Genomic DNA, 55,456 nt, shown 5'->3' with positions numbered 1-55,456 from the left:
CGATGTCGGCGGCGGCGCGTCGAAGGAGAAGGTGACGGCGGCGTTCAAGATCATCACCAAGGACCCGGCCGTCAAAGGCATCCTGATCAACATCTTCGGCGGCATCATGAAGTGCGACATCATTGCCGAGGGCGTGATTGCCGCGGTCAAGGAAGTCGGCCTGCAAGTGCCGCTGGTGGTGCGCCTCGAAGGCACCAATGCCGAGCTCGGCAAGAAGATCATCAACGACAGCGGCTTGAATGTCGTGTCGGCCGATGACCTCGACGACGCAGCCAAGAAGATCGTGGCAGCGGTGAAGGGCTGAGCGGATGCCTCCGCGCAAGATAAACCTGGTCGAGGCGGCGGATCAGAAGATCAAGAAGGTCTTCGATCCGCATATTGCCGGCGACGTCAATGACAGCCAGGCCAAGGTCGCCAAGTTTGGTGAGACCTTCGACTGGCATGCGCATGAGCATGAGGACGAGGCCTTCCTCGTGTTGCGCGGGCGCATTGCCATCGATTTCCGCGACGGACCGGTCGAGCTCGGCGAGGGCGATTTCATCGTCGTGCCGAAGGGCGTCGAGCATCGGCCACGGTCGCTGACCGCGGAGCCGGTGGTGCTGATGTTCGAGCCGGCAACGACGCTCAACACCGGCAACGCCAAGAGCGCCCTCACCGTCACCGACCTGAAGCGGCTCTGACCATGAACGCGTCACCCTTCTCCTCGCTCTCGGCCGATCACCAGCGCCTGCAGGCGCTGGTCGGTGCGTGGCGCGGCGAGGAAGAGGTCGCAGAAACGCAATGGGCCGATGGCGGCGCGGCCACTTCGGACGTGCTGGCGGAGGCGCAGTTCGGCGGGCTGTTCGTGGTGCAGCGCTATCGCCAGCGCCGCGACGGCACGGTCTCATTCGGGTCGCACAGCGTGTTCGGCTTCGACCAGCCAAACAGCCTCGTCACCATGCACCAGTTCGATTCGATGGGCTTTGTGCCGGCATCTCCGGCCACGGGCACATGGAACGGCTCAGAGCTCACTCTGGAGCGGTCGTCACCCCGCGGCTCAGCTCGGGTGACCTATATCTTCGATGATGCCGATGCCTACCGCATGCGACTGCATTTCAAACCTGCCGGCAGCGACAGCTGGCAAGACATGGTGAGCGGCGTCTACCGGCGCGTCTCGCCTTCCTCGATCAACTTTTAGAAAAAGGGCTCCGATGTCCATTCTCATCGACAAGAACACCAAGGTGCTGGTTCAGGGCCTGACCGGCAAGACCGGCACGTTCCACACCGAACAGGCGCTGGCCTATCACGGCACCAAGATGGTGGGCGGCATCCATCCCAAGAAGGGTGGCGAGACCTGGACCGGCGCCAAGGGCGAAAGCCTGCCGATCTTTGCCAGCGTTGCCGAGGGCAAGGCCAAGACCGGCGCCAATGCCTCGGTCGTCTATGTGCCGCCGGCGGGTGCTGCCGAAGCGATCCTGGAAGCGATCGAAGCCGAGATCCCGCTGATCGTCTGCATCACCGAAGGCATTCCGGTGATGGACATGGTCAGGGTCAAGGCGCGGCTCGACCGCTCGACCTCGCGGCTGATCGGGCCGAACTGCCCGGGCGTGCTCACCCCCGACGAATGCAAGATCGGCATCATGCCCGGAAACATCTTCCGCAAGGGCTCGGTCGGCGTTGTTTCGCGCTCGGGAACGCTTACCTATGAGGCGGTCTTCCAGACCACCAATGTCGGCCTCGGCCAGACCACCGCTGTCGGCATTGGCGGCGACCCCGTCAAAGGCACGGAGTTCATCGATGTGCTGGAGATGTTCCTCGCCGACGACGAGACCAAGTCGATCATCATGATCGGCGAGATCGGCGGTTCGGCCGAGGAAGACGCCGCGCAGTTCCTCAAGGACGAGGCCAAGCGCGGCCGCAAGAAACCGATGGCGGGCTTCATTGCCGGGCGCACCGCGCCGGCCGGCCGCACCATGGGCCATGCGGGCGCGGTCATCTCCGGCGGCAAGGGCGGCGCGGAAGACAAGATCGCGGCAATGGAATCGGCCGGCATCAAAGTATCGCCGTCACCGGCACGGCTGGGCACGACCCTGGTCGAGGCGATCAAGGGCTAAAGGCAGTAAGGGAGTAGGGCAGTATGGCAGTAGGGGAATAAGACAGACGGGACGAGCGCGGCTCGCTTTCCTTACTGCCCTATTCCCCTACTGCCCTACTCCCCTCCAACAAAGGAGACGGAGCCAGGCTCCGCAGACAAAATGGCAAGACAAGATCAGGCCAACGACCAGTTTTCACTCACCTCATTCCTCTATGGCGGCAATGCCGACTACATCGACGCGCTCTACGCGTCCTATGAGGACGATCCGGAGTCGGTAAACCCCGAATGGCAGGACTTCTTCGCGGCACTGAAGGACGACGCCGGCGATGTGCGCAAGAACGCCAAGGGCGCCTCCTGGGCAAGGCCTTCCTGGCCGCTGCAGGCCAATGGCGAACTGGTGTCGGCGCTCGACGGCAATTGGGGCCTGGTCGAGAGGACAGTTGAAAAGAAGGTCAAGGACAGGGCGGTCACCAACGGCGTGGTGCTGTCGGATGCCGACGTGCATCAGGCGACGCGCGATTCCGTGCGCGCCATCATGATGATCCGCGCCTACCGCATGCGCGGCCATCTGCACGCCAATCTCGACCCGCTCGGCATCGCCAAGCCGCTCGAGGACTATAACGAGCTATCGCCGGAGAATTACGGTTTTACCGCTGCCGACTACGACCGGCCGATCTTCCTCGACAATGTGCTCGGCCTCGAATTCGGCACCATCCGGCAGATGCTGGAGATTCTCACCCGCACCTATTGCTCGACGCTTGGCGTCGAGTTCATGCACATCTCCGATCCCGAGGAAAAGGCCTGGATCCAGGCCCGCATCGAAGGCACCGACAAGGAGATCTCCTTCACCGCCACCGGCAAGAAGGCGATCCTGCAGAAGCTGGTCGAGGCCGAAGGCTTCGAGCAGTTTATCGACGTCAAGTACAAGGGCACCAAGCGCTTCGGCCTCGATGGCAGTGAGGGGCTGATCCCGGCGCTGGAGCAGATCATCAAGCGCGGCGGCCAGCTCGGCATGAAGGAGATCGTGCTCGGCATGGCGCATCGCGGCCGGCTCAACGTGCTCTCCCAGGTGATGGCCAAGCCGCACCGCGCCATCTTCCACGAGTTCAAGGGCGGCTCGGCCGCTCCCGACGAGGTCGAGGGCTCGGGCGACGTCAAGTACCATCTCGGCGCCTCGTCGGACCGCGAGTTCGACGGCAACAAGGTGCACCTGTCGCTGACCGCCAACCCTTCGCATCTGGAAATCGTCGATCCGGTGGTGATGGGCAAGGCGCGCGCCAAGCAGGACTATCTGTTTGGCCGCAGCCGCGAGGAGATCGTCCCGCTGGAAGAACGCGCCAAGGTGCTGCCGCTGCTTCTGCATGGCGACGCCGCCTTCGCCGGCCAGGGCGTGATTGCCGAAATCCTCGGCCTGTCGGGCCTGCGCGGCCATCGCGTCGCCGGCACGCTGCACTTCATCATCAACAACCAGATCGGCTTCACCACCAATCCGCGCTTCTCGCGCTCGTCGCCCTACCCGTCCGACGTCGCCAAGATGATCGAGGCGCCGATCTTCCACGTCAATGGCGACGATCCGGAAGCCACGGTCCATGCCGCCAAGGTGGCGATCGAATTCCGCATGAAGTTCCACAAGCCGGTGGTGGTGGACATGTTCTGCTACCGCCGCTTCGGCCACAATGAGGGCGATGAGCCGGCCTTCACCCAGCCGATCATGTACGCCAACATCCGCAACCACAAGACGACGGTGCAGATCTATGGCGACCGGCTGATCGCCGAAGGCCATATCACCCAGGCCGAGCTCGACAAGATGAAGGCCGACTGGCGCGCGCATCTGGAATCCGAATGGGAAGTCGGCCAGCACTACAAGCCAAACAAGGCCGACTGGCTGGATGGCGCCTGGTCAGGCCTGCGCACCGCCGACAACCAGGACGAACAGCGCCGCGGCAAGACCGCCGTGCCGGTCAAGGTGCTGAAGGAGATCGGCAAGAAGCTGACCGAGGTGCCGAAGGGTTTCGAGGCACACAAGACCATTATCCGCTTCCTCGAGAACCGCCGCCAGGCGATCGAATCCGGCGAAGGCATCGACTGGTCGACGGCCGAGGCGCTGGCTTTCGGCGCCATCCTCCTCGACGGCAATCCGATCCGTCTGTCGGGCCAGGATTCCGAGCGCGGCACCTTCTCGCAGCGCCATTCGGTGCTCTACGACCAGCGCGACGAGACCCGCTACATCCCGCTCAACAATCTGTCGGCGGCGCAGGCCGGCTACGAAGTCATCAACTCGATGCTGTCGGAAGAGGCGGTGCTGGGCTTCGAATATGGCTACAGCCTGGCCGAGCCGAAGGCGCTGACCTTGTGGGAAGCGCAGTTCGGCGATTTCGCCAACGGCGCCCAGGTGGTGTTCGACCAGTTCATCTCCAGCGGCGAGCGCAAGTGGCTGCGCATGTCGGGCCTCGTCTGCCTGCTGCCGCATGGCTATGAGGGCCAGGGTCCGGAACATTCCTCGGCGCGTCTCGAACGCTTCCTGCAGCTTTGTGCCGAAGACAATATGCAAGTCGCCAACTGCACGACGCCGGCCAACTACTTCCACATATTGCGCCGGCAGCTGAAGCGCGACTTCCGCAAGCCGCTGATCCTGATGACGCCGAAGTCGCTGCTGCGCCACAAGCGGGCAGTGTCGACGTTGCCGGAGATTTCGGGCGAAAGCTCGTTCCACCGGCTGCTGTGGGACGACGCCCAGCTATTGCAGAACCAGGCGATCAAGCTGGTCAAGGATTCCAAGATCCGCCGCGTCGTGCTGTGCTCGGGCAAGGTCTATTACGACCTCTATGAGGAGCGCGAGAAGCGCGGCATCAACGACATCTATCTGCTGCGCGTCGAACAGCTCTATCCGTTCCCGGCCAAGGCGCTGATCACCGAACTGTCGCGTTTCCGCAACGCCGAGATGGTGTGGTGCCAGGAAGAGCCGAAGAACATGGGCGCCTGGTCATTCATCGATCCGTATCTGGAATGGGTGCTGGCGCATATCGACGCCAAGCATCAGCGGGTGCGCTACACCGGACGTCCGGCGGCGGCATCGCCGGCGACCGGGTTGATGTCGAAGCATCTGGCGCAGCTCGCCGCCCTGCTCGAAGACGCGCTCGGTGAGTAAAGCAGCATTGGGCGAATAGAATTCGGCACACAGAACAGACAGAGAAGAAACGGACAGGCACAATGGCTACCGAAATCCGCGTTCCCACTCTCGGCGAATCCGTCACCGAGGCGACCATCGGCAAATGGTTCAAGAAGGTCGGCGATGCCATTGCCGTCGACGAGCCGCTGGTCGAGCTCGAAACCGACAAGGTGACAGTGGAAGTGCCCGCCGCTGCTGCCGGCACGCTGGGCGAGATCACCGCCAAGGAAGGTGAGACCGTCGGCGTCGGCGCGCTGCTGGGGTCGATCTCGGCCGGCGGAGCCGCCGCCGCACCTGCAAACAAGCAGGAGGCCAAGCCGCAAGCCGTCTCGCAAGCGTCGAGCCCCGACGCGGCCCATACCACCAAGCAGGCCGCGGCCGAGACTGCCAAGATCGCCGGTGATGCCGGCGCGGTCGAGCCGCGCTCTATGCCGCCGGCCCCGGCTGCCGCAAAGCTGATCGCCGAGGCCAATCTGTCGGTCGATCAGGTGTCCGGCTCGGGCAAGCGCGGCCAGGTGCTGAAGGGTGATGTGCTCGACGCCATCGCCCGGGGCGCGCCGTCGCAGCCGGCCGAAACGCCGAGAGCCGCACCGGCGCCCGTCGTGGTGCGCGCGCCGTCCTCCGGTGACGATGCCTCGCGTGAAGAACGCGTGCGCATGACCAAGCTGCGCCAGACCATCGCGCGCCGGCTGAAGGAAGCGCAGTCGACCGCCGCCATGCTGACCACCTTCAACGAGGTCGACATGTCAGCGGTGATGGCCCTCAGGACCAAGTACAAGGACATCTTCGAGAAGAAGCATGGCGTGAAGCTCGGCTTCATGGGCTTCTTCACCAAGGCGGTCACCCATGCCTTGAAGGAGATCCCCTCGGTCAATGCCGAGATCGACGGCACCGACATCATCTTCAAGAACTATGCCCATATCGGCGTTGCCGTCGGCACCGAAAAGGGCCTCGTCGTGCCGGTGGTGCGCAATGCCGATCAGATGTCGATCGCCGAGATCGAAAAGGACATCGGCCGGCTGGGCATTGCCGCGCGTGACGGCAAGCTGTCGGTCGCCGACATGCAGGGCGGGACATTCACGATCTCCAATGGCGGCGTTTACGGCTCGCTAATGTCGACGCCGATCCTCAATGCGCCGCAGTCGGGCATTCTGGGCATGCACAAGATCCAGGACCGGCCCGTCGTGGTCGGCGGCCAGATCGTGATCCGGCCGATGATGTATCTGGCGCTCTCCTACGATCACCGCATCGTCGACGGCAAGGAAGCGGTGACCTTCCTGGTCCGCGTCAAGGACAGCCTGGAAGATCCGGAACGGCTGGTGCTCGACCTCTAGGATCGGTTCGGTGGCTGAAACTGCCGAGCCAATCGATCTGTTCGAGCTTGTTGCGACAGGCCGGGCGGGGCCTGTCGAGCTTGGCAAAAGCAGCCGTGAAACGATTCGAGGCTTGATCGATCCGGAGGATGTGCGGGCGGACAATCATTTTCGCCACGGGGATACCGGATCCGCTTGGTGCATATATGGCACGAATTGCGAATTCTTCTTCAGCCCCGATTTTCGCTTGCGTTCGATCAGCATCGAGCCTGTTTTCGGAAGGATGCAACCGGGTGGAATGATGGCGACTTGGCATGGCCATCTGGACGTCGATGTTGGCCGGCATCCCGTGACTTTTGCAGGCACCAAGCCGATAGCCATACATACCTTGCCCAAGGCACTGCAGTTCCTGAACAAGAGCGAATTCAAGTGGGCAATCGGCGGTGGCCGCGAACGCGACGTCTATGTTGAGCTGGCGGAGAGTTCTCGCATCTTGACCCTCAAATACGAGGCGAACGCGATTCCGGTCGACAGGAACGAAAACGTTGCATTCGAGATAGACTATTTTCTTTCGACCGTCTTCATCCTCGATCAAGCTGTTCAAGGCGGATAGCAGTGACAATCCGTTCTTTCTTGTCCGAAAGCCTGTCGACCGCATCGATAGCGGTCGGCGTGGCAATGATCCCGGCGGCCGCCTATCCGGCCTGCCCGCTGGCGCTCGCCGTCTATGGCGAGGCCGAGAGCGAGGCCGGCATCGATTTTCGGCCGACGATGGATGCGGCCACCGTCACCAACTCCTTCAAGATGGTGCTCGACAAGGGCGTCGTGCTCGACGGCATCGTCATGTGGACATCAGGTGTTTCGCGGCCGCACGGCTCGCTGATGTACAAATGCCCGACCGGCGACGTCACCGGTGACGAGCTCGCCGCCTGCACGGTGTGGCAGGGCGTCGTCTACAGCGCCGACGACAAGGGCAACATCGCCCTGTTGGCGGCGGAGGGCACGGACGCGCCGCAGAGCCTGATTTTTCCCGATCTCGGACCATCGCTGCAAATGTCGTCGGCCTTCGGCGTCAACGGTTTCTCGAAACTGCCGTGGGACGTGTTTTTGCTGAAAGGCTGCCAGGAATGAGCGCGGCTAAAAAGGTGCTTCTGGTCACCGGCGGCAGCCGCGGCATTGGTGCGGCCACCTGCCGGCTTGCGGCGAAGGCCGGCTACCGCGTCGCGGTCAACTATGCCGCGAACGAGGCCGCCGCCAAGGCGCTGGTTGCCGAAGTCGAGGCGATGGGCGGTGACGCCTTTGCGGTCAAGGGTGACGTCGGCAACGAAGGCGACATCGTGGCAATGTTCGAGGCGGTCGACCACCGCTTCGGCAGGCTCGATGGCCTCGTCAACAATGCCGGCGTCGTCGACGTCAAGGCGCGTGTCGACGAGATGAGCCTGGCGCGGCTGGAGCGCATGATGCGCATCAATGTCATCGGCTCGTTTCTGTGCGCCCGCGAAGCGGTCAGGCGCATGTCGAGCAAGAATGGCGGCCAGGGCGGCGCCATCGTCAACATTTCGTCGGCGGCGTCGATACACGGCTCGCCCGGCGAATATGTCGACTATGCCGCGTCCAAGGCGGCGATCGACACCTTCACGCTCGGGCTGGCGCGCGAAGTCGCGACTGAAGGCGTGCGTGTCAATGCGATCCGGCCAGGCATCATCGACACCGAGATCCACGCCTCCGGCGGCCAGCCGGACCGGGTCGAGCGGTTCCGCGACATGCTGCCGATGAAACGCGCCGGCACGGCGAATGAAGTCGCGCATGCGGTTCTCTATCTTTTGTCGGATGAAGCGTCCTATACGACGGGCGCGATCCTGAATGTGAGCGGCGGCCGCTGAAGGCCACAAATCAAAGGGATAGAGCATGATGGTCTCCGAAAACCGCTTCACACTTTTCGGCATCATGCTCTAGGCAAGAAGGACAACCCATCATGGCTTATGACGTCGTTATCATCGGGTCGGGACCGGGCGGCTATGTCTGCGCCATCAAGGCGGCGCAGCTCGGGCTGAAGGTCGCGGTGGTCGAGAAGAACGCCACCTTCGGCGGCACCTGCCTCAACATCGGCTGCATCCCGTCCAAGGCGCTGCTGCATGCTTCCGAGATCTTCGCCGAGGCAAGCCATTCCTTCGACACGCTCGGCGTCGAGGTAACGCCAAAGCTTAATCTGAAGAAGATGATGGCGCACAAGGATGCGACCGTTTCGGCCAACGTCAACGGCGTCGCCTTCCTGTTCAAGAAGAACAAGATCGACTCCTTCCGCGGCACCGGCAAGGTGGTCGCCGCTGGCAAGGTCTCGGTGACGGCTGAGGACGGCAAGGTCGAGGAGATCGAGACGAAAAACGTCGTCATTGCCACTGGCTCGGATGTCGCCGGCATTCCCGGCGTCAAGGTCGACATCGACGAGAAGGTGATCCTGTCGTCGACCGGCGCGCTGTCGCTGGAGAAAGTGCCTGGCCATCTGGTGGTGGTCGGCGGCGGCGTCATCGGGCTGGAGCTCGGCTCGGTCTGGGCGCGGCTCGGCGCCAAGGTCACTGTGGTCGAGTTCCTTGACACCATCCTGGGCGGCATGGACGGTGAGGTGTCCAAGCAGTTCCAGCGCCTGCTGTCCAAACAAGGGTTCGAGTTCAAGCTCGGTGCCAAGGTGACAGGCGTGACCAAGGTCAAGAAGGGTGCGACGGTTACCTTCGAGCCGGTCAACGGCGGTGCGGCCGAGACCATCGAGGCCGATGCGGTGCTGATCTCGACCGGACGCCGGGCCTATTCCGACAGTCTCGGGCTGAAGGAGGCCGGCGTCGAGGTCGATGAGCGCGGCCGGGTCAAGACTGATGGCCATCTGCGGACCAATGTGGCCGGCATCTACGCCATTGGCGATGTCATCGCCGGACCGATGCTGGCGCACAAGGCCGAGGACGAAGGCGTGGCGGTGGCCGAGACCATTGCCGGCCAGGCCGGTCATGTGAACTACGACGTCATCCCGAGCGTCGTCTACACCAGCCCGGAAATCGCTTCGGTCGGCAAGACCGAGGAGGAGCTGAAGAAGGCCGGCATCGATTACAAGATCGGCAAATTCCCGTTCACCGCCAACGGCCGCGCGCGCGCCATGCTGCACACCGACGGCTTCGTGAAGATCCTCGCCGACAAGGTCAGTGACCGCGTGCTCGGCGTCCACATTGTCGGCTTCGGCGCCGGCGAGATGATCCATGAGGCTGCGGTACTGATGGAGTTCGGCGGCTCGTCCGAAGACCTCGCCCGCACCTGCCACGCGCACCCGACAATGTCGGAAGCGGTCAAGGAAGCGGCGCTGGCCACGTTCTTCAAGCCGATCCATATCTGATTTCGACAGGGAAGTTTGCGGCACGTCGGCGGTGAAGGATCGCTACCCTCGCCAATAACAGGCCCCAAAACAAAACGGCCCGCTTCGCAGCGGGCCGTTCGTTATTCAATTCAGTGGCCTGATTACTGGGCCGGTGCGGGAGCCGGAGCAGGCGCGGGAGCCGGGGCTGGTGCCGGAGCGGGCTCAGGCGCAGGTGCGGGCGCCGGGGCTGGCGCGGGAGCCGGTTCGGCGGGCTTCATCGGCTCAGCCGGTGCAGGCGCAGGTGCCGGTGTGCTGGCTGCCGGCGGCTCGGCGGGTGCCGGATGCTCGCCGCTTCTTCCAAAAACATAGTACGCGACAATCGCAAGGATGACGACGACCAGCGCAATCAGCCAGCCGCTGCCACCGCCCGATTTGGGCGCCGGGCCCGGGTCGTTAGGGTTCGACATAAAAGTGTCCTCCGTGGATGAAAAGCATCAAACAACACCCATCAACGCGCAACCGTTGAACGGGTTTCATACTAGGCCTGGAAATCGCCGAACGCAGGAAAATTCTGATTTGCAACCGGTCGGTGGCCTGTATTTCCCCCGCAAAATCAATCGCGAGTGAGCAAAACTGAGCTTACCTGTACTTTTTCGCCAAGAATAGGGCCAACTGGTCTTCGGACCGCGAATCAGCTGCGGACCCAGACACAACCGAGCCTTGCGTGATTCGGCAGGCAAGGAGCCGCGCAGATCAGTCGACGGCAGTGACAGTATAGCCGGCTTTGCGAAAATCCTCCACCAGGCCTTCGGGGCCGGGAAGATGCAGGGCGCCGACCGCCATGAAGGCGTTGCCCTTGGCCAGGATCGGCTGGGCATGGTCGACCATCACCTTGTTGCGGTCGGTGATCATGGCCTGCTCGAAGGCGGCGTACCCTGCAGCGTCGTCCCCTTCGCCTGGGGACATTGACCGCAGGAGTGGCCAGAACGTGCCGGTGTCGCCGCGCTGGTAGAGCACGATCATGGTCTCGTTGATGTCGTTTATCTTGTCGCCGAGCTTCAAGGTTTCAACCAGCCCCTTGATGTGAAAGGCGATCGGCAGCGAAGCCATGGCGCGGAGCTGGCCGGCGGCGGTTTCCAACCCTTCCACCGACTTTCCATTAGCCTTGGCGTCCTCAGCCAGCTTGACGTCGAGAACCGGCGCGCCGCCCGCCTGGCGGGCGACCTCGCAGACCGGCAGCGCGACCATGGCCGACAGCAGCCACGGCTTCATCTTGGAGACGCTCGCCGGCGGAATGCCGCGCGCATCGAGCCCCTTGTTCACCACCGCCGCATCCTCCGGCGACAACAGCGACGACAGCGTCGTGCTGTCGGTGAACATCATCAGCTCGGGCTCCTTGAGCATGGCCTCCATCATCTTCTGCTTGTCGAGCACGTCGGTGGTTTCGATGATGATGGTGCCGGCGGCGTCGTAGGCCCGCTTGGCGGCCGGCGGCAGCGCGGTCACGCGCGGGTCGGTCATGTGCATGGTGCCGAACAGGAAGGATGGCTTTTCGCCTGATTTTTCCAGCTTCCACAATAGGCCCTTGCCGTTCAGCGTCGCCGTCGCTTGCGCCTCGATCCTGGCATAGGTGGTGGGGTCGTCCTTCTGCAGGGCCGACAGCAGATCAGCGCCGGTGCAGACCGGGACGTCGGCATGCGCCTTACCGGCGGCGAGCAGCAGCACGATGAGAAAAGACAGGAAAAACAGCGCGTTGAGCGCGACAAGCAGCTTCAGCGACGCAAGGGCCGCGCGGTCGGCGATGGCGATGACGCGTTTCATGATCGCTTTTCTAGGACCGAAAAGCGGCGAAACGGTTAATCGGCGGCGCAAATTTGAAGAGTTCACGCCCTTGGGTGGGCGGACTCATAGATTTCGAGCAGTCTTGCGGTGTCGACGCCGGTATAGACCTGCGTCGTCGACAGGCTGGCATGGCCGAGAAGCTCCTGAATGGTGCGCAAGTCACCGCCGCGGCCAAGCAGATGGGTGGCGAAGGAGTGGCGCAAGGCGTGCGGGGTGGCGGTATCCGGCAGGTTGAGCGCCGAGCGCAGTTTGGCCATGTCGCGCTGGACGATGGCCGGATTGAGCGGTCCGCCGCGAGCGCCACGAAACAGCAGGCCCTTGGGGTCGAGGTGGTAGGGGCACAGTTTGCGGTATTCGGCGATGGCGCGCAGCGCCACCGGCAGCACCGGCACCAGCCGCGTCTTGCCGCCCTTGCCGGTGACGCGCAGCACGGTGTCGGCTTCCGAGGCCAGGTCGGCGGCACTGAGGCCAAGCGCTTCGGAAATGCGCAGGCCCGAACCGTAGAGCAGCGTCAGCACGGCGGTGTTGCGGGCGGCGATCCAGGGCTCCTCCGCCAATTGGCCTTCCACCGAGACGACATGTTTGGCGTCGCTGGCGGTGAGTGGCTTGGGCAGCGATTTCGGCTGGCGCGGGGCACGCAGCGCTGCTGCTCCCGCTGCGTTGGCGAGGCCACGCCGCTCGAGGAAACGCAGCAGCGAACGGATGCCGGCAAGACCCCGGCCAAGCGTACGGGCGCCGGCGCCGGCGTTGCGCCGCGCGGCAAGAAAGCCGCGCAGATCGGCCGGACGCAAAGTGGCAATGTCGGCAATGCCGGGCGAGCCGCCGCAATGTCCCGTCAGGAAATGCAGGAACTGGCGCGTATCCCGCTCGTAGGCTTCGACCGTCGCCGGCGACAGCCGGCGTTCGCGCGCCAGCATCTTCAGCCAGCTCTCGCGCGCCGCCTGGAGGTCGGGTTTTGCCGGGATGAGAAATTCCTGCATGCGGCCATTGTCAGGCAGCCGGGTTAGGAAGCGGTGAAGAAGCTGTCATTGAAATGGCCACGGGAGGGCGTTAGAGCAGGGCAAAGGACATCAGCCATGAGCAAGCCCCAGAACCCCGTCCAGATGGCCGTGATCGGCGCCGCCCACGGCATCAAGGGCGAACTCAGGGTCAAAACCTTCACCGGCGAGCCGCTGGCACTGGCCGATTATGGGCCGCTCTATGCCAAGGACGGCCGCGCCTTCCAGATCATCGACATTCGGCCCGCCAACACCGTCGTCGTGGTGCGCTTCAAGGGCATTGCCGACCGCAACGCCGCCGAGGCGCTGGCTGGCACGGAGCTGTTCGTCGACCGCTCGATGCTGCCGGACGATGGCGAGGAGGACGAATTCTACCACGCCGATCTCGTCGGGCTCGAGGTCCGCGACGATAAGGACGCGGTCATCGGCAAGGTGGTCGCCGTGCACAATTTCGGCGGTGGCGACATTCTCGACGTCACACTCGGCGGGCGCAAAGGCGTGCTGATCCCGTTCACCCAGGCCGCCGTGCCGCAGGTGGCGGTCGCCGAGGGGTTTGTCCGCGTCGATCCGGCCGCCGCCGGTCTGATCGAGGACGAGGATGGCGAGACGCCGCGGGAGGAGGGCTTCGACGCGAAGGGCCGGCCGCGCGGGCCCAAGGACGCCGGAGGCAACCGGTGACGTTCAAGGCATCGGTGCTGACGCTCTATCCCGAGATGTTTCCGGGTCCGCTCGGCCTGTCGCTGGCCGGGCGGGCGCTGGAGGCAGGTACGTGGTCACTGGAAGCGGTCCATATCCGCGACTTTGCTGAGGACCGCCACCACACGGTGGACGATACACCGGCCGGCGGCGGCGCCGGTATGGTGATGCGCGCCGATGTGCTGGCCAAGGCGATCGACCACACGGCGCCAGAGGGCGATCCGCGGCCAAAACTGCTGATGAGCCCGCGCGGCAGACCGCTGACGCAGGCGCGCGTGCGCGAGCTTGCGTCCGGGCCGGGCGCCGTCATCGTCTGCGGCCGGTTCGAAGGCGTCGACCAGCGGCTGATCGAGGCGCGGAACCTGGAGGAGGTCTCCATCGGCGACTTCATCCTCTCCGGCGGCGAGCCGGCCGCGCTTGTGCTGCTCGACGCCGTGGTGCGGCTGTTGCCCGGCGTGATGGGCAATGCGGTGTCAGGCGAAGAGGAAAGTTTTGAGAACGGCCTGCTCGAACATCCGCACTACACGCGGCCACAGGAATTCGAGGGCAGGCCGATCCCCGACGTGCTGACGTCAGGCAATCACAAGAAGATCGCCGCCTGGCGCCGCGCGGAATCCGAGAAGCTGACCAGGGATCGGCGACCGGATTTGCTCGCCGCTCAGCCCTTGGCAAAATAATAAAACGCCAGAAACAGGCCGACGGCGATGACGAAGCCGCGTACTGCGTTTTGCGGCACGCGCTTGGCGATCCAGACACCGGCATAGCCGCCGAGCGCGCCCCCGGGGATCATGACGATCGCTTGCGGCCAGGCGACGACGCCGCCGGAGACGAAGACGATGATCGCTACCGCCGCGATAACCACGGCAAGCATGTTCTTCAGCGCATTCAGCCGGTGGTAGTCGCCGGCCTGTGTCAGGCCGAGCGTCGCCAGCATCATCACGCCCATGCCGGCGCCGAAGAAGCCGCCATAGACCGCGGTGAGGAACTGCGCCAGCGACCCGGCGAGCGAGCCGACCGCGGCCTCGTGTCCCGGCTTGGGCGCCGGCTTCAGCCACGGTCCGGCTGCGAACAGCGCGGTGGCGGCCAGCAACAGCCACGGCACCATGACGCGGAAGGACGAGTTGGACAGCGCCAGCAGGATGAAGGCACCGGCCAGTGCGCCAGCGGCCGAAATCAGGCAGAGCAGCAGCGCGCCGCGCCAGAAATGCTCGATGTCGGTCCAGTAGGCGAGCGTCGAGGTGATGTAGCCCGGAAACTGGGTCACCGAGGAGGTGGCGTTGGCGACGATCGGCGGTACGCCGACCAGCGACATGGCGCCGAAGGTGATGAACGTGCCGCCGCCGGCGACCGCGTTGCATGCGCCCGACAGAAAGCCTGCCGCAAACAGCAGGGCCGCGTCGAGAACGGACATGTCGAAAATCGTCATGAGAGTGGGCGCCGGACAAGTATGCGTCGTCCGGCTTAGGAAGCTTGGAGGGCAGGCGCAACCCTGCACTGGACGATTGCGTGGTGGCATGCGACCAAAAAAGACAGGGCCAAGGCGTGACAAGTGAGTGAAATAGCTGTATGTGCCCGCCCGTACTGGCGAGAAAATCTCCCAGACCCGTCAACAATGACGGTGTAGTCGCCCCTGCCCGATGTCCAGAAGACAGATGTCTCGGAGACAAAGGGCATAGCCGAGCGGTCGATGGAACTGCAAGGCGAGTGTCGGACGCTCTGACTGTCGGAAGAACAAGAAGTGGACTATTGAGATGGATATCATCCGTCAGCTCGAGGCCGAACAGGCCGCCAAGATCGAAGCCAAGCGCAAGCTTCCCGAATTCCAGCCCGGCGACACCGTGCGCGTCCAGGTCCGCGTGACCGAAGGCACCCGCACCCGCGTCCAGGCCTATGAGGGCGTCGTCATCGCCCGCTCCGGCGCCGGCTTCCAGGAAAACTTCACCGTCCGCAAGATTTCCTACGGCGAAGGCGTCGAGCGCGTTTTCCCGGTCTTCTCGCCGATGGTCGAGGGCGTCGAGATCGTGCGCCGCGGCAAGGTGCGCCGCGCCAAGCTCTATTATCTGCGCGACCGTCGCGGCAAGTCCGCCCGTATTTCGGAAAACACCGGCGTGCGCGCCCGCAAGCTCAACGATGAGGAGCGCGATGCGCTGAACGCCGAGAAGGCCCGCATCGAAGCCGAGAAGGTCGCCGCCGCCCAGGCGCTGGCCGCAGAGACGGCCGCCAAGGAAGCCGCCGAGAAGAAGGCCGCCGACGAGGCTGAAGCGGCAGCCAAGGCCGCTGCGGAAGCCACCCCGGCCGAATAAGATCTCGACCAAGGATTTTGGAAAGGCGGCTTCGGCCGCCTTTTTTCGTTCACCAGACTGTGAACGATTGTCGGCCGAGAAATTGGGCTTGGCTGTTGACCATACATTATATTGTGTACTAAATAATCGTACACAAATTAATTGGAGAACTGAAATGGCACTCTACACCACACAGGCTCGCGTCACCGGCGGCCGCGCCGGCCATGGCGAAACCAGCGACGGCCTGCTCAAGGTCGACCTGGCTTTGCCGAGGGAACTCGGTGGACAGGGTGGCGCCACCAATCCCGAGCAGCTGTTCGCGGTCGGCTATGCCGCCTGCTTCGAAAGCGCCATCCGCTTCGTCGCGCGCAAGCAAAAGCTGCCGCTGACCGATGCGTCGGTGACCTCGACCGTCAGCCTGCTTCCCAACGGCGAAGGCTTCAAGCTCGGTGTCGCGCTCGCCGCCGAGACGAAGGGCCTTGATCAGGAGGCCGCGGAAGCGCTTGTATCGGAAGCGCACAAGATCTGCCCCTATTCGAACGCGATCAAGGGCAATGTCGAGGTGGCGCTTTCGACAGTGGCGCTTCCGGCAAAGGCAGCATGACGACGAAGACCGAAACCAGAGCAAGTGAAGTCCCGGCGGATACCGCCGGGACGATCGCTGTTCCGCGCCTGGACCAGCAGCTCTGCTTCGCGCTCTATTCCGCGAGCGGGCTGATGACCAAACTTTACCGACCCCTGCTCGACCCGCTCGGCCTCACCTATCCGCAATATCTGGCGATGCTGGCGCTGTGGCAGCATGCGCCGAGCACGGTCGGCGAGCTCGGCGAGGCGCTGGGGCTGGATTCGGCGACGCTGACGCCGCTGCTCAAGCGGCTTGAGGTGGGTGGCCTGGTCACCCGCCGACGCGACCCAGTCGACGAGCGCCGCGTGCTGGTCGAACCGACCGCAAAGGGCCAGGCGCTGCGCGCACGCATCAAGGATGTATCCGCCGGCCTTGCCTGCGCCATGCCGCTGGAAGTCGAGGAGCTGAGGTCGCTGCACCGGACCTTGACCGGGTTTGTCGCAAAATTGCGTGACGCGGCGTCAGCATCCTGACCCGTCGTTTGACGGTTTCCCTTGTGCTCGAAAGCGGCCTAGTTAGCCATAGCGGGTCACGAAAGAAATGCCGACCGCGAAGCGTTCTAAAACCGCGCCGGTTGAAGGCATTGGAATCCACTTTCACCGGACGCTGAGCACCGGACCGGCTTGCAAGCCGTCTACGGACGGCTAAAGTCGCGCCTGGATTTTCATGTGAGCCCGGCTGCAAGCGGGCCTCTCATCCTGGAGTGTATCATGACCAAATCGAAACTGCTGCTGGCCGCCCTCGCGGCCTGTTTCCTCGCGCCCGTTGCTGCATGGGCGGCCGATGCGTTGCCCGACCTCGGCGGCAAGAAGGTGGTGGTGGTGACGGAAAACGCCTATCCGCCGCTGCAGTTCATCGACCCCAAGACCGGCAAGCAGATCGGCTGGGAATATGACGCGATGGACGAGATCGCCAAGCGGCTGAACTTCAAGGTCGAGTACCAGAACACCTCCTGGGATGCGATGATCCAGGCGGTTTCCGACAACCAGTACAACATCGGCATGACCGGCATCACCATCAAGGACGACCGCAAGGAGAAGGTCGATTTCTCCGACCCCTATATGCGTTCGGAACAATTCATGCTGGTGCGCGGCGACGAAAGCCGCTTTACCGACGCCAAGACCTTCGCCGACTTCAAGGACGGGCTGATCGGCGCACAGGCCGGCACCACGCCGTTCTACACCGCCGTCTACAGCGTGCTCGACGGCAATGAGCAGAACCCGCGCATCAAGCAGTTCGAGACCTTCGGCGCTTCGGTGCAGGCGCTGAAGTCGGGCGATGTCGATGTCGTGCTGACCGACGGCACCGCCGGCAAGGGCTATGTCGATGCCTCCGGCGGCAAGCTCAAGCTGATCGGCGGACCGCTCGGCACCGAGGATTTCGGCTTCATCTTCCCGAAAGGCTCGGACTTGGTGAAGCCAGTCAACGCCGCGATCGCTGCGCTCAAGGCCGACGGCACGCTGGAAGCGCTGAACAAGAAGTGGTTTCTTGACTACAAGATGGGGCAGTAGCCCATCTTGGCGCTACGGCCGGTAAAGATGCCAATCTCCCCCCTTGCGGGGGAGATGCCCGGCAGGGCAGAGGGGGGTGTGCAGGATCGCTCCCCCTTTATTTTGAGCTTCTCCAAAGAGAACCTGGCCAAGGGCCGCGACCGTGATCGGTTGACAGGCTGGAGGGACAGCACCCCCCTCTGTCCTGCCGGACATCTCCCCCGCAAGGGGGGAGATCAGCAGATCTTGCGAAGGCAGCCGTTCGCCAGCGTTGGGGACTGATGTCCCCCGTCTCCACCCCCAAATCCGATTTCCCCTGGTGGCTTGCCGCCGCGATCGTTCTCGCGGTGATCGCCGCGCTCTACATTGCCACCAGCGATCTCTACGCTCAGGTCTTCGCCACCGTCGCCAAGGGCATCGGCATCACCGTCTTTGTTACCGTGGTCGCCTTTGCGCTGGCGTCAGCCATCGGGCTCGGCATTGCGCTGATGGGGTTGTCTGGGTCGCGATGGCTCAGGCAAATCGCCCGCTTCTATGTCGAGATCATCCGTGGCGTGCCGATCCTGGTGCTGTTGTTCTGGATCGCCTTTGCCGGTGCGCCGGCCTTCGTCGCCGCCTGGAATGCGCTGACCGTGCCGCTGCAGAATGCCGGCCTGATGGGCGAGCTTTTGGTGCGCGACGTCTCGCTGTTGTGGCGGGCCATCATGGCGCTGACCATCGGCTATTCCGCCTTCATCTCCGAGGTCTTTCGCGCCGGCATCCAGTCTGTCGAGAAAGGCCAGATCGAGGCGGCCAAGGCGCTGGGTCTTTCGCGCACGCAACGTTTCCGGCTGATCGTCTTCCCGCAGGCGATCCGCACCATATTGCCGCCGCTCGGCAATGACTTCGTCGCCATGGTCAAGGATTCCTCGCTCGTCTCGGTGCTCGGCGTCGCCGACATCACCCAGATGGGCAAGATCTACGCCGCCGGCTCGTTCCGCTTCTTCGAGACCTATTCGATCGTCGCCTATATCTATCTCATCCTGACCGTCGGCCTGTCGCTGGCGCTGAGGGCACTGGAGCAGCGGCTGCGCCGCGCGCAGGAGGAATAGAAGTCCCGCGGAGACCGGGCTACGATCGGGACCGGATCGTGCCGGGAGGATGCAAGCGATGAATGTCGACAAGGCCAATGCCGCGCTGGAGTCCGTCTACACGGCCGACACGCCGGAGGGGCTGGCCAAGGCCTATGCCGACTGGGCGGCGACCTATGACAGCGAGACCGCCTCGCTCGGTTATCTGCTGCCGTTTCTGATTACCGCCTGGGTGGCGCGCCATGTGCCGGTGGGCGACGGCCCGCTGCTCGACGCCGGCTGCGGCACCGGCCTGTCGGGCCCTTCGCTCAAGGCTCTGGGCTATGATGACATTGCCGGGCTCGACCTCTCCGACGACATGCTTAAGATCGCCGGCAGCCGGAACGCCTACAGCGAACTGAAAAAGGCGATGCTCGGCGGCCCGCTGCCTTGGCCGGACGGGCATTTCCGCGCCTTCTTCTCGACCGGCGTGTTCACCATCAGCCACGCGCCGGCGTCCGGCCTGCACGAACTCGTCCGCATCACCAGGAAGGGTGGCCACGCCGTCTTCACCGTGCGCGATCAGGTGTTCGAAAGCGGCGGTTTCCAGGCCGTGTTCGATGAGCTGGAGCAGGCGAAGAAATGGAGGCCGGTCGAGCAAAGCCCATGGTTCCGCTGCTATGCGATCGCCGAGCCGGATGCGTTGGTAAAGACTTTTGTGTTCGAAATCCTGTAGCGGAGTGAAGCCTGGTCTTCGGCATCCAGCGCTCGGAACTATGTGCAAGCAAGCGCGTTCCGAAAGCGTGGGGCTGCGCCCGGCCGAAGCGGCTATGGTGCGGCCCGGTAATTCCTCGCGAGGGGAGAAGGTCTGAATGGCATCCGTCCGTTATATCGTTGCCGACGTAGACAAGGCGGTAGAGTTTTACCGGGACAATCTCGAATTCAAGGTCGAAATGCACAATCCCGGCAAGTTCGCATCGCTGCTTCGCGATGACCTTACCCTGTATCTCAGCGCTCCAGGTGCGGGAAGCGGTGGTCAGGCCGGAGGTGATCCGGAGCCAGGCGGGTGGAACAGGTTCATGGTCGTAACCAAGAAGCTGGATGCCCTGATCAACCGGTTGCGCGCGGCCGGCGTGACGTTCCGCGGGGACATCAGCGATGGCGGTGCGGGCCGGGCTATTCTGCTTGAAGATCCATCGGGCAACGTCATTGAGCTGTTCGAATTCAAGAAGGACAGACAGTGATCTCCCCATTTCGTGGGGCGAGGAACCCAGGTTCTGCGAAGACACGCCGCAATTGCCGAAAAGCCAAAACATTGGTATGAGCCACGCCATGGAAGAGCTTTTTGGCGATCCGGCCTACAAGGGTTTCGTGCTGCAGGACAGAAAACGCCTGCCGTCGCGCTTTTCTGCGCGCGTTTCGGGCGCGCTCACCAGCCGACTTAGCTAGGCCGCTTTCGTCGGGCCGAAGGCCTCCGGCGCGTCTGCCCTTCCCTATTTCAAATCGACGGATTTACGCACATGAGCGCACCTCGCACCCTCTACGACAAGATATTCGACGACCATGTCGTCGATCGCCAGGACGACGGCACCTGCCTGCTCTACATCGATCGCCACCTCGTCCATGAGGTGACCAGCCCGCAGGCCTTCGAAGGCTTGCGCATGAGCGGCCGCAAGGTTCGGCATCCGGAAAAGACGCTGGCCGTGGTCGACCACAATGTCTCGACCTCGCCCGAGCGCAAGTTCGGCATCAAGAACGAGGAAAGCCGCATCCAGGTCGAGGCCTTGGCCAAGAACGCCAAGGATTTCGGCGTCGAGTATTATTCCGAGAACGATATCCGCCAGGGCATCGTCCACATCATCGGACCGGAGCAGGGCTTTACGCTGCCGGGCATGACCATCGTCTGCGGCGACAGCCACACCTCCACGCATGGCGCCTTCGGCGCGCTGGCGCATGGCATCGGCACGTCGGAGGTCGAGCATGTGCTGGCGACGCAGACGCTGATCCAGCGCAAGGCCAAGAACATGCTGGTGCGTGTAGACGGCCAGTTGCCGGAAAGCGTCACCGCCAAGGACATCATCCTTGCCATCATCGGCGAGATCGGCACCGCCGGCGGCACCGGCTATGTCATCGAATATGCCGGCGAGGCGATCCGCGCGCTGTCGATGGAAGGCCGCATGACGATCTGCAACATGTCGATCGAGGGCGGCGCGCGCGCCGGCCTGATCGCGGCCGACGAAACCACCTTTGCCTATGTCAAGGACAAGCCGCGCGCGCCGAAAGGCGCTGCCTGGGATGCCGCTCTCGAATACTGGAAGACACTGCAGTCCGACGAGGGTGCGCATTTCGACAAGGTGATCGTGCTCGACGCGGCCAAACTGCCGCCGATCGTTTCCTGGGGCTCGTCGCCTGAGGATGTGGTTTCGGTGCAGGGCGTCGTTCCCAATCCGGAAGAGATCACGGACGAGAACAAGCGCAGCTCAAAGATCCGCGCGCTCGACTATATGGGGCTGACGCCTGGAACCAAGATCACCGACATCACGCTCGACCGCGTCTTCATCGGCTCCTGCACCAACGGCCGCATCGAGGATTTGCGCGCCGTGGCCAAGGTGGTCGAAGGCAAGACCGTGAGTGCGCATGTCGACGCGATGATCGTGCCGGGCTCCGGCCTGGTCAAGGAACAGGCGGAGGCCGAAGGTCTCGACAAGATCTTCATCGCCGCCGGTTTCGACTGGCGCGAGCCGGGCTGCTCGATGTGCCTCGCCATGAACGACGACCGGCTGAAGCCGCATGAGCGCTGCGCCTCGACATCGAACCGCAACTTCGAAGGACGGCAGGGCTTCAAGGGCCGCACCCATCTGGTGTCGCCGGCAATGGCGGCGGCGGCGGCGATCGCTGGCCATTTCGTCGACATCCGCGACTGGAAATAGTTTCCGGCGCGCAGGTCATAATCCATATCAGGCCCCGGACCCCATCGCGGTTCCGGGGCCTTTTTTCATCCGCTCTGCCCGCATATTCGCTCTGGCTTAACCGCTTGTTGGGGCTTGCGCTCTATGGTCTTCCCTGACGTCACGCGGGGAAGTCACCGTCCTTTGGACACCGGTCTGCTCATAGCGCTGCTCAATCCGACGATCGCGCTGGCGCTCGGCGCGGCGTTTCTCGTGCTATGGTTCTACCAGCGCCACCGGCCCTATCTGGCGGTGCTCGGCGTAAGCTATTGCGTATCCGCGCCCGGCTTCCTGCTGCAGTATTTTACCTTGCCCGTCGGCATGGTGCTGACCAAGCTCGCCTCCAACCTCTGCTTCACCTTCGCCGCGTGCTGCCTCGTCGGCGCGATCATCGCGCGCTACGGCAGGCGCGTGCCCTACGTCGCGATCGGCATTCTGGCAGGTGGCGGGCTGGCTGCGTTTTGCTGGTTCTTGTTCGTGGAGCCGGACCTCACCTGGCGCATCCTGTCCATGAATTTCGGTTTTGGCGGACTTAGTCTGCTGGTCGCCGCCGAGCTGCGCGCCGTGCGCGACAATGGCCCGACCGAAAAGATCCTTTTCGTGCTGTCGCTGCTGTCGGGGTTGAACTTCATCGGCCGGACGCTGCTCGTCGTCATCTCGCACGGGCCCTTCACCAGCTATGACGGGTTTTATGGCTCGTCCTACTGGACGACGGCACTGCTGACGCACGCGCTGCTGTCGCTGCTGATCGCGCTCTGCCTGTTCTCGGCCGCAGCACTCGACGTCATGAAGGCGCTGAAGACCGAGACGCATACCGACCCGCTGTCCGGCCTGCTCAATCGCAGGGGGTTTGAGGAGCGCGCCTTGCTGGTGCTGCAACACTGCGCCGTCGCCAAGATGCCGGTCGCACTGGTGCTGGCCGATCTCGATCACTTCAAGGCGCTCAACGACAGGTACGGACACGCCGCGGGCGACCAGGTGATCGCCGACTTCGCTGCCAAGCTCCGTGCCGCCGCCGGCGCGCGCGCCGTTGCCGGGCGCATCGGTGGCGAGGAGTTCGCCGTGCTCTTGTCGCTGAGCGACCTTGCCACGGCGCGGCTGTTTGCCGAGGCCGTGCGCACGCACTATTCGGCCGGCAGCGTCGACGGGTTGCCGCCGGGCACAAGAGTGACCGCGAGCTTCGGCGTCGCGGCGCGCACCGGCGACGAAGGGCTGGAGCCGCTGATGCGGCGTGCCGACGAGGCGCTCTACAAGGCCAAGAAGAACGGCCGCGACAGCGTGCGGCTGTCCTATGAGCGGGCCGAAACGGTGTTCATCCCGGATACAGGCAGCGCCAGCTAGAACGCCTCGCCGTTTCACGGGCTAACCATCGTACGACAGCCGGCCACAAAGGCCGACCATTTGGTCTAGCGGCAAGGGCTGAGGTTGGGCATCTCGCCGTCGGAGAGGCCGTACATATAGGAGCGGCCCTTCACGAACACCGGCGGCTGATAGCAGCCACGTCCGGAGATGTGATCTGCCTCATCTTCATAAAGGACTTCCGGTTCTGCTTCCGGCTGGCCGGCGCCGGTGTAGTCGGACAATTTCTTGGCCAGTCTGCCCTCGCCGACGATGATGCGCTTGTAGCCGGCGGCGCTGTCGATGACGAGATTGCCGAAAGAATCGGCATAGACGCGGTCATGATGACGCGACCAGGCCATTGCCGGGGCAGCGAAACCGACAGCGGTCACGGCCAGCACAAGCGCCGCAAGGCGCGTTCCTCCTGAATTCGAAAGCATGGTGTCCTCTCTGCTCTGGACCCGTTCGAATCGGAAATTAACCTTTTATTAACCTTTGTTAAGAGGGCAGGTGCATCCAACGGCGATCTCTCGTCAAACATGGTTAATATCCGACGGGTTGGAAAACCCGCCGGCCATCTTTCGGCCATGCTTGACCGCACCATCGACTGGAAATTGGAACGCCCGGTGAGCTTGATCCTGGCGCAGCATCGCGGCTAGTTTGCCGCGCGGAGGACAACCATATGGCGTTACGCCGGGCCTATCGGATAACGCTTGCGCTTGTTGCCTTGCTGAGCGCAGCTGCCTGTGTGCCGCAAAACAACGCGCCGAAGGCCGCAAGTGCTGCCGCTCCCGCCGTCTCGATGGCCCCCGGCGCACCTGTGACCGCTGCCCCCATCGCAGTCGAAACGGCCGCGCCGCAACCGCGCACCGCGACCTACAATTGCGCCGGTGGCGGCAGGATCACCATCGAGAATCTCGGCACATCGCTGCACGTGCTCAGCCCCGACGGCACCGCCGAGGATCTGCCGGCCTCCCCCGCCAACCAGAACAGCCGGTATGGCGCGGCCCATGACGCAATCGTGATCGACGGACGCGAGGCGCTGGTGATGAAGGGTGGGAAGACGCCGGTGACCTGCAAACGCTGACCCCGGATGCGCGGATATTTCAGGTGAGGCGGCTTGCGAACGGCAGATCCCGTCGGCAATAGCGGCTTTCGGCGATCCCATAAATGTTTCGTATATCGTCCTGCCGGCAGGAATGAGGGAGCAATTGCGCGCAAGACGCCGATCCCCTAGATCATGCGACCCGATGCGTTCGGCGGAGGAATTCGCGTGATATCAGATCCAATCGCCTTCGAGCGCTATCGCAACACGGCTACCGAAAAGACCAACCTGCCGCGCCTGATAATCGGTACGGCCATCGTCGTCCTGTTTTGGGTGGCGATCACTTTGGTGGTGGTGCTTGGCGGCACCTATCTCGCTATCATCTGGCATGTATTGCCGGGCGATCCGCGCGGGCCGCTACAGGGTTTTCTAGCCTCGCCCATCGGGATACTCACCGCGCTCACCTCGTTTGCCGGTATCTGGCTCGGCCTGTGGCTCGCCATGCGTTTCGTCCATGGCGAGCCGCTGACCGCGCTTCTTGGCGCCAGCCGTCGCGTCTCCTGGCCCGGCTTCGTCAAGGGCCTGATCGCGGTGCTGATCACCTCGGCGCTCTCCGAAGTCCTGCTCTATTGCCTGCAGCCTGAGATCGCGCGCGGCGCGATCAGCCTCTCGACCTGGCTGCTGTTCCTGGTTCCGATCGTGGCGCTGACGCTGCTGCAGACTTCGTCCGAGGAGATGCTGTTTCGCGGCTATCTGCTGCGCGGCCTGGCCAGGCGCTTCGAGAGCCCGTACGTCTGGGCACTGCTGCCCGCCTTGCTGTTCACCTCCTTGCATTGGAGCCCGGATTCGAGCCTCGCCATCAACGCCTGCGTGCTGGCCTCGATCGCCGCCTTCGCCCTGCTGTTGACGCTGGTGGTCTATGTCACCGGCAATCTCGGCGCCGCCTTCGGTGCCCATCTCGGCAACAATCTCACCGGTTTCCTGCTGATCTCGCACCAGCAGAGCTACAATTCCTTCGCCCTGTTCAACGCCAAGCCGCTGGAAGGCCCCGACTGGACGACGACGGATGCGGTCATCATCGCCGCGATCGGCATCGTCTGCACCTTGCTGACGATCCTGCTGCTCCTGCACCCGCGCTCGCCGCTGAAGGTCACGACAGACCTTCGGGATGCAGCCAGGGTGAACTGAGCCAGGATCGGCGCAGAGACCCGGTAAGCCGCCCAAGTCTTGACTCTTCCGCCGATTTCCTGTCTACACCCCCCGAATTCCGCGACGAGTATCTCTCCGAGCAAGCCGACCAGGACGCCAAAACCTCTTTGAGGTGGGTGCTGTAAACAGATCCTGGAGGCCAACACCCGGCAGCGCTGAGCGCCCCCGGGTGCTTTTTGGCTTTGCGCTTGCCCGGGCTTTTGTTTGGACAAGCTCTTTTGCTTGGACACCTGGCGCGAACGCATTACCTCTCGGGCATCATCCGGGTGCCTGAGAAAAGGAAACAGAATGTTTGAATCACTTCAGGAGCGCCTTGGCTCCATTTTGAACGGCCTGACCGGCCGCGGCGCACTGTCGGAGGCTGATGTCTCGGCAGCGCTGCGCGAGGTGCGCCGTGCGCTGCTCGAGGCGGACGTGGCGCTGGAAGTGGTGCGCTCCTTCACCGACAAGGTGCGCGAGAAGGCCGTCGGCGCCGCGGTCGTCAAGTCGATCAAGCCCGGACAGATGGTCGTCAAGATCGTCCATGACGAGCTGGTCGACATGCTGGGCGCCGAAGGCGTCGCCGTCGACCTCAATGCGCCGGCCCCCGTCGTCATCATGATGGTCGGCCTGCAGGGCTCCGGCAAGACGACGACTTCGGCCAAGATCGCCAAGCGGCTGACCGAGCGCCAGAACAAGAAGGTCCTGATGGCCTCGCTCGACACGCGGCGGCCCGCAGCACAAGAGCAGCTCCGCCAGCTCGGCGAGCAGGTCAAGGTGGCGACGCTGCCGGTCATATCAGGCCAGAACCCGGTCGACATCGCACGGCGCGCCGTGCAGGCGGCCAAGCTCGGCGGCCATGACGTCGTCATCCTCGACACCGCCGGCCGTACCCACATTGACGAGCCGCTGATGGTCGAGATGGCCGACATCAAGAAGGTGTCGAGCCCGCACGAGATCCTGCTGGTCGCGGATTCGCTGACCGGCCAGGACGCCGTCAACCTGGCCAAGAGCTTCGACGAGCGCGTCGGCATAACCGGCCTGGTGCTGACCCGCATGGATGGCGACGGCCGTGGCGGTGCCGCCCTTTCGATGCGCGCCGTCACCGGCAAGCCGATCAAGCTGATCGGCACCGGCGAAAAGATGGACGGGCTGGAGGAATTCCACCCCAAGCGCATCGCCGACCGCATCCTCGGCATGGGCGACATCGTTTCGCTGGTCGAAAAGGCTGCTGAAAACATCGACGCCGAGCAGGCGGCGGCGATGGCCAAGAAGATGCAGTCGGGTAAGTTCGACCTGAACGACCTTGCCGGCCAGCTTCAGCAAATGTCGAAAATGGGCGGCATGGGCGGCATCATGGGCATGATGCCCGGCATGGGCAAGATGAAAGACCAGATGGCCGCCGCCGGCCTCGACGACAAGATGTTCGGCCGCCAACTCGCCATCATCTCGTCGATGACCAAGGCCGAGCGCGCCAATCCCGATATTTTGAAACATTCGCGCAAGAAGCGCATTGCCGCCGGTTCCGGCACCGACGCCGCCGAAATCAACAAGCTCTTGAAGATGCATCGCGGTATGGCCGACATGATGAAGGCGATGGGCGGCAAGGGCAAAGGCGGCGGCCTGATGCGCGGCATGATGGGCGGCCTGGCCTCCAAGATGGGCCTCGGCGGCATGATGCCTGGTGGCCCCGGGGGTATGATGGGTGGCGGCATGCCGGACCTCTCCAAGATGGACCCTAAGCAGCTCGAAGCCTTGCAGAAGCAGGCGCAGGCCGCTGGCCTTGGCGGCATGAAGGGCCTGCCCAGTGGCCTTCCTGGCGGCGGTGGCCTGCCGGGTCTGCCTGGTGGCATGAAACTTCCGGGGCTTCCCGGCCTCGGCGGCGGCGGACTGCCCGGGCTTGGGAAGAAGAAGTGAGGACGCTATGAACGAAGAAAAGGACATGGCCGACGCCCGGATCATCCTGGCCGGTTATCGCGCTTCGATCGACAACATCGATGCCGCCCTCATCCACATGCTGGCCGAGCGCTTCCGCTGCACCAAGGCGGTCGGCGTTCTGAAGGCCGAGCATGGCCTGCCGCCGGCCGACCCGGCGCGTGAGCAGCAGCAGATCACCCGCCTTCGCCAGCTGGCGAAGGATGCCCATCTCGACCCCGATTTCGCGGAAAAATTCCTCAACTTCGTCGTCCGCGAAGTGATCCGCCATCATGAGCAGATCGCCGCGTCCAACGGCGCAAGCAAAGCCGGCTAAGTAAGTGCATGTCGCCCACAAGTGCGCAGCGGTTTTGGGATAACGACCTGCACAAGACAACAGCCACACCCTATCAATGAAATCAGAGCTTTTAGGAGAAATGAAATGGCACTGAAGATCAGACTGGCCCGTGCGGGCTCGAAGAAGCGTCCTTACTACCATGTCGTCATCGCCGACGCCCGTTCGCCACGCGACGGCCGGTTCATCGAGTCAATCGGCTCGTGGAACCCGCTGCTGCCGAAGGATGGCGAGCGCGTCAAGGTCGACGCCGACCGCGTCAAGCATTGGCTGTCGCACGGCGCCCAGCCGACCGACCGCGTGCTGCGCTTCCTCGACGAGGCCGGCCTGCTCAAGCGCGAAGCCCGCTCCAACCCGAAGAAGGCCGAGCCGGGCAAGAAGGCGCAGGAACGCGCCGCTCTGCTGAAGAAGGCGCAGGAAGACGCAGCTGCGGCCGTTGCCGCCGCTGCCGCGGCCCCGGCCGAGGCGGAAGCCGCCACCGCCGAGTAAGCGTTCGCTTCATCGCTTTAAGAAAACGGCGGGCCTAGGCCCGCCGTTTTGCTTGGATCAGCGTCCGCTCAATAGCCTTGCGGGCAACGGGCGATGTAGGTGCGCCCATAACGGTCGCGATAACGGCACTGGCCGCTCTCGCTGGCATGGCCGATCAGCGCGCCGGCCACGGCGCCAACGGCACCACCGACGACGGCACCCTCAACCGGATCGTTTGCGACCGCCGCGCCAACCGCCGCGCCGCCGAGGCCACCGACTGCGGCACCCTTTTCGGTTTGCGAGCACGCGCCGAGCGCGGTCGCCAGCACCAGAATGATAATCGCATTTTTCATTGTCGTTCCTCTCTCACGCGGATCGCCGTCCTCGCCGCCATGATTTAAACTCCCAAACGGCTAATTTGATCCCGAAGAGGTGGGAGATCGCGGTATTTGCGCCGGTCATATTCGTATTGATCGCCGCAGAGCCGATTGAAATTCCTGAGGTTTTACTTCTCAGCTGCCTTTTTCAAACTGGCGAGCCCGGCCTCGAAATCCTTGCCGACCAGCCTGTCGAAATTCATGAATACGCCCATGAGCCTGGCGATGAAGGGGTAGCGGCCATGCATGGCCCAGGTGACGGACGTTTCGTTGCCGGCCGGCTTCAGGGTGAAGTCGACGGTGTTGTTGGCCTTGAACGGCTTTTCGAAGTCGAGCTTCAGCGCCACCAGCGACGACGGCACCGAGTTGGTGATTTCCATGCGGCCGATGCCGGCTTTGCTGTTGCCTTCCCAGGCATAGGCGGCGCCCCTGCCGGCATCAGTGCCGGACAGCGTACGCTTCATGTCCGGGTCGAGCTTTTCGTAGGGCGACCAGACGGTCCAGCACCTGAAATCGTTGATCAACGGAAAGATAGCCTCGGGTGGCGCCTTGATGCTGGTCGAGCGGCTGACGGTGAACCCGGCCGGCCGTGTCGCGGCATAGATCAGCAACGCGGCGATCAATACGACCAGGACGATAAGGATGGTGGTGAGCATCTTTTTCTCTCCCTCGTGCTTAGCGGCTGAACGGGATCAGGGCACGCACTCGTGGGTCGCGCAGATACAGGCCGCTCCACAGGATGATGCCGAGATAGACACCGAACAGCGTATGCGAGAACAGCGGGCTGCCGACGCGCATATTGGTGGCGATGGCGCCGCCGAGATAGCCGGTGAGCAGGATGGCGCCGAGCACCGAGGTGCGCGGCAGCGCGTAGAGCGCCGTCGAGATTAGCCCGATGATGCCGAGCATACGCGCGACATTGACATCGGTCGGCCAGCCAAGCGGCACCATGGTCTGGGTGACGACATCGAGCGGCGGCAGCTTGATGACGCCGTCGAAGATCATGAACAGGATGATGAGACCGCTGAGCACGCGGCCGGTCCACAAGCTGCCCGACGAGACGGGCGTGGTTTGAGAAGTGCTCATGCTGCTCCCTCCTAGGTGATTTGAGCCGTTTGCTGGCTTCGAACCAAGGACGCTGCATGAGGCAGCGATCCTACAGGACAGGGATTCTTTTTGATCTGAAGGACGGCAAGGTCTTGTTTTTCCGCCGATTCTTTCCATCGCCTGCCCGGCAGGCAGAGGGAGTGCTGTCCTTCCATCTTTAGATCACGGAACGTGTGCCGCTCAGACTATCGGCGTTCGCCAGTGACGGCTATTGATGGGCTGGGCGAGAGACGAGCGAATGACGGGCGGGACCGATCTGAAAAAGCTGCTGGCGGCGATGACGCCGCAATTGCTGCCAGGCGTTTATGTGTTCGTCACCTTGGCGCCCGGCGCTGCGCAGCCGGAAGGCCTCGATTCGGTGATGGTGTTTCGCGAGCGCGAAGGCCTGACGTTGATCCTCACCGAGGATGCAGCCCGTGCCGCAGGGCTGGCCGCTTCGTTCCGCTGCCGGATGATCACGCTGAACGTCCATTCGTCGCTGGACGCCGTCGGTTTCCTCGCCGCCATCACCGCCCGCCTGGCCGCCGCCGGCATGGGCGTCAATCCGGTCTCGGCTTTCTATCACGACCATCTGTTCGTGCCGGCCGACCGGGCCGACGAAGCGATGGAGCTGCTGCGCCAGTTGGCCAAGGACAGCGCCGGCTGAGCTTCACAAGCGGCGGACGTAGAGAATATCCGGCAGGCCTTCCTCATTGGTGGTGCCGTCGCCGAACGCTTCGGCGCGAAAACCGTGGCGCTCGTAGAAGCGCCGGGCGCCGGTGTTGGCCTGGAAGCAATGCAGTTTCACGATCCGCAGCGACGCGGTCGCCTGCACCAGCAACCGGCTGCCGATGCCTTGTCCCGTCCAGGCCGGGTCGAGATAGAGCTGTTCCACCCAATCGCCGCTCACGGCAATGAAGCCGACGATGTTCTCGCCGGCCTCGGCGACTGTGACCTGCTGCTGGGGCAGAACGATATCGCGGATGAAGACAAGGTCCTCGGCCGGCGTATGGACGACCGGCATCCAGTCGAATGAACCGAGGGCTACTCGCAAGAGCCGGGCGATGGATGCAGCGTCAGAGCCGGTGGCGGGGCGCAGCATGACTTTAGCGTGGTCGTTCAAAAGGCGTTTCTCAACAAAGGCCCGTGCTGCCCCTCATCCGCCTGCCGGCACCTTCTCCCCGTATAGTGACGGGGAGAAAGTATGCTTCCGGCCGAAGGCCGAGCCCGCAACTGCGGGCCGCCGGCTTTCCAGCGCCCCCGCGGAGGGCCCGCCGCGGCAGCGGCGATACGGCCCGAGAGCGAAAACTAGACCGCCGTCAGGCCGCCTTCTTCTTCGGCTGGATCAGGCCGCGCTCGACCAGCAGTTCGGCGATCTGCACCGCATTGAGCGCCGCGCCCTTGCGCAGATTGTCGGCGACGATCCACATCGACAGGCCGTTGTCGATGGTCGAATCCTCGCGGATGCGCGAGATGAAGGTGGCGTCCTCGCCGGCCGATTCGAGCGGCGTGATGTAGCCGCCATCCTCGCGCTTGTCCAAGACCTGGCATCCCGGCGCCTCGCGCAGGATGTCGCGCGCCTCGTCGGCGGTGATCGGCTTTTCAAACTCGATGTTGACGGCTTCCGAATGGCCGATGAACACCGGCACGCGCACGCAGGTCGCCGTCAGCTTGATCTTGGGGTCGAGCATCTTCTTGGTCTCGGCAACCATCTTCCACTCTTCCTTGGTGAAGCCGTCATCGAGGAAGACGTCGATATGCGGAATGACGTTGAAGGCGATGCGCTTGGTGAACTTCTTGACGTCGACCTGGTCAGCGACGAAGACCGCGCGCGTCTGCGTGAACAGCTCGTCCATGCCTTCCTTGCCGGCGCCGGACACCGACTGGTAGGTGGCGACGACGACGCGCTTGATGGTGGCGAAGTCATGCAGCGGCTTCAGCGCCACGACCAGCTGCGCCGTCGAGCAGTTCGGGTTGGCGATGATGTTCTTGCGCGAAAACAGCGAGATCGCGTCCGGGTTCACTTCCGGCACGATCAGCGGCACGTCCTGGTCGTAGCGGAACGCCGACGAATTATCGATGACGACGCAGCCCTGCTTGCCGATCTTCGGCGACCATTCCTTGGAGACGGTGCCGCCTGCCGACATGATGCAGATGTCGGTGTCGGAAAAATCATACTGGTCGAGCGTCTTGACCTTCAGCGTACGGTCGCCGAACGACACTTCGGTGCCCTGGCTGCGCCGCGAGGCCAGTGCCACCACTTCGCTTACCGGAAAGCCGCGCTCTTCCAGAATGTTGAGCATTTCGCGGCCCACATTGCCCGTGGCGCCGACTACTGCAACCTTGAAACTCATTCGAAATCTCCTGTCCCTCTCCGCTTGGTTTTTGGAGAAAACCCGCCGGCCAATGCGGGTTCCGTCCCCCGGGCCGGACCCGGGAGAGGGTGGTTAGGCCAAGGGAATCACACCGTTTTGGTGGTGGTTTTGCCAGTTTTATCGGCCAAGAATGCGGTTTTGGTTGAACGGTAAGACGCGCGAACGCGCCCGGCCCCACTGACGTGGCCGGGGAAGTCGAATGCAAGAAGCGCCATCAGAAGGCCGCGCATCGAAAATGATCCCGTTCGATGCCGGCTTTTACGCGGTTTGCGTCAGGAGTCAATTGGCGCGACCGTCCCTTCTCCCCGTCACTCTACGGGGAGAAGGTGCCCGAAGGGCGGATGAGGGGCGGCGCTGACTTCGACGGCTAGCTTATCCGGAAGTAAGGGCCTGAAGCCTTGCTCCCCGGCTTACTCATCAGCGTTGGCGCTGCCCCTCACCTGCCTGCCGGCATCCTCTCCCCGTATAGTGACGGGGAGAGGGGCGCTCGAGCCAACGATTTCGCCAATCGACAGCGCTGTGCCGCCTGCTCTGTACAATGCCGGCCGCAGGAAGTAGGAACGCCCGAGAAATGCTTGGGCTGGCGTGTGCATGAGCCGGCGTTGCCGCCCGTAGGCGGCCGAATTCCGAAAGAGTAACATGTCCAATTTCGAAGGTATCGTTCCTGCGCTGGCAGAGGCGCTGGAAAAACGTGGCTATGTCGAGCTGACGCCGGTGCAGAAGGCGGTGCTGGAGCTGGGCGAGGCCGACGCTCTGGTGTCGGCGCAGACCGGCTCCGGCAAGACCGTCGCCTTCGGCCTGGCATTGGCGCCGACGCTGCTTGGAGGCGCCGAGCGCTTTGGCCCGGCTGGCGTGCCTTTGGCATTGGCGGTGGCGCCGACCCGCGAGCTCGCCTTGCAAGTCACGCGCGAGCTGCAATGGCTCTATGCGCCGACCGGCGCGACCGTCGCCTCCTGCGTCGGCGGCATGGATATGCGCTCCGAACGGCGCGTGCTGGAGCGTGGTGCCCATATCGTAGTCGGCACGCCCGGCCGGCTGCGCGACCACATCACGCGCAATTCGCTCGACATGTCGGCGCTGAAGGCCGTGGTTCTGGACGAAGCCGACGAGATGCTCGATCTCGGCTTTCGCGAAGACCTCGAATTCATCCTCGACGCAGCACCTGCCCAGCGTCGCACGCTGATGTTTTCGGCCACCGTGCCGCGCTCGATCGCCACGCTGGCGCAGGGCTATCAGCGCGATGCCGTGCGCATCTCGGCCGGAGGCGAGGAAAAGCAGCATCTCGACATCGAGTACCGGGCGCTGAATGTCGCCTACCCCGACCGCGAGAACGCCATCATCAATGTGCTGCGCTTCTACGAGGCGAAGAACGCGCTGGTGTTCTGCAACACCCGCGCCGCCGTCAACCATCTGACCGCGCGCTTCAACAACCGCAATTTTTCCGTCGTGGCGCTGTCGGGTGAGCTCAGCCAGAACGAGCGCAGCCACGCGCTGCAGGCGATGCGCGACGGCCGCGCCAGGGTCTGCATCGCAACGGATGTCGCCGCGCGCGGCATCGACCTGCCCAATCTCGAACTGGTCATCCACGCGGATTTGCCGACCAATCCGGAAACGCTGCTGCACCGCAGCGGCCGCACCGGTCGTGCCGGACGCAAGGGCGTCAGCGCGCTGATCGTGCCCAACGGCGCCCGCAAGCGCACCGAGCGGCTGCTGCAGAATGCCGGGCTTAAGGCGACTTGGGCGAGCCCGCCCTCCGCCGACGACGTCATCAAGCGCGACGACGAGCGGATCCTTGCCGATCCGGCTTTCGACGAGCCGGTGGCCGATGACGAGCGCGGCTTCATCGACGCGCTTCTGGCCAAGCACGGCGCCGAACAGGTGGCAGCCGCTTTCGTGCGCCAGTGCCGCGCCAGCCGCTCGGCGCCCGAGGATCTCATGGACGTAGCGCCGTTCACGCCATCGCGTGGAAAACCGGCGGGCGAAAAGTTCGAACGCCGGGACGAGGCGCCCAGCCGCCGCGACGATTTCGGCGACAGCGTCTGGTTCTCGCTGTCGATTGGACGGCGGCAGAACGCCGAGCCGCGCTGGCTGATCCCGATGCTGTGCCGCACCGGCAACATCTCCAAGCGCGAAATCGGCGCCATCAAGATGCAGCAGGAAGAAACCTTCGTGCAGATTGCGGCCGATTGGGCCGACCGCTTCCTCGCCGCCATCGGCCCTGACAAAAAGCTGCAGGGCAACATCGTTGTGAAGCGCCTGGACGGCACGCCCGACCTGTCGCGCGCCGGCTACCAGGCGCCCAAGCCCGACAAGAAGCCGCATCGCGGCAAGCGCCCGTTCGAGGCGCCGCAAACTGCGCACAAGCCGAAATTCGAGAAGCGCCCCGCCGGCGACGCAAAGCCGTGGGCCGGGAAGCCAAAATTCGACAAGGCCGGACCGCCGAAGAACAAGAAGCCGAAGAAGCGGCCGGGCTGACGTTTTCTCAGCGAAGGCTAGCGCCGCCCCTCATTGCCCTGCTGGGCATTTCTCCCCGTATAGTGACGGGGAGAAAGGGCCTGCACCACTCACAGCGCTAACTCCTGCAACGCTGCCGATTGGCGAAATCATCGATGACAGCGCCCCTCTCCCCGTCACTATACGGGGAGAGGATGCCGGCAGGCAGGTGAGGGGCAGCGCTGACGGCGGCAGGATGAAGCTACCTGATCGTTTGCCCTTCACTTCGTCCACCCCCTTGCGATCCGCCGCAACTTTGAACAGTCTACGCCAACACGGGGGTGAGGCTAAATGCGTGGTGAAGTTCTTCATTATGACGAGGCCCAGGGCTTCGGATTCATCACCGGGGCGGACGGCAACCGCTACACCTTCGCGCGCGAAGATCTGCGCCGCGATACGGTGATTGCCAAGGGCGCCGTGGTCGAGTTCCTGCCCGCGAGCGGCCAGGCGCGCGACGTTTTCTCGATCCGCGCCCAGGCCGCCGGACAAGCCACCACTGCTCCAGCGACAAGCGCCGCGCCGCCCAAACCCGCTGCCGCTTCAGCCGCGCCGCAGCATTTCGGCCGCCTGGCTGACGACGGCGCGGTCCGCGATAGCGGACTGCCGGGTTATTTCTGGCGAGGCGTGACGCGCAATTACATCAATTTCGCCGAGCGCGCCCGCCGCAAGGAATTCTGGGCCTACTGCCTGTTCTGGACCGTCAGCTTCATCCTGGTCGGTCTGGTCGGCGCCCTCGCCGACCAGATGATAGGCAATTTCAATGACGGCAACGGGCCGATCATGATGGTCGGCGTCTGGGGCCTGTTTGTGCTGGCGACGTTCCTGCCCTGGCTGGGGCTCATCGTGCGCCGGCTGCACGATATCGGCCTCACCGGCTGGCTCGTCCTGCTGATTCTCGTGCCGACCTTCGGCACCCTGGCCATCATCGTGTTCGGACTGATCCCGACCCAGGGCCACGAAAACCAGTGGGGGCCTGTGCCGCACGGTGTCAGGGTTTAGAGAGTTCTTCTTAGCGCATCACCGGACAGCCTGAGAAACACCTTCCGCCCGTGCCGTTCGGCTCCGAGCCGGTCGTAGAAACGCAACGCGCCCTCGTTCCAGTCTTCGGTGGTCAGGTCTATGCGGCCGATTCCTTCCCTGAGGCAATGGCCGGCGAGAAAGCTGAGCAGCGCCCGTCCGGTGCCGGCGTTGCGGGCATCCTCGCGCACAAACAGGTCTTTCAGGAACATCAGTCGTTCGAGATCGATGCCGGGATGGGCGATCGCCACCGAGGCGAGGCCCGCAACCTTGCCGTCCGCGAAGGCCAGCGCGAAATGCGGATAGGCCGGGCTTTCATCGCCGAGCCATTTACGCGCCGTGGCCTTTGCCCGGCCATGATCGAGCGGCGCCTGCCGGTAGTGCGCCGCCATCTCGCAAAGTATGGTCGCAAGCGCTTCGGCATCGTCGGTCGTCGCCCAGCGGACGTCGACCGCCACAGGATCAGCCGAGGAACTTGGCGATGATCGCATCGCCCATCTCGACCGTACCGACCTCGGTCATGCCTTCGGACAGTATGTCCTTGGTGCGCAGGCCGTCATCGAGCACGGCAGCGATCGCGCCTTCGAGCTTGTCTGCCTCGGCGACCATGCCGAAGGAATAGCGCAGGCACATGGCGAAGGACGCGATCATGGCGATCGGATTGGCGATGCCCTGGCCGGCAATATCGGGCGCCGAACCGTGCACCGGCTCGTACAGCGCCTTGCGCTTCTTGGTCTTCACATCGGGCGCGCCGAGCGAGGCCGACGGCAGCATGCCGATCGAGCCCGTCAGCATTGCGGCGATGTCGGACAGCATGTCGCCGAACAGATTGTCGGTGACGATGACGTCGAATTGTTTTGGCCAGCGCACCAGCTGCATGCCGCCGGCATCGGCCAGCATGTGGTCGAGCTTGACGTCGGCGTATCTGGCCTTGTGGGTCTGGGTGACGACCTCGTTCCACAGCACGCCGGATTTCATCACGTTGCGCTTTTCCATGGATGTCACATGGTTGCGGCGGGTCCGCGCGAGCTCGAAAGCGACGCCGGAAATGCGCTCGATCTCGAACGTGTCGTAGACCTGGGTGTCGATGCCGCGCTTCTGGCCGTTGCCGAGATCGATGATCTGCTTCGGCTCGCCGAAATAGACGCCGCCGGTGAGCTCGCGCACGATCAGGATATCGAGGCCTTCGACCACCTCCTGCTTCAGCGAAGACGAGGCGGCAAGCGCCGGATAGCAGATGGCCGGGCGAAGATTGGCGAACAGCTCCATGTCCTTGCGCAGCCGCAAAAGCCCGGCCTCGGGGCGCACCTCATAAGGCACCTTGTCCCATTTCGGTCCGCCGACGGCGCCGAACAGTACCGCGTCCGCCGCCATCGCCTTTGCCATGTCGGCATCGGAAATCGCCGCGCCATGCGCATCGTAGGCGCAGCCGCCGACCAGGCCTTCATCGGTGATAAAACCGCTGCCCAGCTTGGCGTTCATGGCCGCGATCAGTTTCTTCACCTCGGCCATCGCCTCGGGGCCGATGCCGTCGCCGGCGAGCAGGAGAAGATTTTTCGAAGCCATCAGAACCGTCCCGACACTGTTTGGAGAACCGCGGCCTTGCTAAACGCCAAGCGGGCTGCATGCAAGCCTGGAAGCGCAATCACCGATGCGAGAGAATATTGACCAATCTGCCGAACGGATCGCGCACATAAAAGCGCCGCACGCCCCAAGGCTCGTCGGCCGGGCCGTATTCTATGGCGAAGCCGGCGGCCTTCATGGCATCGAGCGCCGCTTCGACATCATCGACCTCAATGGAGAGGTCCGGCACCGGCGTGCCCGAGCCGCCTTGAGCCATGAAGCTGATCTGCACCTGCATCCGTTCGTCGGAACCGTAGGTGACGATCCAGCCCTGATCCATCAGCACATCGAGGCCAAGCACGTCCTGATAGAAGCGTTTCGCCGCTGCCGCGTCCTGCGTCCCGATATTGGCGACGATGCGCCGGACCGTCATGGCTTTGGCCTCCTCATGCCGTGTGCCGCAGCGCCGTGACTTCGATCTCGATCTTCATCTCAGGCTTGTTGAGCTGGCACACGATCATCGTCGCCGCCGGGCGGATGTCGCCGAATGCCTCGCCGAGGATCGGGAAGACGACATCCACGAAAGCCTGGTCGGTGATGTAATAATGCGCCCGCACCACATCGGCCATCTCGAAGCCGCCGTCCCGAAGCGCCTTGGCGATGGTGGCGAGACAATTGCGCGTCTGCGCCTCGACCGTCTCCGGCATGGTCATCGTCGCATAGTCGTAGCCGGTGGTTCCCGACACGAAACACCAGTCGCCCTGCACCACCGCACGCGAATAGCCGGCGGTTTTCTCGAAGGGCGACCCGGTGGAGATGAGTTTGCGCATGGGGCCTCCTCGTTGGTCGGTTCATCTAGCAGGCAGATAGGGGGCTGGTCATGGGCCAAGATGTTTCATGTCGGCGGGACAGCACCCCCCCTCTGGCCTGCCGGCCATCTCCCCCGCAAGGAGGGAGATTGGCAGCTTCTGCGCCGCGCCTATTCTTGCGTGTTGATTGGCGAAGGCAGTCGTGACGGCTGATCTCCCCCCCTTGCGGGGGAGATGCCCGGCAGGGCAGAGGGGGGTGGGAAGGATCGCGGCGTAGCGGTCCTTGCGCTGACAGTCGCGAAACACTAGTTCCCCTGCGCCTTGTCCATCGCTCCCTTGATATCCGCCGGCCAGGTCTTCACGTCGGGCCAGGCCTGCGGCTCGCCATTGTCGCCGCGGCGGGCGAAGTAGAGCGTGTGCTTGACCGGATCGACGGCCATGAAACCATCGCTGCCGCCGCAATCATGCGGCACGCAGCCGGTGGCATAGAAGGCGCCGGACGCCGTCTTTTCGGTGCCGCCGCCGACCAGCAGGCTGGTCGCCATGTCGGGCATGGTGTCGCCAAGCAGCGTCTTCGCCGCCTTGTAGACGGCCTCGTTGTGGAAGGCGTCGATGATGTTCTGGTACTTGGACGGATCGACATCTTTCCAGTCGGTGCCGGGCTCGGGCGCATATGTCAGGTCGCCTGAAATCGTCAGCCCTTCGCTGGGCGACCATTGCAGCGCCTGCTGCTCAGCGCCCGGCAACAGATAGGGCACGAAATAGATCGCATTATCGGCCACCGCCGCCGGCGGCGCGCCGCATTCGTCCTGCTCGACAGTAAGGCTCTGGATCTCGCCGCCTTCCGGCTTCCAGACGATCACCGTGGCCGGGCCGCACTGGTTGCCGCCATCGCCGACATTGACCAGCGCCACGTTGACGCCGCCGACCTTGACCACCTTGTCGAAGAACACGTCGTAGTTGCTGGCCAGCTGCTTGCCGTCATAGGCCAGCACCTTCTCGCCATACTCTTCCTGCTGGGTGATGGTCAGCTGCCCACCCTCGAACGGGATCGGCCCTTGGTTGTCATCGCCGGCCAGGGCCGTATTGCTCGACGCGCCCGGGTCGGCGGCCTCGCCGGACGGATCTTCAGCCGGCACCAGCACCGTGTCGGTCTGTGCATGCGCGCCAGCGATCGGCATCAGCATCCACGCCAACGCGCAGGCGCCGGCAAGAAGCAAACGTGTCATGACTGGTCCCCTCCGTTCAGCCGCCACAGGCCCGGCTGGCAACGGCCGGGCTATCCGTCCAGATCGTTCAGGCCCAGGGGCGCTCGGCGGCGTTCTTCTTCTCGAACGAGGCGATGGCGCCGGCCTTTTCCATGGTCAGGCCGATATCGTCGAGGCCGTTCAGCAAGCAATGGCGCTTGAAGTCGTCGAGATCGAATTTGACCACGCCGCCGTCCGGCCCGCGGATTTCCTTGGCTTCGAGATCGACCGACACCGTCGCATTGGAGCCGCGCGAGGCGTCGTCCATCAGCTTCTCCAGATCTTCCGGGCTGACGGTGATCGGCAAAATGCCGTTCTTGAAGCAGTTGTTGTAGAAAATATCGGCGAACGAGGTCGAGATGACGCAGCGTATGCCGAAATCGAGCAGCGCCCACGGCGCGTGTTCACGGCTCGAACCGCAGCCGAAATTATCGCCGGCGACCAGGATCTGCGCCTTGCGGTAGGCCGGCTTGTTGAGCACGAAATCCGGGTTTTCCGAGCCGTCGTCCTTGTAGCGCATTTCGGCGAACAGGCCGCTGCCGAGTCCGGTGCGCTTGATCGTCTTGAGATAATCCTTGGGGATGATCATGTCGGTGTCGACATTGACGATCGGCATGGGGGCGGCGACGCCGGTGAGCTTGGTGAATTTGTCCATGGCTTTTGCCCGTATTTCGTTGCGGGAGATTGCTGACGCACCGTTTACACAAAGCTGCTGGCAAATAAAAGGCAACTGTTCGTGCGTGCCTGGATCGAAAGATCGGCGCGGCACCATCTTCAAAACCGGCCGCCGCTGGTGCACCTTGCGCTCATGACCCCACCCTCAAAGATAATCTATGCCAGCGAGCCGGAGCTCGACGTTGCCGAGTTCCGCCGCGTGCTGGTCGAATCCACGCTCGGCGAGACGCGTCCTGTCGACGACGAAGCCCGGCTGCAGGCGATGCTTTCCGGAGCGAACCTGGTGCTGACGGCGCGGCTCGATGTCGAAGGCCGACCACTGATTGGCGTGGCCCGCGCCATCACCGACTTTTCCTGGGTGTGCTACATTTCAGAGCTTGCCGTATCCCAATCGGCGCAAGGGCTTGGCATCGGCAAAGGCCTGATGGACGAGGCCCGCCGACAGCTTGGGCCATCGGTTGCCATCAGCCTGATCTCGATGCCCGACGCTGTCGGCGTCTACGAGCGCATCGGCATGATGCGCATGCCCGACGCCTTCTGGTTCTCCCGCAAGCGCTGACGCCGGCCAACCAAACGAGGCGGTCGCTTCGCTGTGACATCTCCTCTTGACACGCAACCATTTGGTTGCATATTAAATGAATGAGCATGGATGCCGTCTTTCGCGCCCTCGCCGACCCGACACGCCGGCAATTGCTGGATAGCCTCCATCACAGGAACGGGCAGACGCTGAACGCGCTGTGCGAGCGGGCGGATATGACGCGCCAGGCTGTGACCAAGCATCTGGTGATCCTGGAAGAGGCGAACCTCATCACCACCGTCCGCAACGGACGTGAAAAGGAGCACTACCTGAATCCCGTTCCCATCAACGAGATCGCCGAACGCTGGATCGGCAAATTCGAACGAGGACGGCTGACCGCCCTCAGCGACTTGAAGAAGCGCCTCGAAAGGGAAGAGCCATGAGCAATGCCTTCGTCTATGTGACCTATATCCGCACCACGCCCGAGAAGCTCTGGGAGGCGCTGACCGAACCGGAATTCCACCTGCAATATTTCCTCGGCGCCCAGATGCAGAGCGACTGGAAGAAAGGCTCGGCATGGAAGATGGTCTATCCCGACGGCCGCGTCACCGACAGCGGCGAGATTGTCGATGTCGATCCGCCGAGGCGTCTGGTCATCAAATGGCGCAACGAGTTCATGCCGGACGTGAAGGCCGATGGTTACACGCATTGCACCTTCGTCATCGAACAGGAAGGCGACATGATGAAGCTCGCCGTCACCCATGCTGCGGACGGTCCGCACCGTCTTCTGGAACATGTCGGCAATGGCTGGCCGCTGGTGCTGTCGAGCCTGAAGAGCCTGCTCGAAACCGGCAAGGGCCTGTCGCGCCCGGCATCAAAGGCGGCTTAACTCGTTTCGACAACGAAACAATCGCGTAGGGAGGTTGCCATGATGCACGGCCCAGTGGTGGCGCAAAGCATGACCAATGGCGAGACGATCATGGCAAGCGCCGAGATCGTAGCGCCACCGGAGCGCGTCTTCCACGCGCTGATTACGGATGAAGTCGAGCGTTGGTGGGGCTCTTGCGAAAGCTACCGGATGGTCGATTGGACGGCCGACTTGCGCGTCGGCGGCCGGTGGCAAGTCATCGCCAGGACCATTGCTGGCGAGGACCATCCCGCCGGCGGCGAGTTCCTCGAGATTCAGGCGCCGCGCCGGATCGTGCAGACGCGGGCCCATGACTGGGACCATCCGACACTTGGCCGGCGGCAAACGACGGTTGCCTACCTGCTGGAACCGATAGCCGGAGGCACACGCCTCACCATCTGCCATGGCGGCTTTGCCGGGTTGACCGACGCGGCGGCTGAACATGCCGAGGATTGGGGCCGGGTGCTGGGGTGGCTGCAGGCCTATGTCGAGACGGGGGAGCCGGCGGCATAGAGGCGGGTCCTTTCCTTCTCCCCTTGTGGGAGAAGGAAAAAGGGCCGCTCAAATCACATTCAATTCCCGAAACGCCCTGCCCTCGGCCACCCGTTGATACCCAAACGCCGAGCAATCCACCGTCCGGTAGCCGCCATGGACGATCAGTTCGGCCAGCGCCTTGCCGACGGCCGGCGCCTGCTGCAGGCCGTGGCCGGAAAATCCGTTGGCGAAAATGAAATTGCCGACTTCCGGGTGCGGTCCGATCACCGCGTTCTGGTCGAGCGTGTTGTAGTCGTAATGGCCGGCCCAGGCGCGTGTCGCCTTGATCGCTTCGAAGGCGGGGATGCGCGTCGCCAGCACCGGCCAGATCACCTCTTCGAACAGCGGCCAATCGACATCGAAATCCCTTGGGTCGGCCGGGCCGTCGCCCTCTTCCGGCTCGGCGCCGCCGGTGAGATAGACAGAGCCTTCCGGCCTGACATAGATGCCTGAAGGGTCGACCAGCAGTGGCATGTCGGTATATTTTTCGCGCGCCTCGAACACAAAGACGTTGCGCTTGCGCGGCTCCACGGGCAGCGTGAGCCCGGCAAGAGCGGCGACCTTGCCGGCGTTTGGACCGGCGGCGTTGACGACGATGCCGGCCTCGAATTTTTCGCCATTGTCGAGCGTCACGCCGGTGACGCGGCCACCCTGCCGCTCGATGCCGGTAACATCGGCGGCGATGAAATCGACCTTCTTGTCGCGCAACGCCTTGCGGAACAGCGTCAGCATGGCATGCGCGTCGAACCAGCCCTCGCCGGTGCGGCCGAAGGCGCCGGCGCTGATGCCTTCCGTCGACAGCCAGGAAAAGCGCTTCGCCAACTGGTCGGCGTCCTCGAGCAGAATGTCGGCGCCCTCGGCAACCTGCGCTTCGTGGTTGGCCTTCAGGATCGGCAGCCCGGCCTCGCCGGCCAGGATCAGATAGCCGCCCTCGCGGAAGCCGATATCGGCGTCAGTGCCGAAGGTCTCCTTCAGCCGCCGGAACAGTTTTAGCGTGAACTGCGACAGGCGGATGTTTTCCGGGATCGAGAATTGCTGACGGATCGAGGCCATGGACAGCGTCGTCGCCGCATGGGCGAATTGCGGATCGCGCTCGACCAGCGCGATCGAGCCGGAAAAGCCTTCCTCGCGCAGATAGTAGGCGACCGAGGAGCCGACGATGGCCCCGCCGATGATGACGATGTCGTAGCGCACTCTTGTTCTCCAATCCGCTGGCCTTACGCGGCCGGCAAGGAAATCTCGAAGCGCGTGCCGCGCCCGGAGTCAACCAGCGCGATCGTGCCATCATGCGCTTTCAGGAGGGCCAGCACGATGCCGAGGCCCATGCCGGTGCCGCCGGATTCGCGCCGCGTGGTGAAGAACGGTTCGAAGATGCGTGCCCGGTTGCTCGGCGAAATGCCACCGCCGTCGTCGCTGACCGCAATGGTCACCTTGTCCTCCGCGCCGGCTGCCGCCAGCAAGACCTGCGTGGCGCCATGCCTCGCCGAATTGTCGATCAGGTTGGCAAGGACGATCGCCGCATTCTCGGCCGAGATGCGCAGACCTATCGCGCCACCCGCCTCGACGTTGACCGCCAGCCCGCCGTCCACCGGCACCAGCGCCAGCGCTGCATCGAGCGATGTGCTTTCGCCGCTCGGCGCCAGGTTTTCGACGCGCGCCAGGTCGAGCAGGCGGCGAACCAACAGGTTGAGCCGGCCGGCATCGGTGACGATGTTGCCGGAAAACCGTTTGCGCTCGTCCGCATCCATCGCCTCGCCGGAATCGCGCAACAGCTCGGCCGCGCCCTGGATCGCCGTCAGCGGCGATTTGAGCTCGTGCGAGACATGGGTCGCAAAGGTCTGGATACTGTCGGAGCGCGCCTGCAGCTTTTCGGCCATGTCGAGGAAGGCGGCGGACAGCTCGGCCATTTCGCGCGTGCCGTGATGCTCGAGCGGCCGGATCGCATCACGGTCGCCGGCGGCAATGCGCCTTGTTCGCTCCATCAGCGCGTAGATCGGCCGGCTGACGGTGCGCAGGAAGACCAGCGCGATCAGCAGCGTGCCGCAAAGCATGGCGATGGCCGCCAGCGTCACCTTGCCGCGCTCGCCATAGAGATGTTTGACGATGTTGTTCGGCGTCCGCGACAGATAGATCACGCCGGCGACCCGGCCATCGACTGCAATCGGCATGGCAACAAAAACGCGGACCTTTGTGCCGCGGCTGACCGAATAGAGCGGCGGCGGCGGCTGGTCGGGAATGCGTTGCCTGAGCACGCTGGCGTAGTGGCCGGCAAGCGCCTCGCGCACCTCCTCGACACCGCCGAGCGACAGGCCGACCTCGTCGCGCCCGGCAATGACGACGCCCTTGGGATCGAGCAGCCGGAAGCCGGCCAGCGTGGTCTTTTGCGTCGTGTCGAGAATGCCCGACAACCGCGCGCCGATCGCTGCAAAGGCCGGATCGGTGGTGGCCACGATGCCGGCGGGGCGGGTCGGCAGAAGATAGTCGGCGGCGAGATCGAGGCTCGGCTCGATCGGCTGGTAAGGCGAATCGTCGCCGCGGCTGGCATCGTCGCTCTCTGCCTCAACCGGCGCGCCGAGCTTGTCCGGAGAAATGCCGGCGTCGCGGACATGCTGCGCATAGATGGCGGCGAGGACGGCGCCCTGCGCGATCAGCTCGCCCTCGGTCTGGCGGATCAGCTGGTTTTCATAAAGCCGGAAGAAAAACAGGCCGACCAGCGGCAGCGCCAACACCATGATGAGGATGGCGAGAACCACCGTGGCCAGCCTTGGCCGCCATTTGGTGCCGATCCATTTGCGGTCGCTCAGGTGCCGCATCGGCCGAGCCGGAATCCGACCCCATGCACGGTCTCGATGGCGTCGAGGCAGCCCGCCGCCGCCAGCTTGGCGCGGATGTTGCGGATATGGCTGTCGACAGTGCGGTCGGCGACATGGATGTTGGCGGCATAGGCGCTGGCCACCACCAGGTCGCGGCCCAGCACATGCGCCGGCCGCGCCAGGAAGCCTTTCAGGATCGAGAATTCGATCGCCGTCAACGCCAGTGCCTTGCCGTCGAAACTGGCGCCATGGCTGGCCGGTGTCAGGCTGAGCTTGCCATGCGCAAAGGCCCTGTCGTCGGCCGGCTCCGGCACGGCGCGGGCGCGGCGCAAAATGACATTGACACGCGCCACCAGTTCGCGCGGACTGAACGGCTTCGTCACATAGTCGTCGCCGCCCATTTCGAGCCCGAGGATGCGGTCGATTTCCTCGTCACGCGCCGACAGGAACAGCACCGGCACGTCCGAGCGTTGCCTGAGCCGCCGGCAGACCTCCAGCCCGTCCATCTCCGGCATGCCGATGTCGAGCACGACGAGATCGGGCTCGCGGCGTTCGATCGCCTGCAGGGCGGCCGCGCCGTCAGACACACCTTGAGTCTTCATCCCTGCCTTCTCCAGCGCAAAGCAGATGATCTCGCGTATGTGCGGATCGTCGTCGGCGACCAGGATCTGATGCGGCATGAATCTAGCGGTCCGGCACTGAAGGTTGCGAGGGTTGGGTAGGTTGCTGAGGTGGAGGAAGCACGAGCGGGCCTCTTTTGTCGAGAACCTGCACGAGCCTCCAGGCGCGAAAGCTCCAGGTGCGCCACTTCTTCTGTTCGGCGATATAGTCGTCGGCCGTCTGCAGGTCGGCCATCCAGGTGGTCAGATGTCCGGTCTGATGCATGTAATAGCGGTCCAGTGCCGGCAGGGCGACGGCGCCGAATGAGCGCAGATACTCGGCATCGAGCGGGGTGCCGGAGCCAGACATTTCAAGCGAGTGGTCGACATTGAAGTTGGCGATCATTGCGGCGAAGTTGATGAAGCAGCAGGCATAAAGCGTCGCCGATAACGTCAGAAGATTGGCAGAGGACAGCCATTCGTTGGATTTTCTGAGAGCAATGCGGGCGATGATCAGCGCAAGCCCTGATGCCACCAGCCCCATCCAGACGAAAGCGGCGATGCGCCAGTAGGTCAGCGCATAAACGCCGATATAGAGGTCGAGCCGCAGGATTGACGAGATGACCAGCACGATGTTCTGCGCCACCCAGGCATAGACCAGCCGGCGGATCAACGGATCGCCTGATGTTTCGCTGCCCGGCCGCAGCGCCGCCAGCACGAAGCCGGCCGCCAGCAGCGCGGTGGCGATCAGCGGATAGGCGCCGCGATGCGCATAGGCGGCATAGCTCATGCCATCGGGAAGGGCGACCCCACCCCAGAGATAGGCGGCGTCGAGCCCGGTCTGCAGCGCAAACAGGGCGTTGAAGACGATCAGCGCGCGCAGAATCGCGCCCTTGCCGAAGACGATATCCTCGACGACATGCCGCTCCGGTTTGGCCGCCGGCTGGGCGCCGGCAAGGTTCTGCCTCGGCCGCGGGATAAGACGCCGAAAGCGCGGCAGACGTGGCCGCAGCAAGGCCCAGACGCAGGCGAGCACGACCAGCCAGAAGGCAATCCGCGCCAGCTGAATGAGATCGAGGAGCTTCATCAGGTCGATCAGCGACAGCCAGTAGTCGATGACCGGATTGGCGGCGCCGAACAGCGTCAGGAAGACGGCGCCCAGCGTCAGCGGCATCACCCAGACCGCGATGGACGCGAACCGGATCCGGCGCCGGCCGAAGCGACGCGCCGTCTTGCGCCAGCGGATGAAATCCCGGATCAACCGCAGTGGCACCGCCAGCAGGAACAGCGCGATCTGGCCGGCAATGCGGGCGATGCGGTGTTGCAACCGCCCGGCCAGCGACAATGCAAACACCACCATGGCCACGAGCGCAACCGAAACCGACAGCGCACTGACATTTTCAGCCAGCGGCAGCAGCGCGACCAACAGGCAGCCCGGCTTGAACCACGGCATTGGGGAATTAAGGGCAGCGGGATGCACGGCAACAACCGCGCCGGCAGTCACGATGGCGAACAAAAGGACGGTGATGCCGATGGGCTGGGCGTAAAAGAAAAAATCCGCCAGCGCGACGAGCAGGACGGCAATGCCGAAACGGCTGCAAAAGCTGACGAACGATGTCATGCGCGGACTTTCCTGGTGGGCTGGATCCGGCCGACGGGCGGATGCTTGGGTATAAAAGGGAGCAGGCTTGCCTCCGGGCGATGGCGGGCCTCCGGCCGCGGCGGATCGACCAACCACCAGCTTTCGCTGCGCAGCCGGTAAGGCAGGGACCAACGGTGGATGTTTCGTTGTTGCATGCCGCTGTTATGGTGGGCGTGCGTGGATACGGCAGGGCGGACGCGAGGAGGATTTCCGCAATCGTGTGCAGTTTTTGTGCAGGGCGGAATGGACGCGCTTCGAGCCTGGTTTTCAGGCGTTTGTGCTGCCCCTCATCTGCCTGCCGGCATCTTCTCCCCGTTAACGGGGAGGGGCTGGTCGCAACGGCGGCGCTCTTCTTTGTAACGCTGGAGATTGGCGAAATCGCCGATGGCAGCGCCCCCTCGCCCCGTTTACGGGGAGAGGATGCCGGCAGGCAGGTGAGGGGCGGCGCCAGCTTTGGCTGTTGGCTCGCAGACCAGCCGAAGCGATGGTTCAGTACTTGCCTCACCCGCCTGTAGCCGGCATAGATCGAGCATGGAATCCTACCGCCCGCGCCGCTCTGTACTCTACGTCCCCGCCTCCAACGACAAGGCGCTGGCCAAGATGGCGACGCTTACCTGCGATGCCGTGATCATCGACCTCGAAGACGCCGTTGCTCCCGCCGACAAGGTCGCGGCGCGTGAAAAACTGGCGGCTATTTTCGCCGGCCGGCCGGAGCGGCGCTGCGAGATGATCGTGCGCGTCAACGCGCTGTCCAGCGAATGGGGCAACGACGATTTGCTGGCCGCGGCGAAATTCGGGCCCGACGGCATCTTGCTGTCCAAGGTCGCCACGCCGCGCGACATCCTCGAAGTCGGCGACGTGCTCGACGATAATTTTGCCCCCGATAGCGTCAAACTCTGGGCGATGATCGAGACGCCCAAGGCCATGCTCAACATCGGCGCCATTGCCGAACTCGGCCGCGACCCGGCCTCGCGCCTCAATTGTTTCGTTGCCGGAACGAACGATCTGGTCAAGGAGACCGGCATTCTGGCCACGCCCGACCGGCGCTACCTCGTACCATGGCTGATGCAAATGGTGCTGGCTGCCCGCGCCGGCGGCATCGACATGCTGGACGGCGTCTCCAACGATTTTCGCGACCTCGATGCTTTTGCGCGCGAGTGCACGGAAGCCGCCGCCATGGGGTTCGACGGCAAGACGCTGATCCACCCGGCCCAGATCGAAGCCGCCAACCGCGCCTTTGCACCGGCGCCAGATGCCCTGGCCGAGGCGCGCGCGGTGAAAGATGCCTTCGCCTTGCCGGAAAATGCCGGCAAGGGCGTGATTGCGCTGAACGGCAGGATGGTCGAGCGGCTGCATCTGGCGCAGGCCGAAAAACTGCTGGCGAAGGCCGCCGCCATCGGCGCATGATTGCCTAAGCCGGCTTTGAAAAAGATCCCGCCCGACAAGACAAACTCACGACAGGACTTGAATCATGAGACTCTACCGCTTTTTATCCGCGCCCGACGATTCAACCTTTTGCCACAAGGTCACCGCGGCGCTGAACAAGGGCTGGCACCTCTACGGCTCGCCGACTTACGCCTACGACAAGAAGACCAAATCGATGCGCTGTGGCCAGTCGGTGGTGAAGGATATCGACGGCCAGGAATACGGGCCGGATACGAAGCTGAGCGACTGGTAGGCACCTACCGGTTACGGCAGCTTTTCCCAAGCGGCTCTGATTTCGTTGAGCCTCGCGTCTGCGCGGCCGTCAATGTCATCGCAGCTGAAATAGAGGATCGATAGTGCTGCAAGGAGGCCGGGATAACCGGAGACGGAATCCATCCTCGTGAGAACTTCAGGAACCGGCAGCCACTTGCGTTCGATCATAGCGATCGCACCTTCCGCTGTCATAGGTTCCACCGGGTGGTCGAATTCGGAGAGCCAAAGGTCGACCAGAGCTAACAGAGTGGCAGGCTCGACGGCGACACTTGCGGGCAGGTTGGAAAGCTCACCGAGTGCTATGAACGCAGCATTCGGCGAAATCCATATGGCAATTTTGATCAGCTCCCGGCCCAGCGAAACGTCGTGATACGGCCAGTTGCAATCGATGCGGTCGGCAAATTCTGCTTCCGTCATCATCTCAGTACTATTCGGCCGCCTCTTCAATCTTCTCCATATCATCGTCCGACAGGCCGAAATGGTGGCCGATCTCGTGGATCAGCACGTGGGTGACGATGTCGCCCAGCGTCTCTTCGTTCTCGGCCCAGTAGTCGAGGATGGCGCGGCGGTAGAGGGTGATGCGGTTCGGGCCTTCGCCGGTCTGCGGATTCCAACGCTCGGCAATGCCGCGGCCCTCGAACAGGCCAAGCAGGTCGAACGGCGTCTCCAGCGACAGATCGTCCATGATCTCGTCGGTCGGGAACTCGGCGATCACGATGACGATCTCGCCGGTCAGCTTGCGAAAATCGTCCGGCAGATGCGCGTACGCCTCCAGCGCCAGAAACTCCATTTCCTCGATCGAGGGCGAGAGTTCGTCGTGCCAGGTGCGGGTCTTGTAGATGCGGGCCATGCGTTGTCCTTTGATCCCGGCATATAGGCTTTCGCACCGGACTCGGCAATGAAGCGGCAATTTCATGACGTCAATGGCCATAGAGGAATAAATTCCTTCTGACTCCGCTTGACTCTTGGGGCACCCTCTGGAATTATAGGAACATAACAGGAACAATTGTGAGAGAAACTGACCGTCATGGCGACATCAGCCGTGGCGCGGGAGACTGTTTTTGCCCTGCGCCGCCAGATCGCGAAGATCGAGGGAACGCTGCCCGAGCGCCTGGCCGCGACGGCTGGCGAGCGGCCTCGCGCGCGTGCTGACGGCGATGCCGGCGGGCCAGAATCCGATATCGCACCGGACATCACCATCATCCGGCGCGGCCTTGCCGTCGCGTCACCGGATGCCTTCCTGCCCACCGGCGTTGAACGCCTCGATGCCACACTCAGCGGCGGCCTGCCGAAAGCCGCCCTCACCGAGATCCATGGCCTCGAGACCCGCAATGCCGGGGTGGTCGCCGGCTTTGTGCTGTCGCTGGTCAGCCTGATCCTCAGGGGGCAGAGATTGCCCGTGCTGTGGATTGGCACGTCGGAGATTTTTCGCGAGGCCGGCTTTCCCTATGCCAGGGGATTGCAGGGCATGTTCGGCATCGCGCCGGAGCAATTGCTGTTTTCCGAGGCGGCGAAACTCACCGATGCGCTGTGGGTGGCCGAGGAAGCCGCGAAGATGACCGCGCTGGCCGCAATCATCCTCGAAATCCGCGGCAGCCCGCAGCGGCTCGACCTCACCGCGACGCGCCGGCTGCACGCTCGCGCGCAAAGCGCCGGCCGGCCGGTGTTTCTGCTGCGCCAGGCCGGCGAGGCCGAGCCAACGGCGGCACCCGTACGCCTTATCGTGTCGGCCGCAGCGGCTGCAAGCCGCCGGACCATCGCCGGGCCGCTTGCCGGCTCGATCGGCCGCCCCGCCTTCACCGTCAGCATCGGCAAGAGCCGTAGCGCTCTGCCCGGACAATTCACACTGGAGTGGAACCCCGATGAACACAGTTTCGAAGAAAGACGGGAAGAACGGCCAGAGAATTCTGTCGCTGTGGTTTCCGCATCTCGGGGCAGAGCGGATCCTGCGCCAGCGCCTGGGACGGTCGTGGCGTTCCCGGCCGTCGGATCATTTGCCTCTGGTGATCAGCCATCGCGACCGCAGCGCCCAGCGCATATCGGCCCTCGACGAGCGGGCTGAAGCGCTGCATCTGAAGCGCGGCATGGGCATTGCCGACGCGCGCGCCATGCATCCCTCGATCGACATCGTCGAGGCCGACCCGGAAGCCGACCGAAGGCTGCTCGAAGGCCTCGCCGACTGGTGCGACCGCTACACGCCGCTGGTGGCGCTGGACGGCGACGATGGCCTCTATCTCGACGTCACCGGCTGCACCCATCTGTTCGGCGGCGAGCGCGTGATGCTTGACGACATTCTTGCTCGCTTTTTCCAGCAGGGTTTCGATGTCCGCGCCGGGCTTGCCGCGACGCCGGGTGCTGCCTGGGCGGCGGCGCGGTTCTGCGGCGACCGCATCGTTGCCTCCGGCGAGGAGGAAGCGCTGCTTGCCCCTTTGCCGCTGGCCGCGCTGCGCATCGCGCCTGAAATCCGCGCCAGCCTGGAAAGCGTGGGCCTGCGCACCTCGGGTGCGGTTATGGCCGCACCGCGCGCACCGCTCACCCGCCGCTTCGGCTCTACCTTGCTGTTGCGGCTAGACCAGGCGCTCGGCCGCCTCGACGAGGCGGTGTCGCCGCGCCTGCCGGTAGCGCCGCTTTCGGTCGAGCGCCACCTCGCCGAGCCGGTCGTGTTGACCGCCGAGATCGAGCGGCTGGTGGAAATGCTGGCGGTAACGCTAAGGGGCGACCTTGAGCGCCGCGGCGAAGGCGCCCGGATGCTGGCGCTGCTGTTGTTTCGCGTCGACGGCGCCGTCAGCCGCATCGCCGTCGGCACCTCACGGCCCTTGCGCGAACCGAAGCTGATCCAGCGCCTGTTCCACGAGCGGCTGACAGCACTCGAGCAGGACATCGATGCCGGTTACGGCTTCGACCTGGTGCGGCTTTCCGTGTTGGCAGCCGCAGCCTTCGACATGCAGCAGGCCGATTTGACCGGAGAGGCGCAAGATGACGGCGCCGACATCGCGCTGTTTGCCGACCGCATCCGCGCCCGGCTCGGCGACAATGCTGTGCTCAAAGCGGTCGCCGTCGAGAGCCATCTGCCGGAGCGCGCCGTCGCCACCATCCCCTTCTCGGAGGCACCGCAACGGACTACGCCGCCGAAAAGATCGGACCGGAAAGACGCGCCGCCGACAACCATCTTCCCGCCGGAGCGGCCGATCCGGCTGTTCCGTTCGCCCGAGCCGATCGAGGTGCCGGCGACCGAAATGCCGGAGGGACCGCCGATGAATTTCCGCTGGCGCCGGGCGCTCTACCGGGTCGCCCGCGCCGAAGGGCCGGAGCGCATCGCGCCGGAATGGTGGCAGAAGAGCGAGGAGGACGCGCCGACGCGCGACTATTTCCGCATCGAGGACAGCGACGGCCGCCGCTACTGGCTCTACCGCCAGGGGCTCTACGGCGCCGGCCAGCCTTCGCCACGCTGGTTCATGCACGGGGTCTTCGCATGAACGCGCTGACCGTCATCCCCTATGCCGAATTCGGCATCCAGTCGAATTTCTCCTTCCTGCGCGGCGCCTCCAAGCCGGAGGAACTGGTGGTGGCGGCGAAATTCCTCGGCTTCTCCTCGATCGGGCTGGCTGACCGCAACACGGTCGCCGGCGTCGTGCGCGCCTGGCAGCAGGCCAAGGTTGAGAAGCTCGCCTACCACCCCGGCTGCCGCCTGGTGTTCGGCGACGGCACGCCGGACATTCTCGCCTATCCGCAGAACCGCAAGGGCTGGGGCCATCTCTGCCGCATGCTGACGCAGGCCAATCTGCGCGACGAAAACGAGAAAGGTGCAACTCTTCTCCAGCACAGCGACCTGCTCGAATGGGGCGATCTTCTGTCGCTGGCGGTGCTGCCGGATCTCTCGACGAATGCCGACGATCCCCTGGCATTGATCCGCCAGCTGAAGGATCGTTTTGGCGCCAACCTGCGGCTAGGCGTGGCGCCGGATTATCGCGGCAATGACCGCTTCCGCATCGAGCAGGCGGCCGCCATGGCGGAAGCCGCCAGCGTGCCGCTGATGGCGACCAACGATGTGCTCTACCACACAGCCGAGCGGCGCTCGCTACAGGATGTGCTTACAGCCATCCGCCTCAATGTGCCGGTCGCCGAGGTCGGGCTGGAACTGCCGGCCAATGCCGAGCGCCATCTAAAGCCGCCGCTGGAAATGGCGCGTCTCTTTCGCCGCCATCCGCAGGCGCTGGCCGAGACGCTGCGCTTTGCCGGCGAGCTGACCTTCTCGCTTGGCGATCTCCAGTACAATTATCCCGACGAGCCGACGCAATCGGGCCTCGGGCCGCAGGCCGAGCTCGAGCGTCTGGCCAGGGAGGGGGCCGCCACGCGCTATCCGGCGGGCGTCCCCGCTTCCGTCTCGCAGCGCATCGGCGAAGAGCTCGCTCTGATCGAGCGCCTGAACTATGCGCGCTATTTCCTCACCGTTTACGACATTGTCCAGTTCGCCCGCAACGAGGGCATTCTGTGCCAGGGCAGAGGCTCGGCCGCCAATTCGATCGTCTGCTTCTGCATCGGCATCACCGAGGTCGGCCCCGAGCGCATCGACACGCTGTTCGAGCGGTTCATTTCCGAGGAGCGCAACGAGCCGCCCGATATCGACGTCGACTTCGAACATGAGCGGCGGGAAGAGGTGATCCAGTACATCTACTCCAAATACAGCGCCAAGCGCACCGCGCTGGCGGCCGCCGTCATCAGCTATCGCGGCCGCTCGGCATTGCGCGAGGTGGCCAAGGCCATGGGGCTGTCGGACGATGTCCGCAGCGCGCTCTCCAGTTCGATCTGGGGTTGGTCGACCTCGGAGCTCGGCGAGAAGGAGGCCCATGCCGGCGGCCTCGACCGCAACGAGACCTCGACCCGTCACGTGATCGCCCACGCCAACGAGATCATGGGCTTTCCCCGGCATTTGTCGCAGCATGTCGGCGGCTTCGTCATCACCAGGGACCGGCTCGACGAGATCGTCCCCATCGTCAAGACGGCGATGGAGGCGCGCAAGATGGTCGAATGGGACAAGGACGATCTCGACGCGGTCAAGATTTTGAAGGTCGACGTGCTGGCGCTCGGCATGCTGACCTGCCTGAAACGCGCCTTCACCTTGCTCGAAACCCATTACCGCGTCCGGGACGACTATGGCAGGTCACTAAGCCTGGATACGATCCCCAAGGAAGATGCTCGCGTCTACGACATGATCTGCCGCGCCGACACGCTCGGCGTTTTCCAGATCGAATCGCGCGCCCAGATGTCGATGCTGCCAAGGCTCAAGCCAAAGGATTTCTACGACCTTGTCATCGAGGTGGCGATCGTGCGGCCGGGCCCGATCCAGGGCGACATGGTTCATCCCTATCTGCGCCGCCGGCAAGGCAAGGAGAAGGCCGAGTATCAAAAGCCGGAGCTGGAGGCGATCCTCAAGAAGACGCTGGGCGTGCCGCTGTTCCAGGAACAGGCGATGAAGATCGCCATCGTCGCCGGCGGCTTCAAGCCGGGCGAGGCCGACGAATTGCGCCGCGCCATGGCCACCTTCAAGCGCACCGGCACCATCGGCAATTACCGCCAGCGCATGATCGACGGCATGGTCGGCAAGGGATACACCAAGGACTTCGCCGAGCGCTGCTTCAAGCAGATCGAAGGTTTCGGCGAATATGGCTTTCCCGAAAGCCACGCCGCCTCCTTCGCGCTGCTCGTCTATGCCTCGTGCTGGTTCAAGACGTTCTATCCCGACGTGTTCTGCGCCGCGATCCTCAATTCGCAGCCGATGGGGTTTTATCAACCGGCGCAACTGGTGCGCGACGCGCGCGACCATGGCGTCGATATCCGCGACGTCGACGTCAATTTTTCCGGCTGGGACTGCACGCTGGAGGAAGACGAATTCGACCCGGCCCGCATCCTGCCGCGCCATGCCGAGATGCGCGGTGTCATCGAGACAAAGCACGCCGTCCGGCTCGGCTTCAGGCAGATCAAGGGACTGTCCAAGGAGCGCATGGAGCAGTTTGCCGAGCGGCGCGGCGCCGGCTATTCAAGCGTCAGGGATGTCTGGCTGCGCTCCGGCCTCGATGTCGACGACGTCGAAAGACTGGCGCAGGCCGACGCCTTCCGCTCGCTCGGCCTCGACCGTCGTGAAGCCTTGTGGGCGGTGCGCGCGCTGGACGGCAAGAGTGCCGCCGAAAGACTGCCGCTGTTCGACCAGCCGGCGATCCGCCTGCGCGAGCTCGAACCCGAAACAAGACTGCCGACAATGCCGCTCGGCGAACATGTCATCCACGACTACCGCTCGCTCGGCCTGTCGCTAAAGGCGCATCCGGTCGCCTTCCTGCGCGAGCGGCTCGACCGCGCCGGCGTCATCCCCAATGCCAACCTTGGCGCGGTTCGCGACGGCAGGCGGGTTTCCGTTGCCGGGCTGGTCCTGGTGCGCCAGCGGCCCGGCAAAGGCAATGCGATCTTCCTGACCCTGGAGGACGACAAGGCCGTCGCCAACGTCATTTTCTGGGAAAGGACGTTTACCCGCTTCCGCCCCATCGTCATGGGCGCGCGCTTCGTCAAGGTCACCGGCAAGCTGCAGTCGGAATCCGATGTCATCCACATCGTCGCCGAAAAGATCGAGGATCTGACGCCCTGGCTGACAGTGCTGCTGGAGGAGATGACACCGGCCGTGCCGGTCCGGCCGGATATCGCAACGCTGTCAGACAAGGCCGAGAGGGTCATGCCCAAGGGGCGGAATTTTCAATAGGGCTTTATGGAGACGCCCGTCACTTCGTCATCCTGGGGTCTGCGCCGCGTCGCTGCGCTCCTTGCTTCGCCCCAGGATTGTTTGAGAAGGATCTGGTAGTTTGGCGGCCGGGACTGCAGGCCCATCACAGCCTGCAGCCCCGGCGGCAGGCGACCGTCCCTAGGACCGGGTAAACACCCGACGTCATCATGGTCCCTGCCGTCTTTGTCCGCCATCGCTTGG

General features: G+C 63.9%; 60 protein-coding genes (1 of these 60 cut by a window edge). 38 read left to right on the top strand and 22 right to left on the bottom strand.

Going from position 1 to position 55,456, the window contains the following annotated elements; genetic code table 11:
- From sucC to lpdA, 10 genes are all read left to right on the top strand, one after another.
- Positions 1-304 carry the 3' end of an ADP-forming succinate--CoA ligase subunit beta gene (gene sucC, locus AC04SG_RS23025; protein ID WP_477341426.1) on the top strand. 890 nt of this gene lie to the left of the window's left edge, so 304 of the gene's 1,194 nt are visible here — the last part of the coding sequence; the start codon falls outside the window, past its left edge; it ends in the stop codon at positions 302-304.
- 4 nt (positions 305-308) lie between these two features.
- A complete protein-coding gene (locus tag AC04SG_RS23020) occupies positions 309-680 on the top strand; it encodes a cupin domain-containing protein (protein ID WP_488552921.1) in 372 nt (123 codons plus the stop codon).
- A 2-nt stretch (positions 681-682) separates the two neighbouring features.
- On the top strand, positions 683-1,177 hold the full coding sequence (locus AC04SG_RS23015; RefSeq protein WP_488552920.1) for a DUF1579 family protein: 495 nt from the start codon (positions 683-685) through the stop codon (positions 1,175-1,177).
- A gap of 13 nt (positions 1,178-1,190) precedes the next feature.
- A complete protein-coding gene (sucD, locus tag AC04SG_RS23010) occupies positions 1,191-2,093 on the top strand; it encodes a succinate--CoA ligase subunit alpha (protein ID WP_436262419.1) in 903 nt (300 codons plus the stop codon).
- 141 nt (positions 2,094-2,234) lie between these two features.
- Complete coding sequence (locus tag AC04SG_RS23005) at positions 2,235-5,222, top strand: 2-oxoglutarate dehydrogenase E1 component (RefSeq protein ID WP_352556939.1); 2,988 nt, start codon at positions 2,235-2,237, stop codon at positions 5,220-5,222.
- A 62-nt stretch (positions 5,223-5,284) separates the two neighbouring features.
- A complete protein-coding gene (odhB, locus tag AC04SG_RS23000; protein WP_488552919.1) occupies positions 5,285-6,577 on the top strand; it encodes a 2-oxoglutarate dehydrogenase complex dihydrolipoyllysine-residue succinyltransferase in 1,293 nt (430 codons plus the stop codon).
- A gap of 10 nt (positions 6,578-6,587) precedes the next feature.
- Positions 6,588-7,169 (top strand): hypothetical protein, encoded by a 582-nt coding sequence (locus AC04SG_RS22995; RefSeq protein WP_488552918.1) that lies wholly within the window; start codon positions 6,588-6,590, stop codon positions 7,167-7,169.
- A 65-nt stretch (positions 7,170-7,234) separates the two neighbouring features.
- Positions 7,235-7,687, top strand: a complete 453-nt coding sequence (locus tag AC04SG_RS22990; protein ID WP_488552948.1) for a hypothetical protein — start codon at positions 7,235-7,237, stop codon at positions 7,685-7,687.
- Complete coding sequence (locus AC04SG_RS22985; RefSeq protein ID WP_203280379.1) at positions 7,684-8,439, top strand: SDR family oxidoreductase; 756 nt, start codon at positions 7,684-7,686, stop codon at positions 8,437-8,439. The genes AC04SG_RS22990 and AC04SG_RS22985 overlap by 4 nt, the downstream gene beginning before the upstream one ends.
- A gap of 92 nt (positions 8,440-8,531) precedes the next feature.
- Positions 8,532-9,935: a dihydrolipoyl dehydrogenase gene (lpdA, locus tag AC04SG_RS22980; RefSeq protein WP_488552917.1), complete on the top strand. Its 1,404-nt coding sequence runs from the start codon at positions 8,532-8,534 to the stop codon at positions 9,933-9,935.
- A 714-nt stretch (positions 9,936-10,649) separates the two neighbouring features.
- Here the strand turns inward: lpdA and AC04SG_RS22975 are convergent.
- Both AC04SG_RS22975 and AC04SG_RS22970 read right to left on the bottom strand, forming a co-directional pair.
- Positions 10,650-11,717, bottom strand: a complete 1,068-nt coding sequence (locus tag AC04SG_RS22975; protein ID WP_488552916.1) for a TraB/GumN family protein — start codon at positions 11,715-11,717, stop codon at positions 10,650-10,652.
- Between the two features lie 62 nt (positions 11,718-11,779).
- Positions 11,780-12,718 carry a tyrosine recombinase XerC gene (locus AC04SG_RS22970; RefSeq protein WP_488552915.1) on the bottom strand — a complete coding sequence of 313 codons (939 nt, stop codon included), beginning with the start codon at positions 12,716-12,718 and terminating at the stop codon, positions 11,780-11,782.
- A 96-nt stretch (positions 12,719-12,814) separates the two neighbouring features.
- Here AC04SG_RS22970 and rimM point away from each other — a divergent pair, with 96 nt between their 5' ends.
- Entirely contained in the window at positions 12,815-13,414 is a 600-nt protein-coding gene (gene rimM / locus AC04SG_RS22965) for a ribosome maturation factor RimM (protein ID WP_488552914.1), read from the top strand.
- Positions 13,411-14,109 carry a tRNA (guanosine(37)-N1)-methyltransferase TrmD gene (gene trmD, locus AC04SG_RS22960; RefSeq protein WP_488552913.1) on the top strand — a complete coding sequence of 233 codons (699 nt, stop codon included), beginning with the start codon at positions 13,411-13,413 and terminating at the stop codon, positions 14,107-14,109. Before rimM ends, trmD begins: the two co-directional genes overlap by 4 nt.
- Here the strand turns inward: trmD and AC04SG_RS22955 are convergent.
- Complete coding sequence (locus tag AC04SG_RS22955) at positions 14,091-14,843, bottom strand: sulfite exporter TauE/SafE family protein (RefSeq protein ID WP_488552947.1); 753 nt, start codon at positions 14,841-14,843, stop codon at positions 14,091-14,093. The two genes, trmD and AC04SG_RS22955, sit on opposite strands and share 19 nt — an antisense overlap.
- A gap of 340 nt (positions 14,844-15,183) precedes the next feature.
- Between AC04SG_RS22955 and rplS the strand changes: the two genes are divergently transcribed.
- From rplS to AC04SG_RS22910, 9 genes are all read left to right on the top strand, one after another.
- Positions 15,184-15,735 (top strand): 50S ribosomal protein L19, encoded by a 552-nt coding sequence (gene rplS / locus AC04SG_RS22950; RefSeq protein ID WP_142867183.1) that lies wholly within the window; start codon positions 15,184-15,186, stop codon positions 15,733-15,735.
- A gap of 154 nt (positions 15,736-15,889) precedes the next feature.
- Positions 15,890-16,318 (top strand): organic hydroperoxide resistance protein, encoded by a 429-nt coding sequence (locus AC04SG_RS22945; RefSeq protein ID WP_488552912.1) that lies wholly within the window; start codon positions 15,890-15,892, stop codon positions 16,316-16,318.
- Positions 16,315-16,812: a MarR family winged helix-turn-helix transcriptional regulator gene (locus AC04SG_RS22940; RefSeq protein ID WP_488552911.1), complete on the top strand. Its 498-nt coding sequence runs from the start codon at positions 16,315-16,317 to the stop codon at positions 16,810-16,812. The genes AC04SG_RS22945 and AC04SG_RS22940 overlap by 4 nt, the downstream gene beginning before the upstream one ends.
- A 237-nt stretch (positions 16,813-17,049) precedes the next feature.
- Positions 17,050-17,850, top strand: a complete 801-nt coding sequence (locus tag AC04SG_RS22935) for a transporter substrate-binding domain-containing protein (RefSeq protein ID WP_488552910.1) — start codon at positions 17,050-17,052, stop codon at positions 17,848-17,850.
- Positions 17,851-18,110: 260 nt separating this feature from the next.
- Positions 18,111-18,920, top strand: coding sequence for an amino acid ABC transporter permease (locus AC04SG_RS22930; RefSeq protein WP_488552909.1), 810 nt, complete (start codon positions 18,111-18,113; stop codon positions 18,918-18,920).
- A gap of 58 nt (positions 18,921-18,978) precedes the next feature.
- Entirely contained in the window at positions 18,979-19,614 is a 636-nt protein-coding gene (locus AC04SG_RS22925) for a class I SAM-dependent DNA methyltransferase (RefSeq protein ID WP_488552908.1), read from the top strand.
- Between the two features lie 136 nt (positions 19,615-19,750).
- Positions 19,751-20,122: a VOC family protein gene (locus tag AC04SG_RS22920; protein WP_488552907.1), complete on the top strand. Its 372-nt coding sequence runs from the start codon at positions 19,751-19,753 to the stop codon at positions 20,120-20,122.
- A gap of 276 nt (positions 20,123-20,398) precedes the next feature.
- Positions 20,399-21,808 (top strand): 3-isopropylmalate dehydratase large subunit, encoded by a 1,410-nt coding sequence (leuC, locus tag AC04SG_RS22915; protein WP_488552906.1) that lies wholly within the window; start codon positions 20,399-20,401, stop codon positions 21,806-21,808.
- Positions 21,809-21,970: 162 nt separating this feature from the next.
- A complete protein-coding gene (locus tag AC04SG_RS22910) occupies positions 21,971-23,167 on the top strand; it encodes a GGDEF domain-containing protein (RefSeq protein WP_488552905.1) in 1,197 nt (398 codons plus the stop codon).
- Between the two features lie 65 nt (positions 23,168-23,232).
- Here AC04SG_RS22910 and AC04SG_RS22905 read toward each other — a convergent pair whose 3' ends face one another.
- Positions 23,233-23,604, bottom strand: coding sequence for a hypothetical protein (locus AC04SG_RS22905; protein ID WP_488552904.1), 372 nt, complete (start codon positions 23,602-23,604; stop codon positions 23,233-23,235).
- 242 nt (positions 23,605-23,846) lie between these two features.
- Between AC04SG_RS22905 and AC04SG_RS22900 the strand changes: the two genes are divergently transcribed.
- The 5 genes from AC04SG_RS22900 (at position 23,847) to rpsP (ending at position 28,155) form a co-directional block, all read left to right on the top strand.
- The gene (locus AC04SG_RS22900; RefSeq protein ID WP_488552903.1) at positions 23,847-24,251 is read left to right on the top strand and encodes a hypothetical protein; all 405 of its coding nucleotides are present in this window, start codon (positions 23,847-23,849) and stop codon (positions 24,249-24,251) included.
- Between the two features lie 186 nt (positions 24,252-24,437).
- Positions 24,438-25,397, top strand: coding sequence for a CPBP family intramembrane glutamic endopeptidase (locus AC04SG_RS22895; RefSeq protein WP_488552902.1), 960 nt, complete (start codon positions 24,438-24,440; stop codon positions 25,395-25,397).
- Positions 25,398-25,706: 309 nt separating this feature from the next.
- Positions 25,707-27,314 (top strand): signal recognition particle protein, encoded by a 1,608-nt coding sequence (gene ffh, locus AC04SG_RS22890; RefSeq protein ID WP_488552901.1) that lies wholly within the window; start codon positions 25,707-25,709, stop codon positions 27,312-27,314.
- A gap of 7 nt (positions 27,315-27,321) precedes the next feature.
- Positions 27,322-27,648: a chorismate mutase gene (locus tag AC04SG_RS22885; RefSeq protein ID WP_112560129.1), complete on the top strand. Its 327-nt coding sequence runs from the start codon at positions 27,322-27,324 to the stop codon at positions 27,646-27,648.
- Positions 27,649-27,753: 105 nt separating this feature from the next.
- Entirely contained in the window at positions 27,754-28,155 is a 402-nt protein-coding gene (gene rpsP / locus AC04SG_RS22880) for a 30S ribosomal protein S16 (protein ID WP_112560130.1), read from the top strand.
- A gap of 68 nt (positions 28,156-28,223) precedes the next feature.
- Here the strand turns inward: rpsP and AC04SG_RS22875 are convergent, their stop codons facing one another.
- The 3 genes from AC04SG_RS22875 to AC04SG_RS22865 form a co-directional block, all read right to left on the bottom strand.
- Positions 28,224-28,487 (bottom strand): YMGG-like glycine zipper-containing protein, encoded by a 264-nt coding sequence (locus tag AC04SG_RS22875; RefSeq protein ID WP_488552900.1) that lies wholly within the window; start codon positions 28,485-28,487, stop codon positions 28,224-28,226.
- Positions 28,488-28,639: 152 nt separating this feature from the next.
- Complete coding sequence (locus tag AC04SG_RS22870; RefSeq protein ID WP_192251325.1) at positions 28,640-29,167, bottom strand: SRPBCC family protein; 528 nt, start codon at positions 29,165-29,167, stop codon at positions 28,640-28,642.
- A gap of 19 nt (positions 29,168-29,186) precedes the next feature.
- Positions 29,187-29,597, bottom strand: coding sequence for a DoxX family protein (locus AC04SG_RS22865; protein WP_488552899.1), 411 nt, complete (start codon positions 29,595-29,597; stop codon positions 29,187-29,189).
- Between the two features lie 259 nt (positions 29,598-29,856).
- Between AC04SG_RS22865 and AC04SG_RS22860 the strand changes: the two genes are divergently transcribed.
- The gene (locus AC04SG_RS22860) at positions 29,857-30,264 is read left to right on the top strand and encodes an ACT domain-containing protein (protein WP_488552898.1); all 408 of its coding nucleotides are present in this window, start codon (positions 29,857-29,859) and stop codon (positions 30,262-30,264) included.
- 3 nt (positions 30,265-30,267) lie between these two features.
- Here the strand turns inward: AC04SG_RS22860 and AC04SG_RS22855 are convergent, their stop codons facing one another.
- On the bottom strand, positions 30,268-30,699 hold the full coding sequence (locus AC04SG_RS22855) for a GNAT family N-acetyltransferase (RefSeq protein WP_488552897.1): 432 nt from the start codon (positions 30,697-30,699) through the stop codon (positions 30,268-30,270).
- 217 nt (positions 30,700-30,916) lie between these two features.
- The gene (locus AC04SG_RS22850) at positions 30,917-31,951 is read right to left on the bottom strand and encodes an aspartate-semialdehyde dehydrogenase (protein WP_352586420.1); all 1,035 of its coding nucleotides are present in this window, start codon (positions 31,949-31,951) and stop codon (positions 30,917-30,919) included.
- A gap of 660 nt (positions 31,952-32,611) precedes the next feature.
- On the opposite strand from AC04SG_RS22850, the gene AC04SG_RS22845 reads away from it, so the two are divergent.
- Positions 32,612-34,447 (top strand): DEAD/DEAH box helicase, encoded by a 1,836-nt coding sequence (locus AC04SG_RS22845; protein ID WP_488552896.1) that lies wholly within the window; start codon positions 32,612-32,614, stop codon positions 34,445-34,447.
- A 309-nt stretch (positions 34,448-34,756) separates the two neighbouring features.
- Positions 34,757-35,464 (top strand): DUF805 domain-containing protein, encoded by a 708-nt coding sequence (locus AC04SG_RS22840; RefSeq protein ID WP_488552895.1) that lies wholly within the window; start codon positions 34,757-34,759, stop codon positions 35,462-35,464.
- On the opposite strand, the gene AC04SG_RS22835 is transcribed toward AC04SG_RS22840, so the two are convergent.
- The 6 genes from AC04SG_RS22835 to leuD form a co-directional block, all read right to left on the bottom strand.
- Positions 35,461-35,940 (bottom strand): GNAT family N-acetyltransferase, encoded by a 480-nt coding sequence (locus AC04SG_RS22835; RefSeq protein ID WP_488552894.1) that lies wholly within the window; start codon positions 35,938-35,940, stop codon positions 35,461-35,463. The genes AC04SG_RS22840 and AC04SG_RS22835 overlap by 4 nt on opposite strands.
- A gap of 4 nt (positions 35,941-35,944) precedes the next feature.
- Positions 35,945-37,048, bottom strand: coding sequence for a 3-isopropylmalate dehydrogenase (leuB, locus tag AC04SG_RS22830; RefSeq protein WP_488552893.1), 1,104 nt, complete (start codon positions 37,046-37,048; stop codon positions 35,945-35,947).
- A 79-nt stretch (positions 37,049-37,127) separates the two neighbouring features.
- A complete protein-coding gene (locus AC04SG_RS22825; RefSeq protein ID WP_352586415.1) occupies positions 37,128-37,478 on the bottom strand; it encodes a VOC family protein in 351 nt (116 codons plus the stop codon).
- A gap of 13 nt (positions 37,479-37,491) precedes the next feature.
- Entirely contained in the window at positions 37,492-37,875 is a 384-nt protein-coding gene (locus AC04SG_RS22820; RefSeq protein ID WP_112560144.1) for a RidA family protein, read from the bottom strand.
- A 284-nt stretch (positions 37,876-38,159) separates the two neighbouring features.
- Positions 38,160-39,083, bottom strand: coding sequence for an Ivy family c-type lysozyme inhibitor (locus AC04SG_RS22815; protein WP_488552892.1), 924 nt, complete (start codon positions 39,081-39,083; stop codon positions 38,160-38,162).
- Between the two features lie 67 nt (positions 39,084-39,150).
- The gene (leuD, locus tag AC04SG_RS22810) at positions 39,151-39,756 is read right to left on the bottom strand and encodes a 3-isopropylmalate dehydratase small subunit (RefSeq protein ID WP_112560146.1); all 606 of its coding nucleotides are present in this window, start codon (positions 39,754-39,756) and stop codon (positions 39,151-39,153) included.
- Between the two features lie 153 nt (positions 39,757-39,909).
- On the opposite strand from leuD, the gene AC04SG_RS22805 reads away from it, so the two are divergent.
- The 4 genes from AC04SG_RS22805 (at position 39,910) to AC04SG_RS22790 (ending at position 41,713) form a co-directional block, all read left to right on the top strand.
- The gene (locus AC04SG_RS22805) at positions 39,910-40,335 is read left to right on the top strand and encodes a GNAT family N-acetyltransferase (RefSeq protein WP_488552891.1); all 426 of its coding nucleotides are present in this window, start codon (positions 39,910-39,912) and stop codon (positions 40,333-40,335) included.
- Between the two features lie 86 nt (positions 40,336-40,421).
- Positions 40,422-40,736: an ArsR/SmtB family transcription factor gene (locus AC04SG_RS22800; RefSeq protein WP_488552890.1), complete on the top strand. Its 315-nt coding sequence runs from the start codon at positions 40,422-40,424 to the stop codon at positions 40,734-40,736.
- The gene (locus tag AC04SG_RS22795) at positions 40,733-41,182 is read left to right on the top strand and encodes an SRPBCC family protein (protein WP_181060619.1); all 450 of its coding nucleotides are present in this window, start codon (positions 40,733-40,735) and stop codon (positions 41,180-41,182) included. Before AC04SG_RS22800 ends, AC04SG_RS22795 begins: the two co-directional genes overlap by 4 nt.
- A 39-nt stretch (positions 41,183-41,221) precedes the next feature.
- A complete protein-coding gene (locus tag AC04SG_RS22790) occupies positions 41,222-41,713 on the top strand; it encodes an SRPBCC family protein (RefSeq protein WP_488552889.1) in 492 nt (163 codons plus the stop codon).
- Positions 41,714-41,761: 48 nt separating this feature from the next.
- On the opposite strand, the gene AC04SG_RS22785 is transcribed toward AC04SG_RS22790, so the two are convergent.
- Genes AC04SG_RS22785 through AC04SG_RS22770 form a run of 4 tightly spaced genes read right to left on the bottom strand, consistent with a single transcriptional unit; the run spans position 41,762 to position 46,767 of the window.
- Entirely contained in the window at positions 41,762-42,928 is a 1,167-nt protein-coding gene (locus AC04SG_RS22785; RefSeq protein WP_488552888.1) for an NAD(P)/FAD-dependent oxidoreductase, read from the bottom strand.
- A 23-nt stretch (positions 42,929-42,951) separates the two neighbouring features.
- Entirely contained in the window at positions 42,952-44,547 is a 1,596-nt protein-coding gene (locus AC04SG_RS22780) for an ATP-binding protein (protein ID WP_488552887.1), read from the bottom strand.
- Positions 44,535-45,227 carry a response regulator gene (locus tag AC04SG_RS22775; protein WP_488552886.1) on the bottom strand — a complete coding sequence of 231 codons (693 nt, stop codon included), beginning with the start codon at positions 45,225-45,227 and terminating at the stop codon, positions 44,535-44,537. Before AC04SG_RS22775 ends, AC04SG_RS22780 begins: the two co-directional genes overlap by 13 nt.
- A 4-nt stretch (positions 45,228-45,231) precedes the next feature.
- Positions 45,232-46,767 (bottom strand): DUF4153 domain-containing protein, encoded by a 1,536-nt coding sequence (locus AC04SG_RS22770; protein WP_488552885.1) that lies wholly within the window; start codon positions 46,765-46,767, stop codon positions 45,232-45,234.
- Between the two features lie 552 nt (positions 46,768-47,319).
- On the opposite strand from AC04SG_RS22770, the gene AC04SG_RS22765 reads away from it, so the two are divergent.
- Complete coding sequence (locus tag AC04SG_RS22765) at positions 47,320-48,195, top strand: HpcH/HpaI aldolase/citrate lyase family protein (RefSeq protein ID WP_488552884.1); 876 nt, start codon at positions 47,320-47,322, stop codon at positions 48,193-48,195.
- Positions 48,196-48,259: 64 nt separating this feature from the next.
- Entirely contained in the window at positions 48,260-48,466 is a 207-nt protein-coding gene (locus tag AC04SG_RS22760; RefSeq protein ID WP_023699283.1) for a DUF1737 domain-containing protein, read from the top strand.
- Between the two features lie 11 nt (positions 48,467-48,477).
- Here AC04SG_RS22760 and AC04SG_RS22755 read toward each other — a convergent pair whose 3' ends face one another.
- Both AC04SG_RS22755 and AC04SG_RS22750 read right to left on the bottom strand, forming a co-directional pair.
- The gene (locus AC04SG_RS22755; protein WP_488552883.1) at positions 48,478-48,906 is read right to left on the bottom strand and encodes a hypothetical protein; all 429 of its coding nucleotides are present in this window, start codon (positions 48,904-48,906) and stop codon (positions 48,478-48,480) included.
- 7 nt (positions 48,907-48,913) lie between these two features.
- Positions 48,914-49,336: a metallopeptidase family protein gene (locus AC04SG_RS22750; RefSeq protein ID WP_112560156.1), complete on the bottom strand. Its 423-nt coding sequence runs from the start codon at positions 49,334-49,336 to the stop codon at positions 48,914-48,916.
- 177 nt (positions 49,337-49,513) lie between these two features.
- Between AC04SG_RS22750 and AC04SG_RS22745 the strand changes: the two genes are divergently transcribed.
- The 3 genes from AC04SG_RS22745 to AC04SG_RS22735 are packed head-to-tail and all read left to right on the top strand — an operon-like array spanning position 49,514 to position 55,234.
- Complete coding sequence (locus AC04SG_RS22745; protein ID WP_488552882.1) at positions 49,514-50,548, top strand: ImuA family protein; 1,035 nt, start codon at positions 49,514-49,516, stop codon at positions 50,546-50,548.
- A complete protein-coding gene (locus AC04SG_RS22740; RefSeq protein WP_488552881.1) occupies positions 50,490-51,962 on the top strand; it encodes a DUF6504 family protein in 1,473 nt (490 codons plus the stop codon). Before AC04SG_RS22745 ends, AC04SG_RS22740 begins: the two co-directional genes overlap by 59 nt.
- Positions 51,959-55,234 carry an error-prone DNA polymerase gene (locus tag AC04SG_RS22735; protein ID WP_488552880.1) on the top strand — a complete coding sequence of 1,092 codons (3,276 nt, stop codon included), beginning with the start codon at positions 51,959-51,961 and terminating at the stop codon, positions 55,232-55,234. Before AC04SG_RS22740 ends, AC04SG_RS22735 begins: the two co-directional genes overlap by 4 nt.
- Here AC04SG_RS22735 and AC04SG_RS22730 read toward each other — a convergent pair.
- Positions 55,228-55,456, bottom strand: a 229-nt coding sequence (locus AC04SG_RS22730) for a hypothetical protein (RefSeq protein ID WP_488552879.1), incomplete at its 5' end; no start/stop codon positions are given. The genes AC04SG_RS22735 and AC04SG_RS22730 overlap by 7 nt on opposite strands.

This window comes from Mesorhizobium sp. CNPSo 4684 (assembly GCF_057784315.1).
This window is presented reverse-complemented; position numbering and strand designations above follow the sequence as displayed.

Coding starts and splice junctions, on each gene's coding strand:
- AC04SG_RS23020 (WP_488552921.1), top strand. CDS start 309: ATGCCTCCGCGCAAGATAAACCTGGTCGAGGCGGCGGATCAGAAGATC.
- AC04SG_RS23015 (WP_488552920.1), top strand. CDS start 683: ATGAACGCGTCACCCTTCTCCTCGCTCTCGGCCGATCACCAGCGCCTG.
- sucD (WP_436262419.1), top strand. CDS start 1,191: ATGTCCATTCTCATCGACAAGAACACCAAGGTGCTGGTTCAGGGCCTG.
- AC04SG_RS23005 (WP_352556939.1), top strand. CDS start 2,235: ATGGCAAGACAAGATCAGGCCAACGACCAGTTTTCACTCACCTCATTC.
- odhB (WP_488552919.1), top strand. CDS start 5,285: ATGGCTACCGAAATCCGCGTTCCCACTCTCGGCGAATCCGTCACCGAG.
- AC04SG_RS22990 (WP_488552948.1), top strand. CDS start 7,235: ATGATCCCGGCGGCCGCCTATCCGGCCTGCCCGCTGGCGCTCGCCGTC.
- AC04SG_RS22985 (WP_203280379.1), top strand. CDS start 7,684: ATGAGCGCGGCTAAAAAGGTGCTTCTGGTCACCGGCGGCAGCCGCGGC.
- lpdA (WP_488552917.1), top strand. CDS start 8,532: ATGGCTTATGACGTCGTTATCATCGGGTCGGGACCGGGCGGCTATGTC.
- AC04SG_RS22975 (WP_488552916.1), bottom strand. CDS start 11,717: ATGAAACGCGTCATCGCCATCGCCGACCGCGCGGCCCTTGCGTCGCTG.
- AC04SG_RS22970 (WP_488552915.1), bottom strand. CDS start 12,718: ATGCAGGAATTTCTCATCCCGGCAAAACCCGACCTCCAGGCGGCGCGC.
- rimM (WP_488552914.1), top strand. CDS start 12,815: ATGAGCAAGCCCCAGAACCCCGTCCAGATGGCCGTGATCGGCGCCGCC.
- AC04SG_RS22955 (WP_488552947.1), bottom strand. CDS start 14,843: ATGTCCGTTCTCGACGCGGCCCTGCTGTTTGCGGCAGGCTTTCTGTCG.
- rplS (WP_142867183.1), top strand. CDS start 15,184: ATGGATATCATCCGTCAGCTCGAGGCCGAACAGGCCGCCAAGATCGAA.
- AC04SG_RS22945 (WP_488552912.1), top strand. CDS start 15,890: ATGGCACTCTACACCACACAGGCTCGCGTCACCGGCGGCCGCGCCGGC.
- AC04SG_RS22940 (WP_488552911.1), top strand. CDS start 16,315: ATGACGACGAAGACCGAAACCAGAGCAAGTGAAGTCCCGGCGGATACC.
- AC04SG_RS22935 (WP_488552910.1), top strand. CDS start 17,050: ATGACCAAATCGAAACTGCTGCTGGCCGCCCTCGCGGCCTGTTTCCTC.
- AC04SG_RS22930 (WP_488552909.1), top strand. CDS start 18,111: ATGTCCCCCGTCTCCACCCCCAAATCCGATTTCCCCTGGTGGCTTGCC.
- AC04SG_RS22925 (WP_488552908.1), top strand. CDS start 18,979: ATGAATGTCGACAAGGCCAATGCCGCGCTGGAGTCCGTCTACACGGCC.
- AC04SG_RS22920 (WP_488552907.1), top strand. CDS start 19,751: ATGGCATCCGTCCGTTATATCGTTGCCGACGTAGACAAGGCGGTAGAG.
- leuC (WP_488552906.1), top strand. CDS start 20,399: ATGAGCGCACCTCGCACCCTCTACGACAAGATATTCGACGACCATGTC.
- AC04SG_RS22905 (WP_488552904.1), bottom strand. CDS start 23,604: ATGCTTTCGAATTCAGGAGGAACGCGCCTTGCGGCGCTTGTGCTGGCC.
- AC04SG_RS22900 (WP_488552903.1), top strand. CDS start 23,847: ATGGCGTTACGCCGGGCCTATCGGATAACGCTTGCGCTTGTTGCCTTG.
- ffh (WP_488552901.1), top strand. CDS start 25,707: ATGTTTGAATCACTTCAGGAGCGCCTTGGCTCCATTTTGAACGGCCTG.
- AC04SG_RS22885 (WP_112560129.1), top strand. CDS start 27,322: ATGAACGAAGAAAAGGACATGGCCGACGCCCGGATCATCCTGGCCGGT.
- rpsP (WP_112560130.1), top strand. CDS start 27,754: ATGGCACTGAAGATCAGACTGGCCCGTGCGGGCTCGAAGAAGCGTCCT.
- AC04SG_RS22875 (WP_488552900.1), bottom strand. CDS start 28,487: ATGAAAAATGCGATTATCATTCTGGTGCTGGCGACCGCGCTCGGCGCG.
- AC04SG_RS22870 (WP_192251325.1), bottom strand. CDS start 29,167: ATGCTCACCACCATCCTTATCGTCCTGGTCGTATTGATCGCCGCGTTG.
- AC04SG_RS22865 (WP_488552899.1), bottom strand. CDS start 29,597: ATGAGCACTTCTCAAACCACGCCCGTCTCGTCGGGCAGCTTGTGGACC.
- AC04SG_RS22860 (WP_488552898.1), top strand. CDS start 29,857: ATGACGGGCGGGACCGATCTGAAAAAGCTGCTGGCGGCGATGACGCCG.
- AC04SG_RS22855 (WP_488552897.1), bottom strand. CDS start 30,699: ATGCTGCGCCCCGCCACCGGCTCTGACGCTGCATCCATCGCCCGGCTC.
- AC04SG_RS22850 (WP_352586420.1), bottom strand. CDS start 31,951: ATGAGTTTCAAGGTTGCAGTAGTCGGCGCCACGGGCAATGTGGGCCGC.
- AC04SG_RS22845 (WP_488552896.1), top strand. CDS start 32,612: ATGTCCAATTTCGAAGGTATCGTTCCTGCGCTGGCAGAGGCGCTGGAA.
- AC04SG_RS22840 (WP_488552895.1), top strand. CDS start 34,757: ATGCGTGGTGAAGTTCTTCATTATGACGAGGCCCAGGGCTTCGGATTC.
- leuB (WP_488552893.1), bottom strand. CDS start 37,048: ATGGCTTCGAAAAATCTTCTCCTGCTCGCCGGCGACGGCATCGGCCCC.
- AC04SG_RS22825 (WP_352586415.1), bottom strand. CDS start 37,478: ATGACGGTCCGGCGCATCGTCGCCAATATCGGGACGCAGGACGCGGCA.
- AC04SG_RS22820 (WP_112560144.1), bottom strand. CDS start 37,875: ATGCGCAAACTCATCTCCACCGGGTCGCCCTTCGAGAAAACCGCCGGC.
- AC04SG_RS22815 (WP_488552892.1), bottom strand. CDS start 39,083: ATGACACGTTTGCTTCTTGCCGGCGCCTGCGCGTTGGCGTGGATGCTG.
- leuD (WP_112560146.1), bottom strand. CDS start 39,756: ATGGACAAATTCACCAAGCTCACCGGCGTCGCCGCCCCCATGCCGATC.
- AC04SG_RS22805 (WP_488552891.1), top strand. CDS start 39,910: ATGACCCCACCCTCAAAGATAATCTATGCCAGCGAGCCGGAGCTCGAC.
- AC04SG_RS22800 (WP_488552890.1), top strand. CDS start 40,422: ATGGATGCCGTCTTTCGCGCCCTCGCCGACCCGACACGCCGGCAATTG.
- AC04SG_RS22795 (WP_181060619.1), top strand. CDS start 40,733: ATGAGCAATGCCTTCGTCTATGTGACCTATATCCGCACCACGCCCGAG.
- AC04SG_RS22790 (WP_488552889.1), top strand. CDS start 41,222: ATGATGCACGGCCCAGTGGTGGCGCAAAGCATGACCAATGGCGAGACG.
- AC04SG_RS22780 (WP_488552887.1), bottom strand. CDS start 44,547: ATGCGGCACCTGAGCGACCGCAAATGGATCGGCACCAAATGGCGGCCA.
- AC04SG_RS22775 (WP_488552886.1), bottom strand. CDS start 45,227: ATGCCGCATCAGATCCTGGTCGCCGACGACGATCCGCACATACGCGAG.
- AC04SG_RS22770 (WP_488552885.1), bottom strand. CDS start 46,767: ATGACATCGTTCGTCAGCTTTTGCAGCCGTTTCGGCATTGCCGTCCTG.
- AC04SG_RS22765 (WP_488552884.1), top strand. CDS start 47,320: ATGGAATCCTACCGCCCGCGCCGCTCTGTACTCTACGTCCCCGCCTCC.
- AC04SG_RS22760 (WP_023699283.1), top strand. CDS start 48,260: ATGAGACTCTACCGCTTTTTATCCGCGCCCGACGATTCAACCTTTTGC.
- AC04SG_RS22755 (WP_488552883.1), bottom strand. CDS start 48,906: ATGATGACGGAAGCAGAATTTGCCGACCGCATCGATTGCAACTGGCCG.
- AC04SG_RS22750 (WP_112560156.1), bottom strand. CDS start 49,336: ATGGCCCGCATCTACAAGACCCGCACCTGGCACGACGAACTCTCGCCC.
- AC04SG_RS22745 (WP_488552882.1), top strand. CDS start 49,514: ATGGCGACATCAGCCGTGGCGCGGGAGACTGTTTTTGCCCTGCGCCGC.
- AC04SG_RS22735 (WP_488552880.1), top strand. CDS start 51,959: ATGAACGCGCTGACCGTCATCCCCTATGCCGAATTCGGCATCCAGTCG.